Raw genomic sequence first — 55,994 nt, 5'->3', positions numbered from 1 at the left:
GCCGCGTTAAGGATGTCGTCGGCGGTAATGTTGTTGACGGTAACAACACCGGCTTCAGCGCTCAGATCAACCGTGTGGGTTGAGTCGCCGCTGGATTCGACGGTATTACCGGCGGCATCGCTTGATGTCACCACAGCAGTAAAGTCGGTATCGGCGGCTAAATCTGAACCTGCCACATCGACAGACCAACTGCCATCGGCTTGCACGGTGGTGGTGTAAGTGGTGCCGTTAATCACTAAGGTGACCACATCGCCCGGGGCAATATCACCGCCTAGTGCGGTACCTGTAACGGCAATCGTACCCGCGGCTTCGGCCGCGTTAAGGATGTCGTCGGCGGTAATGTTGTTGACGGTAACAACACCGGCTTCAGCGCTCAGATCAACCGTGTGGGTTGAGTCGCCGCTGGATTCGACGGTATTACCGGCGGCATCGCTTGATGTCACCACAGCAGTAAAGTCGGTATCGGCGGCTAAATCTGAACCTGCCACATCGACAGACCAACTACCATCGGCTAGCACGGTGGTGGTGTAAGTGGTGCCGTTAATCACTAAGGTGACCACATCGCCCGGGGCAATATCACCGCCTAGTGCGGTACCTGTAACGGCAATCGTACCCGCAGCTTCGGCCGCGTTAAGGATGTCGTCTTCAGTAATGTTATTCACCGTAACAACACCGGCTTCAGCGCTCAGATCAACCGTGTGCGTTGAGTCGCCACTGGATTCGACGGTATTACCGGCGGCATCGCTTGATGTCACCACAGCAGTAAAGTCGGTATCGGCGGCTAAATCTGAACCTGCCACATCGACAGACCAGCTACCATCGGCTAGCACGGTGGTGGTGTAAGTGGTGCCGTTAATCACTAAGGTGACCACATCGCCCGGGGCAATATCACCGCCTAGTGCGGTACCTGTAACGGCAATGGTGCCGGCCGCTTCAGCTGCATTGACAATATCATCGGCAGTGATGTTATTCACGGTAACGGTGCCAGCATCTGCCGTAATATCAACAGTATGGGTAGATGTTGCACTGTTTTGTATTGTATTTCCTAACGCATTCGTTGATGTGACCACGACGTCAAAAGTCGTATCCGCCGCCAAGTCGCTACCCGCAACCTCGACTGACCAACTGCCATCAGCTAAGACTACCGTGGTATAGGTTACACCGTTGATAATAAGGGTAACCAGATCACCTGCGGCGATGTCGCCACCGTTAGCGGTACCCGTAACCGTAATAAAACCAGCGGCTTCAGCTGCCGTGACGATGTCATCCGCTGTAATATTATCAATGGTAATTTCAACGGGTGCAGCAATAGGGGCGTCTGAATTGGTAAATAAGGGCACAACAGGTTCGTCTTCGGAGAATGCGCCTAGCTCAAAGAGTAAAGGATTCGTTGACTCAGCAATACGTGTAAGCCTTACAAAGCCGTTACCACTATTTTCAGTTGAACCGCCATCAGCACCGGCTGCTGTGGCATCTAATTGCTCAAGTAAGTCACCTTCTTCGTCAAGTACGGCTAAGATATCGTCGGCAGTGTTTAAGGCAACAGCGGAGTCTTCAGGCGTAATATCTGTTTGCAGCCAACTTTCAGAAATAACGAATTGTTGGTTTGCGGAAACGCTAACGGTTTCGTCTAAATATGCCAAGATAACCGAACCTTGCTCTGAGGTGATCACAGTGTCGCCGGGCAGTAGCATATCACCTTGCTTCAGAACTCTTATTTCACCGTTAGTCGATTGTACTTGAACAATACCTTCAACAGCTTGAGCAACGATTTTTGACATAATTAATTTATCCATCAGAGAACTATCACAAATTTTATGGTAACGTGATTTTAAAAATTGCACCATTGGACCCGAGTACAGTTAAATCTTATTAATAATTAACTTTCTTGGTTATGGCTATGGGTATGGGTATACTTGCTAAGATTTAATTTGTAAGCTATATAAAATTAAGGTGAATTCCATTTGAGAGCTGTGTCACTGATGAAAAAATATTTGTCCCCCTTTTTTGCAACCTTAATTATTTTCGCTTCCCCCAGTTATGCCGCTTTAACAGTGCAGCAAGCTGCAAAAGAGGCAATAGAAAAAAACCCCGAAGTACTGGCTAAATGGTATGAATTTTTAGCCGCAGGCGATGATGTTAAGTCTGTGCGCGCTGGTTATAAACCAACTGTTGATGGCACCTTAGGGGTACAATATCAAAAGCAAAATTATGGTTTGGTTAGAGAATATGACGGTGCTTATGCGCGTTTGACTTTAACTCAAATGCTCTATGATGGCAGCCGCACGCGTTCTGAAGTGAATCGATTCTCCAACTTTCAGCTAGTTGCCTATTTTAACTTGTTAGAAACGGCTGAAAATATCGCGTTAGAAGCTTTTCGGGCTTATCAAGATGTGTTGGCTCAACGCCAGTTGGTTGCGTTGGCGCAAGAAAATTTAGACAAACATTTTGAAGTGTATCGGCAAATCGAAAGTAGCGCCAAAGCCGGGGTCGCAAAATTTGTCGATTTAGAGCAAATTAGCGGTCGTGTGTCCTTAGCGCAAAGCAACTTGATTACTGAAACGTCGAACTTGCATGATGTTACAACGCGCTATTTGAGAATTGTCGGTACCTTACCTGCAGCCGATATGAGACCTGTGACAACGTCAGATCAGTTGCCCAGCACGGTTAATCAAGCGCTACAGCAGGCCTATCAAGCTAGCCCAGCCTATCATGCCGCTTTACGCAACATTAAAGCCGCTGAAGCGGGCGTGCAAACTCAGAAAGCAAATTTTAAGCCTAATGTTAATTTAGTGGGTAGTTACGGATATCAAAACTATTCAGACATTGGTGTCAGAACCGATCAAAATGAAGCATCCGTTGGCATTGAATTAAAATACAATTTTTATAACGGTGGCCGTAATTCAGCTTCGCTAAGTCGTGCTTATTCAGAAGTTAATTTAGCCGAAGAATTACGCGATAAGGCCTGTATTGATATTCGTCAAACCATTCAAATTGCTTATAACGACGGCACTAAGTTAGCAGAGCAGTTGCCATTATTAAATCAACATCGCTTGTCTTCCGATAAAGTTAGAACAGCTTATAAACAACAATTTGATATTGGCCAACGTTCATTGTTAGATGTGCTTGACTCTGAAAATGAATACTTTCAAGCCAGTCGAGCTTATTTAGCCGCGATTTACACCTTAAGTGTCGCTAAGGCTAGAACTTTAGCTGGTATGGGAAACCTGACCAATACACTGGGGTTAACCTCGAGTACCTGGCCTTCTTTAACTGAGCTAGGCGCTGAAAAACTGACTGTTGATCCTGCTAATGCTTGCCCTGCAGTTGATGTATATGGCAGTTTGCAAGTTGATCAAGATACCGATAATGACTCGGTGAAAGACAGTGCTGATTTTTGCCCTAACACGCCAATAACCGATAAAGTTGATGCCAAAGGTTGCTCCGTCTTTACGCAAAAAGAGGCTAAATTTACTTTGGAAATTACCTTTGGTCATAATCAAAGCGTGATTGAAGAGCAATATTTACCTCAAATAGCTAGTTTTGCTGCATTTTTACAGCGTTACCCGAATACAAAAGCTGAAATACAAGGCCACACCTCATCAGATGGTGCGGCGTGGTACAACGATATTTTATCGCAACAACGTGCAGATGCAGTAAAGCAAATATTAGTTTCTCAGTATGGCATCGCGGAAGAACGCATTATGACTAAAGGTTATGGTGCGAGTCGCTTGTTAGATGAAGCTGATACGGAAGCCGCACACAATGTCAATCGCCGGATAGAAGCGGTTGTTACTGGAAAATATGACAATGCTGTGTCACGCGTTGCAGAATAAACCCTGACATAGGAATCGACGTATTGATCCCAGATAACAAGCATACGGGCGGCCCGTTATTTGAAGCCTTACTGTATATCTGTGAATTTCATCATTATGCAGTGAGTCCTGCCAGCTTACTCAGTGGCTTGCCGTTAGCAGACAACATGCTTAGTCCGGCGGTTTTTCATCGCGCGGCCGATCGCGCCAAACTGGCTTCAAAAATTCTACAGCGGCCGTTGAAACAATTAAACACGGCGTTATTCCCCGCTATTCTGACACTGCACGACAATAAAGCCTGCATTATTCACAGTATTGATCATGCGCAGCAGCAGGTCAGCATCAGTTATCCTGAATTGCCAGCCAGTGTCATTACATTGCCGTTAGCCGAGCTTGATGCCCTGTACGCAGGTTCGGTGTTTTATGTGCGGCCGAAAACCGATGCGGCAGATAAAATTAACCACTTTAAATTACCGGCGCACCTGCATTGGTTTTGGGGTGTCATTAAGCAAAACCGCTCGTTATATCGCGATGTGTTGCTAGCCGCGATCATGATCAACTTGTTTGCATTGGCGATGCCGATGTTTGTGATGAACGTTTATGATCGAGTTGTGCCCAATTTGGCTACGCACACTCTGTGGATTTTGGCCTCTGGCATTAGCTTAGTGTTGGTAGCTGATTTAGTGTTAAAACTGTTGAGACACCATTTTGTTGATTTAGCGGCAAGTAAAACGGATGTGATGCTTTCGTCTGCCATTATGGACAAAGTGTTGTCGATGAAGTTGAAGTATCGACCGCAATCAACCGGTAGTTTTGCTTCAATTGTGCAATCTTTTGAGTTTGTGCGAAGTTTTATCGGCTCTTTAACCATTGTTGCGCTGGCCGATTTTCCTTTTGTACTGTTGTATTGCGTCGTGATTGGCATGATCAGTTTGCCCTTATTAGCACCGATCTTAGTTGGGGCTTTCATTTCGTTGATCTATGCTTATTTTGCTCAGCGCAAACTGAAGTTCTTATCGGATGAATCGGCTAAATCGGTGGCTGAACGCAATGCGACCTTGATTGAAGCCTTAGGCTCGTTAGAAACGACTAAATCCAATAATGTTAATGCAGATATCCAGCACAGCTGGGAGCAGTTGTCTTTAAGCTGTGCTCATCACAGTGCCAAAATGCGCTCGGTATCAGCCTCTGTCAGTAATGTGTCCGCGTTTATTCAACAGCTTGCGGGCGTGGCGGTGATCATTATTGGTGTCTACCTGTTAATCGATGGCAACCTTACACAAGGTAGCTTAATTGCGGTCTATCTACTGTCATCGCGTGCCTTAGCACCGGTAAGCCAAGCTACCGGATTATTAGCGCAATTTCATTATGCGTCATCCGCTTATAAACAGCTAGATGTACTCATGGCTTACCCTTCAGAGCAAAACGCCACAAGGCAAACCATTGATAAACCCTTACTGCAAGGCAAAATAGAATTTAAAAATGTGAGTTTTAGCTATCAAGATAGCGATGTCCCGTCGTTACAAAATGTCAGTTTTGTTATCGAGCCCGGTGAGCATGTTGCCATCTTAGGCCGAAACGGTTCGGGTAAATCGACCCTAGAAAAACTGATCTTAGGCTTACATGATGCTGAGCAAGGGCAGGTATTGATTGATGGTATCGATATTCGTCAGTTAGACATTAATCAGGTGCGAAACAATATCGGATATGTGCCACAAGATATCAGCCTGTTTCGTGGCACTTTGCGTTACAACATCGAATTAGCCGCGCCGCCGAAAAGCGCTGAGCATTTTCTCAATATCTGTAACATCTCTGGGTTAAATCAATTATTAAGTCAGCACCCGGCCGGATTTGAAATGCAAGTTGGTGAAAAGGGGCAAAACTTATCTGGTGGTCAAAAGCAAATCGTATCGATTGCCCGAGCGCTTTATAACGATCCGCCGATCTTACTGTTGGATGAGCCGACAGCAGCCTTAGATTACAGCAGTGAAGAGGCCTTTCGAAAGCAATTAGGTGAGTTTGCTGAGAGTAAAACCTTGTTGTTAATTACACATCGCAGCCCATTGTTGTCTTTAGCCAATCGGATTATCGTGATGGATAACGGCAAAATCATAGCCGATGGTCCGAAAGACACCGTTATGGAAGCACTGCGGCAAGGTCGTATCATGGGTAACAACGCATGAGTAATCAACCGCATAAATATTCAAAAGATTGGGTCTCTGAAGCGGAGTGGGCGCGTATAGCGCAATCGCCATTATCGGCGCGTGCTTTGCTTTATGGTGTGTTATTTAGTGTAGTGGCATTGATTGTCTGGGCTGCTTTTGCGCCATTAGATGAAATTGCCCGAGGCGATGGCAAAGTGGTCACTTCGCAACAATTACAAACCATTCAATCGCTGGATGGTGGTTTAGTGACCAATATCTTGGTGCGTGAAGGCGAAGTGGTGGATGTAGGACAGGTGCTGCTAAAGGTTGACTCCACCCGTTCAAACGCGAACTTAGCTGAGAACAAAGCACAGTTTTATGCCTTGACGGCAGAGGTCGCTAGGCTGCAAGCGCTAACTAACGAAAGTGCCCCGCAGTTTCCGGAAGAGTTAAAAACGGCAGCGCCCGATCGACTACAACACGAAATTCAACTTTATCGTAATAGTTTAGCCGAGTTAAACGAGCAATTAGCGGTGCAAGCAGAGCAGCAGCAACAACGCTTACAAGAGTTAGTTGAAGCCAGAGCCGCACTTTTCCAATATAGCCAAACCTTAGAATTGACCAATCAAGAGTTAAGTGTAACCAAGCCATTACTAGCGAGTGGTGCAGTATCGGATATTGATATTTTACGCTTAGAGCGCGAAGTGGCACGAGCTAGCGGCGAAGTAAAACGGGCTGAAGCCAATGCTGCGAGAGCTGAGTCTGCCTTGCAAGAGGCACGCAATAAACTCAAAGAAATTAAGTTAACGGTGCTGAATCGTTGGCGTAATCAGTTATCAGAATCGCGTGCCAAATTAGCTGCGCTTGCTGAACTACAAACAGGTTTAGTGGATATGGTGCAGCAGGCTGAAGTGAGATCACCCATGCGTGGCACCATACAGCGGCTGCATATTAATACGGTAGGTGGGGTATTAACCCCAGGCAGAGATATTTTAGATATCGTGCCGTTGGACGATCAGCTATTAATTGAAGCCAGAATCTCGCCAAAAGATATCGCTTTTATTCAAATTGGTCAGCAGGCGACTATCCGCATCAGTGCTTATGATTTTGCTATTTTTGGTGGTTTGCAAGCCAGTGTCAGTCATATCAGTGCTGATACGGTGACGGATGAAAAAGATAACACCTATTATGTTGTCAGATTAAGTACTGCCAGCCCAAAGCTGGATGATAAGTTAACCATCTTGCCTGGTATGACGGTGCAAGTCGATATTGTTACCGGTAAACGCACGGTCTTATCGTATCTGCTGAAGCCACTGCTTCGAGCAAAAAGTAACGCGATGACAGAGAGATAATCAATTAATGGCTAATGTAGCAATTTTTACTGCTCCCGGTTTTACTGCCTCAAGCTGGAACACTGCTTTTGGTAAGCCGCAGCTGCATGTTTATCCCGATGCCGACATTCAAGCGTTAGATGCCTGTGATGTGGTATTAATCCACAGCGCGCGTAGCGATTGGACGATGCTCGTCAAACAGTTGCAACAGAGTAAGTTAGTGTTAGTGATCAGCCAGCAACTCGCTTTAGTTGAACTGCAAGTGGCGTTGAGCTCGGGTGCGAAAGGTTACCTGGATGCCGGCAGTAACAGCGTTAACTTTATCCAAGCCGTGGCGGCTATTCGTAATGGTGCCTTGTGGATCCCTGCAGCGTTACTTAATCAACTCAATCGATTTCTATCTAAAGCGATCCCCAGTAAAACAACGTGGCAAACCTTTGAAGGGCAATTGTCGAAAAGAGAATTCGAAGTGGCGAGCTTGGTGCGACAAGGTTTAAGTAATAAACAGGTGGCAGAGCGTTTATTCATTACCGAGCGCACTGTAAAACAGCACCTTACTGCAACCTTTGCTAAACTTGGGGTAAAAGATAGGTTGCAACTCATTATGCTGCTTTAAAGGAAGCATCTTATGTACGTTAAGCGAGCAAGTAATAAAGAGATCGTCGCGTTAAGTACGGAGCAATCCGCTGACTATCCGGAGTTTATCGCGCACAATGATCCTGAGCTTTTACAGTTTATGCAAAAAAATATACCCGCTTATGCATTGGCTAAGACTGAATTAGGTTACAGTAAAAAACTGCAGGATTCTGATGCAGATCTAGCTCGAGTACTGGAAGATTTGGTGGAGTTATTAACGGCCAATGGCATTATAACTTTTACCAAACTGCCAATGGCTGCGCAGGTTAAATTACTAAATCGCAAAACACTTCGCCATGACATGCAAAGGCTTAACCTCTTCAATGAAGAAGAGGACGACAGCATTATGCCTTAGGCAGCTTTAAGTAATAGCCGGGCCGGTTAAACCATCAAAACCCAGCTCAAGCAAGCCTTCAATGTCTGCGCTGGCGCTTACACCCTCGGCAATTACGGTTAAGCTCAAAGTATGCGCCAGTTTGATTAAACCCGACAACAAATGGGCACTGTCAGTGTTTTGATAACGTCGTACCAAGGCAGCGTCGATTTTTAAGTAGTCAATACCCAGTTTTTCTAAGTCTTGGATGGCATTAATGGCAAAGCCACATTTTTGCAAGCCAACATTCACTGACAATGAGGTTAAAGCCGCAGCGAAACGGCTAAACAGCAATGGCTGTTTTACCACTAAGCGCTCATCAAACTCCAAGGCTAAACGCACACGGATCGATGGCTCCACTGCCTGTAGTAGCGTTAATAATTCATAATGTGTTGCGACGTCTAATAAAGTAAGATCAGAGATATTAAGCGCCAAGTTCAGCGCTTTGTCCTCTTGCAGCAACAACAAAGCGTGCTTTAACATAGCGATATCCAACTGGCTGGTGTAGTGATAACGCCGCGCCCAACCTAGCACCTGGGTAGCTGATAACCAGTGACCATCGATTTTCATTTTTAACATGGCTTCTTGATGCATAACACGGCTATCACGAAGTCGCACCGGGTAAATAGTCGAGCTAATACTGTCAGATGTTACCGCCTGCTGCAGCGCTTTTAGCCAGTCGGTTGCATCCGCTAAATCGGCGTATGGCTTGGGATCAAGCAGCGTTTTACTTTGTAATGGTGGCGAGGCTTCAACCTCAACTAATAAAGCATCAAGCTGTGCTAATGTTTGCTGCCGGCTAGTAACGGTATCTAATGACATACCCACCAACAATACCGGTGCATTGACCGTATCGGGCGAAACCTTACAGTTCTGATTGAGTTGATTGAGCAGTTGTTCTGTCAACTCAGCAGTCGAAGCTAACTGATCGACAACTAAAAAGAAATCGCTACCATTTAAACGGCTAACTAAGCGCATCCCCGAATATTGTTGAACCTCTGCAATTAACTGTTTTAACCAAAGATCTGTTTTGGCATGGCCGAGTTGCAGGTTTAACTCGTGCAGTTCGCTGACCCGCAATAACAACACGCAACTTAATTCACTGTGTTCAATATTGCCAAAATAACTGTCGAGCCAGTTGGCGCAATAATCGCGGTTAAACGCGCCGGTAACATCGTCCAATTCATGTTGCTTTTGCAGTCGATCCAGCTGTTTTTGTTCTTGTTCTAGCATGCTGCGTACGCGGCTGGTTAGCCGATTCATGGCAGCAACCAAGCGTTTTAACTCAAAGGTTGAAGGTTCTTCACTGGTAATGAATTGACGATTACCTAGCGCTTCTGCATGATTCACTACTTGGTTTAACGGCCGGCTAACACGTTTGAGTAAAAAGCTGCCCACCACACCACAAAAAATAGCAATCAGCAAAAAGCCTAGCGCTAAATCTTGGGTAATGTGCCATAACGCGGTTAAGCTGTAATCGGTTTGGCTTTCCAGTTCAATACTACCATAGCGTTGCCAGCCATCTTGGATCTGAGCAATACCGGGTTTAACATTAAACGCTAATAAACTAGCAAACCAATCGGGAACGGCAACCGGTTGAGGGCTAAGTGTAAATTCTGTAAGCGTATTTCCTGCTACGTCTTTTAAGGTAATGCGCCGGTAATAACCGGTATCAAATTGCGCCGAGAGCATTAACTCGATAGTGGTCAGATCTTTATCCATTTGTGACAGGCTTAAAGCCATTCCGGTGGCATTATCGATATTTTTAACTTGTAGTTGTTCTGCGAGATAACTTTTTGATTGGTAGGCACTAATAAAAAAGCTACTGCCAAAGGCTAAGAGCACAATAACAATAATTCCAATCCACAACTGCTTAATCAGAGACATAGCCTAAACTCCTTAACCCACATATTGCCCAGCATTATAAAAAAATGCCCTGCAGTGATAATCGTGCTACCAGATCACGCCAGCGCGATAACCGCGCCGACGCACTGTGTTTTGATTTTTGATTGCCGCTACCCGCCCAAAGCCCGGTAGAATTAAAACTAAATACTGGCGTTAGATCTGGCCTGGCTGATGCGGGTAAAATATTTTGAATTAAACTATCGATAATCAGAGGTTCAGCTTCGGCATCTGGATAATAAGCCAGTACCATATGCGCTAAACTGAGGCCACTGTGTTCAGCCCCAACGCGTGCTCGAACATAGACTAAGCGAAGCTGTGTATCAGGGATCCCTAAAGCGCGTAAGCTGATGTAACTGGTTATCGCCCAATCTTCACAGTCGCCGCGCCTTGATGCCAATATTTCGGCAGGGCTAGCCCAGTAATCTTCGACTTGATAGAGCGAGGCATCTAACTCGTAACTGAGTGTGTTATGTAAGAACGTGTTCACGGTTTCTAATTGCTGAACAACCGGTAAGTTTGCAGCATCTTGCAACATTTGTTGCCAAGCCGATGAGGTAGCCAGTGTTGTTGACGCTGGAGCAGATTGTTCGAGATAACGATCAAACTGAGAGAAATCAATAAGAAAGGGGGTTTCAAGCGCATGGTTATGCAACGCTGCCGCGATAAACAGCATGCCTCCAAAAGATATTGCGAATTTTTTTATCGCCTTTGCTGGCATTTAGCATACGCTCAGTACTCGTAACCCATCCCCAAGATAGTGTAAAACTAGTTGTATCTCAACGGATTTTTGCAGCGCGCTCTGCTCTTTTGTTATACCTGTTACCGTCTGAGGCCGCTGTGACGAGTGTGACAGCCTTAAATCACGCTCATCGGGTTTGACACGTTAAGCTAGGCTTATCACACGCTGTGAACTTAGCGTTTGCGTGTTGCTGCGGGATAAATACGCTCGTCATACAGTTTGCCGAGCGCTTGGCTAATGCTGAGCGTGTCATCTTCGGTTAAATAGCGCTCAACTTGTTTATGTACAAAAATGACCGATTGTTTATGTTGTTTAGCAAATTGCTGGCACAGTGTCGTAAGTTGTTTTTGAAATTCCTTGGCTGCGGTTTCTCGATGTACCGCATGGATGGCTTTTTCAAAACTGTTGCCGTGCTCTGCGTAGTATTCTTTTAAGGTGATCTTGGGAATGCGATAAGCTTTACTGGCATAGTCTAGGGCTTCTCTAAAGCTGCTATAGCTTTCACCAAATACGTCAAAGCTGGGGCTAAGGTGATAATATACTTGATGATTAATACCGGCCGCTTCGTAATTAAAACCCGGAAAATTAAGCCTTTCGGTGGTTTCTAAACCTAGTTTTAAGCCCGCAGCAATGCTATGGCTTAAGCTAAAATCCAGCGCAGCGAGTTCTTCTTCTGTCCACATTTCGAAAATATTTAAGGCTTTTTCATATTTTTTCGCCAGTTTTTTCTTGGCGTAAACACGGCGCTCTTCTAATGCCCCCGCTTTACAGCTTTTTAAATGCTCAAAGCATTCACGACAACTGGGGATCTTCACAAAGTCAGCAGGTTCTTGTGTGCTGAGAAAGAAATCACGGTATTTTAATGGCGGTGCAAAATCATGTTCACTGGCAATACAACCACAATAAAAGCAGGTATTAAAAGACGCTCTCTCAGTCGGCACAAGGAGGTGGTAGTCGGGATATTCGCTCATAAAGGCTCGCCTGGTTAAAAACTGGCGTTATAGTACGCTGTTTTATACGATCTCAACAGCTAAGTGCCGCCGTGAGCCTATTAAGCAAACTGTAACGGGGGCATGATTGCACTGATGAAGTGGTGGACATGCTGAACTAAGCGAGCGGTTGCGGCTAAGGCTTGGCTGAATTTAGGATATGTGTGCTTGAAAAAGCGCCTGTTTTACATCGATGCTGAGTTGATAATCAGCGATGCTATCGAGTTGTTGTTTTATGGCCTTTGCCGAATTAGCGAAATCAGCCAGCGCCAGTAATGCTAGTAACCAACCAAAGGGTGTGGTTACGGTTTTGAGCACCCGATGCGCCATACGCATTAAGTGGCTTATAATATTCAAGCTCGCGGCATAAAGCTTAACGCGATAACGATATTGCACGAGATGGTGCTTGATTTGTGCAGGGGTAGCGCTAGGGCTGAGTAAACAATATTGGTCAAAATCATGGTCGTGGCTAAACAGCAAATTAGCGGGTTGGCTAAACTGATACACTGAGTTGCGCAAATAACTGGTGCCTGCGTGCACAATATCGATGGCTTTGACCACGCCAATATAAAATTTTCGGGCTTTTCTGCTGATATAGCGCGCGAGATTAGCAATAAATTCTGTAGTGAACTGCTGCAGTTGTTTCACGGCTCGAAATAACCAGCGGATCACTCGCTTGAGGCCATCAAAAATACCGTTGGCCAGCCTAGCAAATTGGTTCTGAAATTCTTTTTTGTGCTGATTGTGCGACAAAATGCTTTGCACGGTATTATTGAGCTGCTTACCTAGATAAATGTCTTTGCTCGGTTCATGAGTTAAAACAGCAAAAGCAGCCATCAGTTGCGCATCTACAGTGTTGCTTTGTTGTTTTGCATGAAGCGCTTCTGACGAATTGTCTTGATAAAAACGACTAATGGCGAGTGTGGTTTTTGACAGCTGGCGCCTTGGTCTGGCACTTCTTTTCGCGCGCAGTCTTTCCCATTCAGTTTGGTCTTGGCCAGGGGTAATATCATAGCCGAGCAGCCATAGTTCGATACGGCTAATGGCCTCAATGTTGTGCTGAAACTCGTGAGTAACTTCAGCAAATAACGCAGCATCGGCAAGCTTAAGGACGATAGCATCATGCTGGTATAGGGCATGCACTAGTGGCTCGGTAAGCGTTAACGATGCCGTACTGAGCAAGCCTAAACGCCCTGCAAATTGCGCAAACCGCGCGATGGCCAAAGCGAATGCGGGGTTGTCTTGTGGTAATAGGATGGTTTTAGTGTGGATGCGATGCTGTGCCCAATCACTAAAAAAGCCCATACTGTAAAGACGGCAATAAATACCCCGTAACAACGCCAGGTTAGGCATGCCGACGGCAGGAATTAATTGCGCCAATGGCTTGGCCCACACCTGTTGCCAATTTGAGGGCTGTTGCTGATTTTCAAAGCTCACTAAACACTCCAACACCTGCCACGTTTCTGGCCCTGCCCAGCCGTCCACTTCGATGCCGGCTTCTTGTTGTAACTGTTTAATTTTCTTCACCAAGATCGGATCTAAAGTGTTATTGCTGCGATTAACCCGCTTGTCGCCCTCGGCTAAATAACCTAACTCAATTAAACGTGCTCTAACGGCGCGAATATAGGCCGCCGAGTCGGTTTGATTGGGGTTGCTTACCGTCATAACGGGGTTGGGGAGATGTCGCTCATTAACGGCAGCATCGAGCCCCATGCCAAATTGCGCTAAAAAATCTGTTGCTGAATCAGCCATATTAGAGATCTGCGATATCGCCAACGATAGATTTCACAAAATCGATGGTGGCTTTACGCGATTCGGCGCCAGCTTGCACTAAATCAGCATGGGCTAAACGCTGCGCCTCGGTAATATTTGTGTCATAAAAAGCGACAATATCACCATCAATACTGGTTTGGGTGCTGGCGAGTACTTTGACTTTAACCGTGGTATTGCCTTTCGCTTTGGCCATGACATCGGAGAATCGGACTAATTCCGGATCGCTGCCCTCTAATGTGACGGAGCCTTCAAAGGTAATGACATCTAATTTGGATAAGTCTTGTACGGCGTTTGCGAGATTAGACATGGCTTGTTTAAACGTGGACATAAGTGTTCGCCTCTTTTAGCAGTTAGTAAAACAAGATACTGATAGCATGAGTAAAGGTCGTTCCGTAGCGTTGTTGCAAGGTTGCTAAGGCTGTGGTTTTGGGTAATCCAACCTTGTTGATTACTGGGGTATAGCCTGTTGGATTAAAGGGAGAGCGAAACTGCAGCACATCCGGCAGTTCAGTGTTGGCACTTAGCACCATGCAGCCAGAATATTCCTGCCACTGAAAACCGCTTTGCTCAGTAAATTGCTGGTGTTTGGCTTGCGATGCCGCATAAATTTTTTGTAGTTGTGCCATGTTGTTACTCATTTACGCCACCTGCACTAATTCATCGGCTTGATAGGTGCGCGCAGCTTGCATGACTAACCTTGCTTCATCATCACGCCGATGTAATAAACCATCGAGCCCGCGGCCCTGCCATAAGCGTTTCATATTGATGATTTGTTGAGCGATGTCTTGATAGGCTTGGCGTAGAACCAAAGGTTGTATTGCCGCCATCTCACGGCGAGAATCGCCACTGATGCTGGTACCTCTGTTATAAACCAAAGACAATAACGCGCTTTGTGCATCGGGATGCAGCTTTTCGACACCGGGAAAGGTGCGTTGAGTTTTACTGGCATAAAGAGGCAGTGATGCATGGACAAATACATGTTTAGCGGCTGACAGTGGAATAACCAGTGTTTGAACTGAGCTTAGCAAACGCTTTGCGCTGGCGGCTTTGCTGCCGCAAACACGGCGTAATTTAGCGATATCATATGTTGGGAGTAGGGCTGACCAATCGCGCTCAAATTGCGCTGTGCTGGCATACCCTAAATCATAGCCAATACCGATGGTGATACCTGAGTCACCGCCGGGCCAACTGGGGTGAATGAGTTTGGCCTGATAGTACTGCTCAGAGCTAATTTCGTGCTGAATCATTAAGTCGATACCCTTTTTAGAAAGGGTGAGGCCTTGTGTACTGGCCGGGGGCGTGGCCGAAATGCTTGTTGCTTGCTCAAGGCGAACATCAATCGGTAGCAAGCGTTTTTCTAAGGCGCTAAGGGTTTGTCCACCCAAAACCCCATCGGGTTCTACACCTAAGTACTGTTGGATCCTTTTCAGTCGTTCCGAGGTGGTGCGATGCATGGCGTCCATCCTGCTGTGTTGTGAAAACCGAGCATATTAAGTATAGACCGCATTAGCATGGCAGCAAGTGACCAACCGGTAGTCGGTTAAGTGCACTCAAGAAGTTGCGGCTTAAGCCGCTGCTGCAATGAGAGTCAGCGGCTCATAGAAAGGGTAACTATATGAAGACTGGCGCAAGGTTATGACGCCAGTTCAGCGTGTGTTGGCTAAAACCAGCGCTTTGCGTTGTGATTTGGCTTGATACATGGCAGCATCTCCAGCAGCTAAGAGAGCCTCTAGCGTTTCGGGCACGGTGCTAAACATGGCGTAACCGATACTCGCCGATACCGAAAAGTGTTGCTGATGCAGGCTAATAGTAAATTGTTGGAAATGTTTTTGTAATTCATCGAGTTTGGCAACGATTTCGTGCTGTGATCTAAAGCAGGCCAGGGCAACAAATTCATCACCCCCGATGCGTGCTACGGCGTCTTCCATGCGCATTTGGCTTTGCAAATAACGGGCAATCTCTTTTAAGGCTGTGTCACCAACGTGATGGCCATAGGTGTCATTGAGCTGTTTGAAGCTATCAACATCAATATAAAAAATGCCCAGTAAGTCGCCATTTTGGCGTTGATAATCCATTAAATGTTGGGCTTTTAAGCTAAAACCTCGGCGATTTAATATGTTACACAACATATCAATATTCGCTTCGTTTTCAGCACGTTCTTTTGCCATAGCAATGCGGCCGATACGTCGTGACACGGCTATGGCTAACATCAGGCTTTCAACCGCAAAGGCAATAATGAAACCATAGCGCTGCACAAAGATATTGCTGTCTAATAATACAATCCGAAAGATCATACTAATGAGCACAATACTAAGGGCGCAGAACACCAAACCTGCCTCACTCACTCGTCGTTGCCATTGCCACAGCGCGCTGGCAAAAATAGCGGCGACCAATGCCAAGGTACCATAGCTCATCAACATAGCGGCGGCGGTGGCCGACGGATGGTTTTCAATGACCATTCTAAGCAAGCAACTGAACAAGACGATCAGAGACATGGTTTTAAAAATGAGGCTCGTTCTTGGAAAGTCAGTGTTCACTTTCAAAATTTCGCACATAAACCAAGTGGCACTGACCACCGTTAAACCAATACTGAGTAAATAGGCGAGATGGATTTCTCTTAATAGATGGCTGGCAATATACAAAAATAACTGGCCTTCCTGCAGCAAGATAAAACTGGTGATACAAAAGATGTAGGCGCTGTAAAGTTTTAACGCCTTGTCGGGTACTTTACGGCTGATTATCAGCACATAGAGCATTAACGTAAAACTTAAACCGTAAAATAAGCCCATAATAAGATTATGTTTTTGGCTAGACAGCATAAAGTCTGTCAGCGGTTGCCATTGAAAGCGTGGGTTGTGCGCAAATTTGGAATCTATGCTAAGTAACGCCGAAAACTCGCCTTGATCAATTTGAAATGTCACTTCACCTGATGGGATCGGTGATTGCGTTATGCCGGCCTGCTGCCAGCTAAAGCGGTTTAAACCATGTCGCTGAAATGAAAACACACCCGGCTGATTAAGGTCACATCGCAGAGTAAATTGATTAAGGCCTGGGGTGAGTTTAATGCTCGATTTTTCAGCTGCGGTTAACACTTCTGCCATAGGCGAGTCGTGAGAGACTAATGAGCATGATTCTGCAGCGACTGCCCTGCTCGAATGAGTCAATAATACCAGGAACAATGCCCAAAAAAGCGGCGTAAAAACAGACATTTGTTTAGCTGACATCAGTTCTATCCTATGAACAAAAAAGCATAACACGCCAATTAATCACCAGATTAATCAAACATTTTATGGAACGCGTGGTCAGAGCCGATAAAGGCCAAGCCAGTTTAACATTTTTACTGTTTTTATAACGGTAATGGCTGCCCAACTTAGCCGCAGTAAAGATAGGGCGGTTATAACAGAGATTGAGCTATCCGTGTTTATTCGCGATACGACTGAAAATGTGGTAAGTACTTTCTTGATACTACTGACAGCGCATGACGGTTAAGCTAGGCTAAAGCAATCAATTAATGTGCACGAGCAAATGGAGTTTACGATGCAAAGCGATTTGCACCAAAGCTAGTGCAACAGTGAGGTTTTATGGCTCAGACCGAGCAGCCCAATTTTAATGCAACAACTGCAACTGAGGTGATACGTAGACACAATATTGCCATTCATGGCGAAGGTGAGCAAACGCTGGTGTTTGGGCATGGTTTTGGTTGTGATCAAGATATTTGGCAGCATGTTACCCGGCCTTTTACGCGCAGTATCGTGTGGTGCTATTTGATTATATCGGCTGTGGTAAATCAGATCTTGGGGCTTATAACAAGAAACGTTATAACCATTTGCAAGCTTATGCGGATGATTTACTGCAGTTATGCCAAAGCTTACAGTTAAACAACATTATTTTTGTGGGGCATTCGGTCAGTGGTGCGATTGCGCTATTAGCGTCGATAAAGCAGCCTACATTATTTAAAAAAATTATCGCTATTGGTCATTCGCCACGCTATTTAAATGACCCACCAGCTTATTTTGGTGGCTTTGAAGCCAGTGACATCGCCGGTATGCTAGCGATGATGGAGTTAAACTATTTCGAATGGTCTAACTATTTGGCGCCAAAGGTAATAGGGCAAACAGATGATGCTAAAAGCGTCGATGAGCTGAAACTCAGCTTTATGCGCTACGATCCGGTAATTTCGTTACAGTTTGCCAACGTGACCTTTTACTGTGATATTCGGCCGCAATTGCCAGCCGTATCAGTGCCAGTGACGATTCTGTATTGTCTTGAAGATATTATTGTTCCCGTGCAGGTTATTGACTATCTGCAGCAGCATATTCCGAATGCCAAAATTATGGAGTTAGCGGCATCTGGGCATTATCCACAATTGATTAACCCTGGTGCTGTTATTGCTGCCATTCGTAAGGAAATCAGTAGTGAGTGTTAGTCTCGAGCCGGCATCGTTGCCTTGCGGCATTATGCTGCTGGACCAAAAAAATACCATCCAACAAGTTAATGCGCTGTTTTGTGATTGGCTGGGTTATCCGCAGCAACAGTTGTTGCATAATACGGTAACCCGAGTCTTTACCCCGGCTACTAAGTTAGTCTATCTCGGGCATATACTGCCCACGTTACAAACCAACGGGCAGATTGAAGAAAAATTGATCATATTAAAACAGGCCAATGGTCACGATTTACCTGTAATGGTCAACGCCCACCGCGTGCAACAGCAGGATCAGGATTATTATGTATTTGTCGTGCTGCGCATGTTACGCCGGCAGCTTATTGAAGAACAATTACTCACCGAACGACGCAAAGCTGAACAAGCGAATGCAGAAAAAGATGATCTTAATCAGCAGTTGCAGTTAGCGCAAAGTGAATTGCTGGCGAAGCATCAAGAGCTACTTATACTGAATTCGGGCTTAGAAACGCTGTCGGTGACGGATGCGTTAACTGGGTTATTTAATCGACGGTATTATGAGGCGCAACTGGATCTATTGCTTGCCCAATATCAACGTAACCAGCAGCAATTTGCTTTAATTTTAGTGGATATCGATTTTTTTAAAACCATCAATGATATTCACGGTCATGCGATGGGCGATACCGTGTTGCAAGCCTTGTCGCAACAACTGCGCCAGCATATTCGCGAAATTGATATTTTGGTACGCATTGGTGGCGAAGAGTTTGCCATTTTATTGCCCGACACCGATCTGGCTGCCGCTCGCATTGCTGCAGAACGACATCGCAGCAGTATTGAACAAATCAGTGGTTTTGCCTTTACCATCACCGCCAGTTTTGGCATTGCCTTAGTGGCTGACGCGGATACCAAAAAGAGTATTTACCAACGCGCAGATAGTGCACTGTACCATGCTAAAACGCATGGCCGTAATCGCGTAAGTACAGAGCACGATCAGTAACAATATTATGCGCTGGCTATCGGCTTAGTTGTGAGCTGATGAACCGACCGGCATCCTCGATATGCCTACTGCGCTGTTCTGCAGGGTGAATGAGCAACGCGGTTGTGCGGTATTGTTAGTAACGCATGATCCTTGCTTGTCGGCGTCGTGCCAGCGATAGCGTTAATCAAGCATAGCTAACTTAAAAGCCTTAAAACGCCCTGATAAATCAGGTTATTTAAGGCTTAAATCACTTAGGATATTCAGGTGCCCTTATCGTTTTTAGCTTAGGGAATTTTACAGGTTTTAATGCCAATCAAACTGTAAAGTGGGCAAAAGTTAAATAAACCGGTGGCTAGCGGCACCACACCAATCCAACCCCAAACACCAATATAACCGGTTGCCGCGAGCGCAATCAGCAATATCCCAGCGATAATTCTCAGTGTTTTATCCAGCGAGCCTACGTTTGCTTTCATTTGTTACTCCGTTATATTAAGGATCCTGAATATAAACAATAGTCTTTATTCAAAGTCATGTCGGTGAATCACTTCAAAATTTTTTATCTGCTTTGAAGCGTCAACAAGCTCTAGTGTGACGTCAATCTTCATAAAGGTGCTACAGACGCTTTTTAAGTGTAAAGGCACCGCGAAGTTCGCCAATCTCAAAGCCAGTTGCTAAATCTGCTGGATAGTGTTCTTGGATTGTTTGAAGTACCGCCTCAGTAATCATATTACCGTGACAAGCTTGGCAAACTGGCTCGAGCATAATCGGTTGCATGTAACGAAATGATGAACCTTCGCCTTTGTTAACTATTTCAGCATGTTGTAGCTCAGTTGCATCAGCGCCTGCAGCTAAGGCAGTGATATAGCTTTGTAAGATATTATGCTCCCACGGATCGGCAATATTTGCGCTGTTACGAACGCGTAAGCTGGTGCGGCCTACTTCCCAGCCGTCAGTAGACCATTTTGCGGCGATCATCGGTGCTTGTTCTTGGCAAACCGCAACGCCGGCAGACAGACCCCCTTGCTTAATGGCAGAGCCGAGCGCACTTTTGAGTTCCGTCGCAAAACCTTTAATGCGGGTTTGAGCGTCGAGTTTTAGGCTATCAAGGTTATGATCGTTAGCAACAGCATTAGCCATCTGACTTAAACCACACAATAAAAGTAATAAAAAAATACGCATAGTTCTTCCATTAATTGGCAGTGGGTAAAAATTATTTAAGTTGATTTTTTTGATGACGATCTTGCGGTAAATCGTCACGATAACTGGGTGTTGCCAGCCATTCGTGACCTTTTAACATGGCATACCAATACAGTGGTGGGAGCATTTTTTCTTTTAAAAACCATGATAGAGCGGAGGGTTTTGTGCCATCGACTAACCACTTAGGAAAGGTAGGTTCTACTTTGCCACTATAAAGAAACTCAGCTAGCACAATTTTGCCACGTTCTACCGTTAGTGGACATGAACCATAGCCATCATAAACAGCTTGCATGGGTTTGTTGGTTAGCAGTTTTATGAGGTTTTCTGCTACCACGGGAGCTTGCTTACGCACCGCAGCGGCGGTTTTAGCATTAGGGGTGTTGGCGCAATCACCCAGAGCAAATACATTTGGCCATTGCTGATGTTGCAAGGTATCTGGAAAAACATTCATCCAGCCGGCGTTGTCTGCTAACAGGCTTTGGCGTAATACATCGGGTGCCACTTGCGGCGGTGTTACATGCAACATATCGAAGTGTTTTTCGATGTCTTTACTACTGCCATCTGCTTGTGTTTGTCTGAAGTATGCGGTTTGGCTTGAGGCATCTAGCGCGATTAAATTCGTTTGAAGGTTTAAATTGATAGCGTATTTTTCAATGTATTGTTGTAAAGCAGGCACATAGTCTGCTACACCAAATATCGCCGCGCCAGCACTACAAAAATGCACGTTGATATTTTTTAAGACGTGATTGCGTAGCCAATGATCGCAGGATAAATACATGGCTTTTTGTGGCGCACCGGCGCATTTTATCGGCATCGGTGGTTGAGTAAATATGGCTGTACCTTGTTGCAGCTGCTGAACTAACTGCCAAGTATAAGGCGCTAAGCCCGGTGCATAATTGGATGTAACCCCGTGCTGACCTAAGCTGTCAGCTAGCCCTGGGATGGCAGACCAATCTAATTTTAAACCCATGGCAACAACCAGTGCACGATAAGACAAGGTCGAATTATCTTGCAGTACAACCTGATTAAGCTCTGGCTGAAAACTTGCTGCAGCACTCTTATACCAAGTGACGGCAGCCGGTATTAAATCTGCCATGTTTTTCACGGTACTTGCTTGCTTAAAAACCCCACCGCCGACTAAGGTCCAGCCAGGTTGATAATAATGTTGATCACTTGGTTCAGCTAGCGCGATTTTGAGAGAAGGTTGTCGTTTTAGTAAGCTAGCAATGGTAGCTAACCCAGCAGCGCCACCACCAATCACTACAACATCATAGTTTTTGGTTCTAGTTGTGTTGTCTGTGTTCATCATATCTCCAAGCTGGTGACATGAGCACCAGAGTATTATGTCGGCAAGTTATTCCAATTTGGAATATCTTATGCAAAAAAAGAATAATCTAATATAGTGGTTGCATGTCCGTTGTGCAAGTTGAAATTAGCTTACCGATTAAATTTAAATTATTTTAAAAAGTGGCTGTATGTCATTAAAAGTCATCAAGCAAGACATGCCATTTTAAGCGACATACATTTTGACAAGTTACAGTGCAAGTTCTGTGTCAGTATGGGCAAAGCTGAGTGTTACTATTGCATAGTTAAAGCCTTAACTTAGCTATATATCGGGATGTTTTATTGTTGAGATTTCCAAGCAACACCTTCTGGGATCTTATAGCTCCAAGGTAAACCAGAATTACGCCAGCCATCTACCTTACGTACACCTTTCGATAAGCCTGTTTTTTCAGTCGTGCCTTCAAAGCCATCGCTGACTGACCATACTTTACTGTAACCATAAACGGCTAATCTATCTGCGGCAGGTGCGCTTCGCGTTGAACCACTGCGACACATCATGATGATATTGGCATCTTTAGCTACACCAAGTTGATTCAGTTTTTGTAACAGTTCTTGATCAAAATGAGGGTTAGGGCGCATCGCCCATGATTGCGCTTGTTCATTCCATAAACTGGCATCGGTTAGTTGAAATGGCACATGCACTTTAGTCGCTTGAGCAAAACCAGTAAATTTAATTTCTACCGGATCTCTGACATCCACCAATATGGCTTTGGGATCATTTTCTAAAAGTTGATAGGCCTCTTTCGCGGTGAGATAAAGCCCTAATTGGCTTTTGGTTAAATCTACTTGTTCTAAAGGCTTTGTCGAGTCTTGCGCTAGAGACGGTGCATTAAAACATATCACGCTTAATGCTATGGGTAGCAGTAACCAAGAGTGAAAAGACATTGTGTTCTCCTGCGTTGTTAAATAAAAAATATTGAATCGTATTTTGTGTGTTTAGCTTGAGTGTAGTATTTTGTGCTCAAATTGCGCGATATCATTAAACTCGCTTGGTTTATGATGGAGCAGCAACAGCACGAAGCGACCTTGCAACCAAGGTAAAATATTTTGCCAAATCCGCTTAGCCATTGTGCTATCTAAACCGTTAAAAGGCTCATCTAAAATAATCAGCGTAGGATTGTGCAGTATTAAGCGCGCAAGGGTCAGCCGTCTTGCTTGACCACCCGAAAGATTCTGGCCGATCTCACCTAGCCATGTATCTAAACCTTGGCTAAGTGCACTTGCCCACTCGTCTAATTCTACTAAGCGTAATACCTGCCAAAGATCAGCGTCGGCCAATGGTGCTAAGCCAAGCTGCAGGTTGTAACGCAATGTGTCGGCAAAAATGGCGTTCTGTTGTTCTAAATAAGCAACAGCCTGACGATATGGCTGTGTTTCAGCAGCTGTTAGGTCAGTTTGGTTAATACTGAGCGTAATGTAGGGTGACGTGTGCTCTGCCGCCAACGCTGCGGCAACCGTCGACTTACCTGATCCTGAGACGCCAGTGAGCAATAACCACGGCTGTTGTTTGGTGAGACGCAGTGATAATGGGTGTAACTTGCTACTCGTTATCTGCGGGTGGTCAGAAATATCACACTGTATGCACGACACTTGTTTAGTTAAGGGGCTCAGAGGTGCAGGTGTTTGCGTAAAGCCAGCTAGGCGTTTGGCTGCATAAACGGTTTTACCGAGGTGGCTAAATTGCAGTGGTAGACCCGTCAGCAATTCAGCTACACCAAGCCAGCCAAGTAAAAACATCACGGCAAGTGGCCCAGTTAGTGTTCCGGCAACAAAAGCGACCAGTACACTGAGTAATAATGCTGAAAAAACGATAGCTTGCATCGTATTAACGCCAAGCTGTAAACGGGCTTGCATCAGTTGGAGACGACTTTCCAATTGATAAATGTGCTCAATGCTTTTGAGTAAAGGTTGTTGATTAAACGCGGTAGTTTTGCTGGCATAAAGTTCCGCTAAACCATCAATGTGAGCAACCACTTCAGCGCGAGTTTCTGTGAACTGTTGAGCAAGCTCGCTGCCTGTGGTTACGTTGGCGTTGCCAAACAACTTAAGTGCAATCGCCATAAATAACAGTAATAAGCCAAGCGTAAATAGCGCAAAACTGGGCAGCCAAATTGCTAATATTCCGAAAAAAAATACCGTGGCTATCACGCTCATTACGGGGGGCAATAGCAAGCGCAGATAAAGATTATCCAGTGAGTCTAACTCTGCGGTTAGTCGGCTTAACCAATCCGTGTCGGAAAAATTTTTACTCATTGATCGGGGTAATTGCTGTAAGCCTTTAAATAACACTACTCGACTTTTAGCCAGTTGCCGTAATACGGTGTCGTGGTTATACAGCCTTTCAAAATAGCGGCTGACGGTACGGCTGAGAGCGAAAAAGCGAATGCCGCCACCTGGCAAATAAATATCTAACATAAATATGCCTCCAAGCAGCAGTGCCGCACCGGCTACCGCGGTTGCCGTGATAAACCAGCCGGATAAAGCGAGTAATGCGATACCTGATAGCGCAGTCGCTATAGCGAGTAAGGCGCCCAACACTAAGCGATGTTTATTTTGTTGCAGAAAAATATCGAGCCAAAAACGGAGCGCTTGCAGATTTTTATGAGATGGCATCTGTTACCTCTAGCAACTCCAGATGCTGATCCGCGAGTGCTTGTAGTTCGCTATCGTGGCTTACAATAACAAGCGTGCAAGTGAGTTTAAGTGTATGCAAAGCTTGAATAACATAGCGTCGGCTTTCCAGATCAAGGCAAGAGGTTGGTTCGTCTAACAGCATAAGGCCATAGGGTATAAGAAAGGCTCTGGCTAAAGCGATACGTTGTAATTGCCCACCCGATAAACCCTCACCTCTCTCTGAAATAAGTTGATCGAGTGCTGACACGGTTGGACATAGTTTGGCTAACCCAACGTTGTTAAGGGCGTTAAGTAAAGCGGCATCGTTAACGGGCCCGCTCAGAAGTTGAAGATTCTGTCTAATTGAGCCATTTACTACCCAAGGACGCTGCGCCATATAATAAATACAGACCTGTGACGGTGAAACTTGGTTAAATTGGACTTTGCCTGCTGCAACCGGAATTAACCCCGCGAGTGTTTTTAATAACGTGGTTTTACCAACACCCGATGGACCACTAATCAATAAGCATTGCTGCGGTTCGACATAAAAGTCCAAGTTTGTTGCTAGTGATTGGCCAGAGGGGTTTTTAATGGTTAAGTTTGTAACGTCTAAGGCCCCGACCATGGCTGTTGCGCTTGGTGTTGGCACTTCTGTTGTGATGTTTATAATGTTAGAGATTTCGGTTGCCGCAGCTAAAGCGCTGGCTTTGTCATGATAAGACTGCGCGAATTGACGGATCGGTTGAAAGAACTCCGGGGCCAGTGCCAAAATAAATAACCCGGTGCTCAGCGTTAATTGCGGTGCAGGTCCAAAATCAATGGCTCCGAATAAAGCAAAACCGATATAAATGGCTACAGCAGCAATCGCGACACTGCTAAAAAACTCTAATACTGCGGACGACAAAAAAGCGACTTTTAAGGTTTGCATAATGAGTCGGCGATAACTTTGACTGCGTGCTGCTACTTCATCTTGCACTTGTGCGGCCGCGCCTAGACGTGCAATGAGCGCGATTTTTTTTAGGCGGTCAAGAAAATGCCCCGCTAATCGTTGGCGCTGAAGTAAATGACGTTGGTTGATTTGCTCTGCACCCATGCCAATTAGTGACATAAAAAGCGGAATGAGTGGTGCGCTAAACAACAATAATAGGCCGACTAACCAATCAGTCCAACTAATAGCAAGCAAGATGCACAGAGGTGACAGCAATAATAATTGCTGCTGTGGCCAGTAGCGGGCGTAATAGCCGTCTAAGGCATCAACATCTTCAAGTAAATGACTGGCATAAACACTGGGCGAGCGCTGTAATTGCGAGATGCCAACAACTTGCCATGCCAACAACATTTTTTGGCGTAATGTTTTTTTAATACGACTACTCGCGTCTTGGGCTAAGCGCTCTTGCCAGTAAAGCAATTGGCTGCGCAGCAGCCATAATAAAGTGATGCCCAAGATCGAGATAACGAGTTTGCGGTCTGCTGTGATGGTATTTTTAATAATCAACTGATCAATGAGCCACGCGGCTAAGAACCAGATAATCACTAGCAAGACTGTGGCGTTAACTCCAGCAAACACGCTTAACCACAAACGTGTTTGTTGTTGTTTTCGCAAAGCGATCAGCAGTGCTGATCCCTTCGCGGTAAGGTTACGTGCCTCAACACCTGACTCTTCAGCTAAGGAGTCAGCTAACGTCTTAGTCACTTAATGATATCCACCTTGTTTAACTTTGCCGCGGAAGACCCAGTAAGTCCACGCGGTGTAGGTTAAGACTAGCGGGATAACAAATAAGAAACCAATTAATAAGAACAACTGTGACTCAAACGCTGATGCGGCATCCCACAAGGTGTAATCTGGCGGCACCATGTAGGGCCATTTGCTGGCGAGTAAACCCAGATAGGTAAACAGAAATAAGCCCATGGTCGCGACAAAAGGGGTGCCTTCTTTTTGCTTGCGCAGAGCTTGAAAAACAACCCAAGCACAATATAGCGCTAAGAGGGGTAACAGCCACAGTAACGAGATACTATCAAACCAGCGAGACATGACGCGTGGGTCAACAAAAGGGGTGTACACGCTGATAATAGCAAACACCACGAGGACAGCTAATAACAAGCGCGGGGCGATTTTATAGGCCCACTGCTGTACTTCTCCTTCAGATTTCATAATTAACCAAGTGGCGCCAAGTAGGGCATAACCTGCGACTAAGCCAATGCCAGTAATGACGGTAAAGGGCGTTAACCAATCAAGCGCGCCGCCAACATAGCGGAAGTTTTCTGTTTTGAAGCCTTGAATATAGGCTCCGACTACAGCGCCTTGGGCAAAGGAGGCGACAATCGAGCCACCGGCGAAGGCCCAGTTCCATAGGTAGCGTGAGGTTTTGGCTTTAAAGCGAAACTCGAATGCGACGCCCCGGAAAATCAGGCCGGCGAGGAGCAGAAAAACGCCGATGTATAACGCGGGCAGAAACACTGAGTAAACCAGCGGGAAGGCGGCTAATAAGCCTGCGCCGCCTAAAACGAGCCATGTCTCGTTACCATCCCACACGGGCGCGACGGAGTTCATCATGACATCACGATGATGCTCGCTGGGTGCGAAGGGAAATAAAATCCCTTGGCCTAAATCAAAGCCGTCCATGAGCACGTACATCATGACACCAAAGGCGATAATGCCGGCCCATATTAAAGTTAAATCAAAGGGTTGTGCCATTAGTTATCTCCTTCTAATCCGGCGTGCGCGGCTGAGAAGGGGCGTTTAGGCCGTTCAATCTCATCCATTTCATGTGGGGCATTGGCTTTTTCTAAACCGCCTCTAAACACTTTCAATAAGTAATAGACCCCTGCGCTAAACACTAAGCTATAGACCACGATATAGCCAATTAAGGTAAATAAGGCCATACCGCCGGTTAATGAGGGGGTTAAACCTTGCGCGTGGGTCATTTGGCCATAAATCAACCAAGGGGCTCGGCCTGTTTCGGTAACAACCCAGCCAGCCAGCACCGCTAAAAAGGGTGTAATACTCATCAAGCGCAGTGTTTGTAAGAAGGCGCGTGATTGATGGTATTGCCCTTTGTAGCGCAATATAAAGCCCCATACGCCGACACCAATCATCAGCACACCTAAGCCGACCATAACTCGGAAGGCCCAAAACACAATGAAGACAGGCGGTTGTTCAGCTACGGGGACTTCGTTTAAGCCGGGTAAGGTGCCATTCCAATCATGGGTTAGGATAAAGCTGGCAAGCTTTGGAATACCGATTTCAAAGCGATTCTCTTGGGCGTCTTGGTCTGGCAGGGCGAACAACAGTAAGGGTGCGCCTTCGCGGGTGGTCCAGTTGCCCTCCATCGCGGCCACTTTCATCGGTTGATGCTTCAGGGTATTCAAGCCGTGGAAATCACCGACGACAGCTTGAATAGGGGCGAGTAACAGGAGTACCCACAATGAGATAGACAAGGCTTTACGGTTGGCGTCAACTTCACGTTTTTGAATTAAGAACCAAGCACTGACACCGGCAACGACTAGCGTGGCGGTTAAAAAAGAGGCTAAGGCCATGTGCATAAAGCGATAGGCAAACGAGGCGGTGAAAAGCGCATCACTCCAAGAGACAACATGGTACATCCCATCACGTAGCACGAGGCCGTCGGGGGTTTGCATAAGTGAGTTGGCTGATAAAATCCAGAATGAAGAAATAAAGGTGCCGGTGGCAACCATAATAGCGGCGAATAAATGCACGCCTTGGGGGACTTTATCGCGGCCAAAGAGTAGTACGCCTAGAAACGCCGCTTCGAGGAAAAAGGCGGTGACCACTTCATAACTGAGCACGGGGCCGAGGAAATTGGCGGTGGCGTAGGCGAAGTTGCTCCAGTTGGTACCGAACTGAAATGACATAACGATCCCGGAGACCACACCCATGCCAAAGACAACCGCGAACACTTGGATCCAAAATTTGGACAATCGTTGCCACATCGGGTTACCGGTTTTGTATGATAAGGTTTCTAACACAGCAATAGTACTGGCTAGGCCAATAGTAAAGACAGGGAAGATCGCGTGGAAACATACAACAAAGGCAAATTGTATGCGCGAGAGTAACAGCGGGTCGAGTTCCATAGATTGCTCCAGTGCAACCAAAAACGGTTAACGTGCCGTTTGGTTGGCGTTTGCGTGTTGTTTCATAATAAGTATTTGGATGAACTTTTTAACGATGGGCAGCACCATTAATAGTGTTGGAAAGGCGATTAACCATGACCAAAGCCATGCTGACATCCAACCTACTAGCGTTATATCGTTAAAGCCTAGTGCTTTAAGGGTACTGACCAACGAGATCACGAAAGTCATCAGTATAGATAAAATAAGCGGCATTAAAACTTTTTCAATTAGAGAAATCTTAATTTGGATCATGGTTTTCTCAAAAAAAGCGATGTCAGCCGAGGCTGACATCAAAGGTTAATTACAATGATTTTTTACTGAAGTACCAGTCAATGTACTGGTAACCTTGATCTTTACGTATATCAGCCTCTGCCATAGTTGCTGGCGGTGGCACAATAACATCATCACCAGGTTGCCAATTTTCAGGAGTCGCTACCTTGTGTTCATCGCTAGTTTGTAATGCCCGTAACACTCTTAAAAACTCATCAATACTGCGACCATTACTCATTGGGTAATACACCATGGCACGTAAAATACCATTTGGATCAATAATAAATGTGGCTCGTACCGCAGCCGTATCACTCGCACCTGGCTGAATCATGCCGTAAGCTTTGGCGACAGCCATCGACAAGTCCGCAATAATTGGAAAGGTAATTTTTGCCCCAAAGTTTTCTTCAATACTCCGAGCCCAAGCAATATGTGAATGCACACTATCAATCGATAGACCTAAAAGCTCACAATTTAATGCAGCAAATTGATCAGCGCGTGTAGCAAAACCCATAAATTCAGTAGTACACACTGGCGTAAAATCTGCTGGGTGTGAAAATAATACTAACCATTTACCTTTATAGTCTTCTAAGGTCTTCATGCCATGAGTGGTTTTGGCATTAAAGGCCGGCGCTGGCATGTTGAGTTGCGGGAAGCTAACCGTTTGTTCAGTCATAATAAGATCCTTGTGAGTTTATCTTCATTACATTAGACATTAATGTTATATCAATATAGTATATGCTTATAACAAATAGAAATAAATAAAATTGATTGAATTAATCATAAAAAATGATTGGTCACAGCAAACTTAGGTTGTACCTAAAATATATGGTTTGAAAGTTTTTATTTTTAACTTTTTTCGCTCTTTATATTTACATTTTGGTTTTGGTTGTTTCGCGACAATCTTAATAATGGCTTAAGTTTTAGCGTTTACTATTTCGTTTTCTTTGTTAAGTAGAAGAGGCGACATGCCCAAATTAAGTTGGTTGATTCGTTTTAGTGGGCCTTATTTGTCTTTGCTGGCATTACTGATTGGCGGCTTGTTGTTATTGTCCATAGCGAGCAGCGCTAACGACTGAAGCTGGCTTTTGAGTGAAATTGAAATGCACGCTTTGCTCAAATGATGAATTAACAAGGAAGGATGCATAGAGGTGCTCTCATGAAGATTGTCAAACCGTTATTGGGTTGTTGTGTTGCGCTGTTGGTGATGTTGCCATGTCATGGTATTGCGCAAATGCTGTCAACAGAGTTGCAGCCGGTGTCTTCGTTAAGTCAATTAACGGATGCTGCTGAACAAAGGTTACAGCGTCAAGCACTGCATCAACCTGCGCCTTGGATCTCAACGTGGCTGGCGGATGCGCCGGTGCTATCTGCAGGGTTGCTGAACAGCCGAAGTCAAGGTGGCAGTGATGAGATCGAGTTAGCGCTTAATCTCCCCTTAAAAAGTCCTAGCCGAGTGCGCTTAGACGAAGATGTATTAGATAATCAACAACGCCTGACAGCCAGTTTACTGGCATATCGTCGTTGGTTTGCCAGTGGCTTAGTTCGCGATACGGTATGGCAAATCGTATTAGAACGCAAAAGACAGCAGCTCTTAACCGAGCAATTGGATATTTATCAGCACTTTATCGAAAAATTGCGTAGCCCAGGGCAAGCAAGTGAAATGCAAAGTTATCATCAATACTTGTATCAACAAGGTGCGACAGAGCTGGCATTAGAACAGTTAGATAGCGCTGCCAGATTACTGATTGCGCAGCAACAGCTACAGCAGTTAACAGGGCAGGCTAACTTGCCTAATATGACTGCAGAAGAGCCCACGGCTGATTTTCAGTTAGTACAGCATCCTCGTTTACAGTTGCTGTTACTGCAAGAGCAACAGTTGCAATTACAGCAACAAGCAAATTCTCCAGCCAATAGCGCTTGGCAATTAACTACACGGGTAAAACGTGTTAACAATGCTGAGCAAAACGATAATCAGATAGGTCTGCAGTTGGATATTCCTTTAACAATTGGCGAGCAATCAAACCAGTTGGCGAATAGTACTTTTCAGTTGGACTATCAGCAATGGCTCAATGATTACAGTGATTCACAGCGGGAAATTGAACAGCAGCACAGCGCCGCACGAGCCGAGCTAAAGACGCAACAAGCGCAGTTAGCCCTTTTAAAAAATGACGAAGCCTTGCGCCGGCAAGCAAAAGCCAGTTTGTTGTTATTACTAGAGCGCCAAGAAATTAACGCTGATTTGGCACAGCAGCGGCTGCAGCAACTGTTGCAAGCCGAGTTGCAACTTGTGCTATTAGAAATTCAAGTACAAGCCAGTATCGCCAAATTAAATCAAACTGCCGGAGTGATGTTATGAATGTATTTTTCAAAGGATGTCAAAGGGCAGCCATCGGTGTGTTATTGGTACTTAGTGGGCAAAGTGTTGCCCAATCAGAACCTGCAGAAGTAACCATTTCAGCGTTAGGGGCATTAAACTTGCGTTATGCAGAGGTGAGCCTTGCAAGCGATTTCGCGGGGCAGCCTTTGTTGGCGCAAGCCAGTGCTTACACTGGCAGTGCTCGGCCGGTTGGTCGAATGATTGAAAGCGCTGAGATGACATGGTTAGCGCAGCCCGGCAGCGTGGTCGAGGCTGGCCAGCCGGTAATGCAGTTAGCGGGAAGCGAAGTGCATCATTTTTTAACGGAATATGATGCGCGTAAAAGTTATTTTCAGTTAGTTAAAAAGCGTTATGACGATAATCAACAGTTGTTCAAACAAAAAGCCATTGGAGCCAGTGCATGGCAAGAAATTAGCTTGGCTTATCAGGCTGCAATGCTGGAGTTTGAACATTTAGATCATTTTTATGAACGGATTAGCCAAGTAAGTGCTGATCATTCAAGTATTATCCTCACCGCGCCAATCGCCGGTTTAGTGTTAAGTGCTGATGCGTCGGAGCCTGTGTTATTTAGCATCTTGGATCAGGCACAGCTGCGCTTAACAGGAACCTTAGTCGAGCAACCTTTTCAACCCAGTGCGATACGTTTTGAAAATTGTCAGCTGGCAATTGAGCGCTTTGAAGCGGTAAGCGAAGGCTTTGCGCGCCGCTGGTGGACGGCACCCGTGGCGAGTGAATCGGCTTGCCAACTTAATTGGCAGCAACAACTTAATGTTACGCCAGTTTATGCCCAGGCGGTATATCGTGTCCCCACTAGCGCTATCGTTCGCCATCATAGTCAGCAGCATCTTTGGTTAAAAAGTGCTAACAGCTTGCATTTGGTGCCAGTGTCAATTTTAGGCAAAGACGCAGGCGCTTTTTGGGTGCAGAGTGAAGCGTTAGCCCCGGCAGATCAGGTACTAATTCAATCAGTAAGTGCGGTATATGGCCATTACTTAGGTTTAGGAGGCGAATAAGTATGGCCGCATTATTACGTTTTATTTTAACGCAAAAGCTCTTTGTGCTGGCGCTTACTGCGCTTGTGATTGCGCTTGCGGTGCAAGCGTGGCAGCGCTTGCCGATAGACGCTTTTCCCGATATTTCGCCAACACAGGTCAAGTTGATCATTCGTGCACCCGGCATGACGACAGCCGAAGTTGAGGCGCAAATTACCCAGCCGATAGAAACTGAGTTGCTAGGGATCCCTGATCAAAGTATCTTGCGCTCGACCACCAAATACGGCATTACCTCTATAACTATCGATTTTACTGAAGGTACTGATATTTACTGGGCCCGGCAACAGGTTAGCGAACGTCTAGCTGGGGTTTGGGGCAGCTTACCAGATATCGCCGAAGGTGGGCTGGCGCCAATGAGTACTCCGCTGAGCGAAATTTTTATGTTCAGCTATAACAATCCTAATTTATCGTTAACTGAGCGGCGGCATGTTTTAGATTGGCAGATCCGACCGCTGTTGCGCACTGTGCCTGGCGTAGCTGAAGTAGCAACGATGGGTGGTTATGTACAAACCTATGAATTTGCTCCAGATTTAGTACGTTTACAGCAAGCCGGTATAAGCTTAGAGCATTTAATTAGCTGGCTACAACAGCAGCATATGAATGGCAGTGTTGGCCGAATTAATAGCGGTACCAATACCTTAGTGATTCGCACCGAGGGCAAACTAACTGATGCTTTTGATTTAAGCCAACTCACCATTGCGGATGCTAATGGCAATCCGATTACCCTCGCGCAATTAGGCGAAGTGAGCTTAGGGCATTTAGCGCGTTTTGGTGGTGTTACGCATAATGGCAAAGAAACCGCACAAGCGATGATTATCGCCTTGAAAGGGGCGAATACCAGTGAGGTCGTGGCCGCGGTCAAAGCTAAATTGGACCAAATTAGCGTGACCTTGCCAGAGGGCAGCGAGCTCAATGTGTTTTATGACCGTGCGACCTTAATTGAAACGGCGGTTAGTACCATTCTTGAAGCTTTGTTTGCCGCGGTATTGCTGGTCATTGTGGTGCTATTTATCTTTTTGGCAGATGTTAGGGCGGCCTTAGTGGTTGCCGTCGCGATCCCTTTGGCTGTGGCGATCACTTTTTTAGCCATGGATCAGGTTGGGTTAACCGCAAATTTAATGTCTTTAGGCGGTATTGTTATTGCTATCGGCATGTTGGTGGATGCGGCGGTGGTGGTGGTGGAAAACATTGTTAGCCAAGGTCAGCAATTACGTCATGCGCCAGTAGCACATCGCGTATATCGCGCAACCTTAGCGGTCGCCAAACCAGTTATTGCGGGTACGGCGATTGTGATCATCGTATTTGCCCCTTTGTTAATGCTAACAGGTTTAGAGGGGAAATTGTTTTCGCCTGTTGCTATGACTATTGTCTTTGCCATGCTGGCTTCGTTAGTGATTGCTTTGTGTGTTATCCCCGTACTGGCGGTAAGTTTAATTAAAATGTCGGATAAATCTGCGCCGAAGTTTTTGCAATGGCTATTACAGCGCTATCAACACGCCTTAACCAAGGTTATCCAACGTCCTGCGCCTTGGTTGATTATGGCGCTACTGCTTGTAATGGGGACGGGCTTGACGGCGAGCTTTGTCGGTAAAACCTTTATGCCAGTTATGGATGAAGGCGATTTAATCGTACAGCTTGAAAAGCATCCTGACGTCAGTTTAAGCGAATCTTTAGCGGTCGATAGCCAAATTAGCCAGCGGCTTTTGCGTGATGTAGCTGAAATAAAACAAATTGTTGCTCGCATCGGTTCAGATGAACTCGGGATGGATCCGATGGGTTTAAATGAAACCGACATGTTCATGCAATTGCACCCCGCTACAACTTGGCAGGTGTCGTCTAAAGAAGCGCTCACCGAGAAAATCCGCACTATTTTACAAGAGTATCCGGGGATTAATTTCAACTTTACTCAGCCCATTCAGATGCGGGTTTCAGAAATGCTCACGGGGACCTCTGGCGATGTTGCGGTCAAAGTGTTTGGTGACGATGTGGCAACTCTCAGTCATTTAGCACAAAGCATTGCTCACACGACTGAGCAAATGAGTGGTAGTGTCGATGTACAAACCACCATTATTGATGGCGGTGAATTTGTGAATGTTCGGCTACTCCCTGAGATTGCGGCGCGTTATCAGCTTACTACCGAAGAGTTGTCTCGACGTTTACGGATCTTTGTTGATGGTTTGCAGGTGGGTGAAATTACCAATGGTAAGATTAAAACGCCCTTGTTATTTAGTAGTAGCCAGCAACCTAATCAAGTGAGTTATCTTGAACAGTTAGCAACTTTGCCGATAAGTTTGCCAAATGGCAGTGTGGTCGCGTTAGCGAGTGTCGCTACCATTGAAACGCAGTTCGGCCCGAGTTTAATTGAGCGTGAAAATGGCAGTCGTTTTGCGGTGGTCACAAGTAATGTGAGTGGTCGGGATATCGTCAGTTTTGTTGAAGAGTTAAAACAGCAAGTTGGCCAAGCGGTTAGTTTACCCAGTGGTTACACCATTGAATATGGCGGTGAGTTTGAGAATCAGGCACGAGCAACCAATAACTTACTCATGATCGTGCCGTTGGTTTTGCTGGTGATCGTGCTGATTTTATTCACCACCTTTCGCTCTTTAGCGATTGCGGGGCTGGTGTATGCCAATATCCCTTTTGCCCTGATGGGGGGCGTGTTAGCGTTGTTTATTAGCGGTGAATATTTATCGGTACCGGCATCGGTAGGTTTTATTGCCCTACTGGGGGTGGCTGTACTTAATGGTGTGGTGATGCTGTCACATTTTCAAAGTATTGAGGAACGCTATAACGACATTAAAGAGTTGGTTATAGCTGGCGCCGGCGATAGGTTACGGGCTATTTTGATGACGGCAACAACGGCTATGTTAGGATTGATCCCGTTAGCGTTAGCCACGGGGCCAGGAGCTGAAATTCAGCGACCGCTGGCGATAGTGGTGATTGGCGGTTTAATTACTTCAACGCTGACCACCTTATTTTTACTTCCTTTAATGTATGCGCGTTTAAGAGGCCGTCATGACAGAACTTGAGATGCTATATGTGTTTTTTCCGTTAGAGCAACGCGATGCCGTGGTGGATAGTTTATTGGCTATTGACGATCTGAGTGGTTTTTCTATTGTCACCTTAGATGGCCATAGCCGTGATAATAGTCAATTTGACCGCTTGGAGCAGGTTGTTGGTTATCGGCAGTTATGTCGTGTCGAAGTGATAGTGAACAAACTATTGCGTGAGCAAGTTATAGTGCAATTGCGACAATGTCGCTCAGCTAAAACGGGTAATAATGGGTATCGTTATTATGTGATGCCGGTGTTGGAAAGCGGCCACTTGTAAGTCATTAGCCTTGATTAAAAACACTACGCCCTGCAATAGCAGGGCGTGAATGACGACGATAAAATAAGCAGTTGCTACTGTACTTGCGGTTAAAAAGTGTAGTTAAAGCCAGCATAAACGGTGCGACCCATTCCTGGTACGCCAATACCAAACGGGATGCCATTCAACGACATGGTCATTCCTTGGCCGGTATACACACCACCCTGGGGTAAATAATAGAATTTATCCAGAAGGTTCTCTACACCCACATCAAGCCGCAGTGACTGCCAGCTATGACTAAATCGCGCATTGAGCAAGGCATAACCCGCAGTTGTCGGTTCACCACGAATCGTTGATACTCGATTCTTATTTTTACTTATCTGCCATTCTAAACTGTTTTCCCAGCCCGCTAAGGTGTGGTTGAGTGTTAACTTGCCATGCAGCGGCTGCACATTATGTAAACCCGCATCGGTATCGGTATTGCGTGCATCTATGTAACTGAACAGGGCTTTCAGTTGCCATTGCCCACTATTATTGTTGGCTAATGTGGTTTCAGCACTGAGATCGATTCCTCGCAGCTTGGCACGTTGGTTTTGATATTGCAGCACATTAAACTGGCCTGCTAACCAACTGCCGTTGGCTGCCACCGCATCAATATAATCTTGCACATCGGTGTAATAGGGCGTGATGATTACCTGCTGTTGTTTATCTTTACTTTGCCACGCTAAGCTTGCCGATACGGTATGCGCTTTTTCTGGTGCTAGCGCCATATTACCCACATAACCATTGCCATCACCCACCAAATTATTCATCGATGCAGCCATAGGCCAAAATGACCATGGATAGGCTTCATAGAGGTTGGCTGAGCGCATCTTTTGCGCCAAGGCTAACTCTACACGCATGTTGTCGGTTAGTTGATAGCGGGTCAGTGCGGTAATGTCTAAGTTGGTATCGCGTTGTTTGCGTTCCGCTTGGTTAAAGGCTGCCGCATTAGGAACTTGCATGCCCATCGCGCTTGCTGACGTGTCATAACCTTGCACTTCATCGGCATTGCGTGTCACGCGCTCTACTCGAACGCCATAAAGCAGTAACCAATCCGGCGTTAAAGTTAACTCGTGCTCGGCAAACACCGCACTGCGATCACGACGGCCATTATTGATATTTAAAAACGTACCTGGGCCCATACCACCGCCTGACGCCGGCCAGTAATCATCTAAAGAAAACTGTTGTAACTCACTGCCTAAACGTATTGTTGAGTGAGCCAAAAAAGTCATTTCAACATTTAAGCTTAGCCCCCGGTTGGTGGAGTCAGAATGCATTGGCATACCTGCAGCGCAGGTGCCAGCAGGATCGCCATGAAAACGGATCGGGGCACAGGCCTGACCGCCCATCGCATTAGAGCCATACCAAAATTGCCGATCAGGGCCAAAATCCATCACATGCTCAACTTTTTCTTGATATATGCGGCTTTGCCATTGCCCCCACGCAGTTGTGCGTTGCCAGCTAAGGTTAATTCGCTGTTGTTCGTTATCGAGCAAATCCATCCGCTGATTTGGGTAGAGTTGCATGGGCATATTTTGGTAGCCTAATTGCAACTCGATGAGATCGGCTGCGGTTTTATAGGCAAAGCGTAGCTGATGGTTTTGGGTTTCATAAGCACTTGAGCCGACTTCATCTAGCGGCAGTGTTTCGCCAGGTCGACCTGTAGCATTAAGGGTTTTAAAGTTGGCCGCTGCCGTGTAATTGTTGCCTTTGCTCCAATTACCGCTATAACTTGCATACAGTGCTGCGCTACTGTGGCTCACTTTCAGATGGCTACCACGAGCTTGGTTATTACTGCGATAAAAGCCACCTAGTTCGGCCGTCGTTTCTGCTTGATCTGAAAACTCAGCGGCTTTGGATTCACTGATGATGGTGCCGCCAATGCTATCTCCGCCGACACTGACTGGCGTAACCCCGGCAAACACAGAAAGCTGACCGACATCAGATGGCGCCATGTAGGATAGCGGTGGGTTCATATGATTAGGACAAGCAGCAATTAAATCCATGCCATCCACTTTAATGCGCAAGCGATCATCGGCCAAGCCGCGGATCATTGGTAAGCTTGAAACGGCGCCAGTTTGATTTACGCTAACACCAGCAAAAGCGTTAAGTAAAGCTGCCGTATCACTTGTTGCGGCTACCTGCGCTTGCAGTTCACTGGCCAATAATTGTTGTGCCATACCCACCGGTTGGCGCTGCCCTTCAACTTGAATATGTTCAATAGTTGGCTCGTTACTGTCTGTGGCCATAACAGGGTTAGCGAATACGGTTAGGCTAATGGCCGCAGCCAGTTTAGAGAGTTGAGCAAAGTGCTGAGAATGAGATGAGTGCATAAAACTCCGATAGCATTGAGACTTTTAAGCTATGGTAGTTGTTTGCTACGGTTAACGTAATGCGGCATATTGTCGCAGTAACGGCTTAGGTGGGGCGATGTTTAAGCAGTTTTCGCTGTAAGGTACGCCTGTGCATACCCAAGCTTTTCGCTGTTTGCGAAATATTGCCATCGTGTTTGGCAAGCACGCGCTGAATATGCTCCCATTCTAATTGTTCTGGTGACAAAAACAGATTGTTCGATGGTGTTGCGGTGTGTTCTGCTTCAGTTAAATTGTCACCAAAAAGCGTTTGTTGTAGTAATTGAAAATCGACGGGCTTGGTCAGGTAATCGTCAGCGCCTTGTTTCACTGCTAGCACGGCAGTATTAATACTGGCATATCCAGTTAATACAATAATAAGGCAGTGACTCAATGCCATTCGTAATGGCGCAATAAAACTTAAACCCGATTGCTGACCAAAGCGCAAATCTAACAAATAAATATCGGCTTGTTCGGCAATTAATTCGGCCTCAGTTAATGGCTGATAAAATGCTTGGATTTGCCAGCCTGGTTTTGCTAAACGCCTAGCGAGTGTGTTGATGAGTGCAGGATCATCATCAACAATAACCAGTTTTTTAATCATGCCTGTCCTCCAAATAGCAATAGTGTTTCCATACCAGCAGAGGAGCGGTTTCGCCTTTTAATCTGGCCACCCAGGCGCTCGATAGACACATTAGCAAGAAATTGTCCCCAACCAAGGCCTTGTTCGCTGTGTTGTGGTAAATGGCCAAGCTCAGCTAGGCGTTGCTCGGATAAGCCTTCACCAAAGTCGATAATACAGAGTGATAACTGCCCTTGCTGCAGCGTTAATTTCAGCTCAAGCTGAGGTTTCTGCTGCTGTAAGCCAGCATCGGCCGCATTGTCTAATATTTGAAACAGCGCTGCGGCAACCGCAGTTGCTTCTTTTACATAACAACGGCTATCGTCCGTGTTTTCGGTTATCGTAACGTGAATGTCTGGACGAGTAACCATCCAAGACTGCAAGCTTTGTCGCAAGATAGGTAATAGCGGGGCGGGTTTCAAATCGCGCCACTCTCCGGCATGTTGGCGCAGTTCGACAATAATTTGCTGGCAACGGCTCAGTTGTTGTTGTATGTCAGTGGCGGCTGGATGGGCAGCGATCAGCGGCTGAACTTCGTCGGTTAATAACAGTAAGTTTTGGATAGGCGAAGCTAAATCATGCGCGGCATTGGCGGCGTATGTGGCAATGGCTAAGGCGTGTTCTTGACGAACTTGCTGCTGCTGTAATTGATTAAGTTGTTCTGAGGTAGTTCGGTTCAGTGCGGTTTGACGGCTAATAAACCAACTGATAACGATTGCAGAGATAACAAAAGCGCACCACATTTGCCACATATGGCGTGAGAAGGGCTGCATTACATTAGTATGCAGCATATGATGACCAATGCCTTCAGCCGCTTGCAGGATCTGTGTTAAGTCACCCATCCACAGTAATAAGCTGTAGGCAGTAATAGCACCCAAAGCGAACACATAACTTAGCCAAGCGGGTAATAAAACAGCCACAACTGCCACAGGTAGTAATAATAGCGCAACAAAGCCATTACTTACCCCACCGGATAGTGCTAACAGCGTAAAGATCGCCAATAAATCGAGCGCACAGCAGACAACAAAAAGTAATTGACTTTCGTGCCATGCCCTCGGCAATTGCAGCTGTGCTAAGTTAGTGGCTAATAAAGTACAAAGCACAAGCACTATGACATTCCACGCTGTGACCGGATAGACCATTATGCTGCCCAGTAGCGCTAATAACGTTAAGATGCTGAAGATTAAAGCTCGGAATTTCACCAGCTGCCAAAAAGAGGTGGTTGCCGTAAACATGTTATTTTCCATCTAGTAAGGGAAAAACTATAACTGCTAATGCTCTTGGCGTTAAAAAGCAAAAACGCAGATGAGTCTAGCATAATTATGCGTTTGAGCTGAAGATAGCATCAATTGTACGTAGACCGTATCGCAGTTATTTTAATCAAGTCGCACGCTAAGCAAACTGAAGTGTTGTACTTAGTCGCAAAGACGCTTAAGTTGAAGCAAACACCAGACAAATAATGCTGTTTTGACATCAATATTGCAAAGTTGTCGCGGCAATACCTTCAGGAATTCAGATTATGCGTGCGTATTTTCGTTTAGGCCCCGCCACTTTAGTGACAGCGGCTTTTATTGGTCCTGGTACGGTGGTAACAGCATCCCTGGCTGGCGCTAACTATGGCTATGCCCTTTTGTGGGCGTTGTTATTTTCTGTTATTGCGACGATGATTTTACAAGAAATGGCCTCACGCTTAGGCATCGTTACCGGTAAAGGTTTGGGAGAAAACCTTCGACATTTAGTGCAGCAGCCGATATTAAAAGTGTTGCTATATAGCCTAGTGGTAGCGGCGGTTGTTGTGGGTAATAGTGCTTATCAAGGCGGAAATTTAACGGGTGCTAGCCTGGGAGCAGATACCATTTGGGGGCAGCAGCTGCTTGTGCTGTCGCTAAAGCAACACACGGGGTTAAACCCCTGGTCATTGCTGTTAGGCGTCATTGCAATCGTGGTACTGTGGCGTGGGCAATATCAACGGATTGAGCGGTTTTTAATTGGCCTAGTATTGCTGATGAGCTTGGCGTTTATCAGTACTATGCTGCTAACCAAGCCCGATATGGGTGCGATGTTTTCGGGCATGCTGTTACCCACAATTCCTAGCGGCGCAACCTTAACGGTGATTGCTCTTATCGGCACCACGGTGGTGCCTTATTCTTTGTTCTTGCACGCGGCAAGCTCCGCAACGAAATGGCACAATCAGCCCAATAAAGCACAAGCTCTGGCAGAGTCTGCGGCTGACTTACGTACCGCCATACCCTTAGGTGGCTTGATCACTTTAGCCGTGTTATCTACGGCAGCAACCGCTTATTTTGGCAAAGGCCTACAAATGGAAAATGCCGGTGATTTAGCGTTGTCGTTGCAACCGGTATTTGGTGCTGCAGCAACCTACTTAATGGCGTTAGGTTTACTAGCAGCAGGTTTGTCATCAGCCATTACCGCACCGTTAGCCGCGGCTTATGCTTTGCGCGGCTTGTTACAGCTAAGCCCACAATGGTTTCGACTGAGTTGGTTACTGATTATTTTGGTGGGTATGCTGGTATCGAGTTTGGGCTTAAAACCCTTGAGCATCATTTGGTTTGCCCAAGTGGCTAATGGTATTTTGCTGCCAATCATTACTCTGTGCTTATTACTAGCCGTGAACTCCTCACTGCTGGGTACCTATCGCAACAGCTTGCGGCAGAATGTGTTGGGGGCGGCGGTATTTGCTGCAACCTTATTATTAAGCGGCCGCACCCTTTACCTGGCTTTTTTTAGTTAACCCTCATCCGACCACACTCAGGTACTGGTCCGACCGGTGTCTGAGTGCGGTCTGACCAGTGTCTGAGTGTGGTCGGAGGTGTTTGGGGGAGGGTAATGAGAGCATAACGTCGCTATTGTTAGCAAAAGCCATTTCAACGGTTTTTGGGAGCGCTATCCGCTGGCGCAATTTCAAAAAAAGTTCTCGTGGGTTTGCGACAAGGCACCTCGTTGTGCCGTTCGGCTATTAGGTCTGCATACATGAGTTATGTTAATATTACGGCCATGTAATGCAGCGAAACAGGCCTGATAAATTCTATGGCAAGACGTACGAAAGCCGAAGCAGAAACCACTCGCGCAGCGATCTTAGATGCGGCTGAACAGCTGTTTTTTCAGTTTGGTGTATCTCGAACCACACTCGAGAAAATTGCCCAAGCCGCTAATGTTACCCGCGGTGCTATATACTGGCACTTTGATAACAAAGCCGATGTGTTTAACGCCATGTTAGAGCGGGTGCGCTTGCCGTTCCAGCATTTGTTGGCGGAAGTGGATAGTAATCCGCATGTCGATCCTTTCTTACAGGTGCGAGACCTCATGGTTAACGCCCTACAAATGATTGCCAATAGCGAGCAGTTGCATCGTGTGCTGACAATTGTATTTCATCGTTGTGAATATCTCGATGAATTAAACCCGGCTGTAAATAAACAAGATGAATTAGATGCGCAAACCATTGCGGTGATGCAGCGAGCCTTTGCACGTGCCGAGCAAGCGGGGATGTTACGAACGGGTGTATCACCTCGTCTGGCGGCATCGGCTTTTCATATGTATGTTGGCGGTATTATTAGTAGTTATTTATTAAAACCGCAGCAATGCGATTTAGATCAGCATGCCGCTGTATTGATTGATGCCATGCTGCAAGGTTTAAAGCAGCGTTAATCCCCCGGCAACATTAAGCATAAAAAAGCCGGCTATTTAGTGTGGGACTAAAAGCCGGCAAAGGTACGAATCGGTGGCAGTTTTACCTGCCTACTAAGTTAGGTTTCGCTTTGCTCAGCGTTCGCACGGGATTGCTTGGCAAACAAGCGCATAATCACCAAGTAAAATACCGGCACTAAAAACACGGCCAGTACCGTGGCGGAGATCATGCCGCCTAGTACACCAGTACCAATCGCATTTCGACTGGCAGAGCCTGCGCCGCTACTGATCACCAGTGGCAATACGCCAAGTGAAAAGGCCATTGATGTCATAATAATGGGGCGTAAACGCAACCGCACCGCTTCTAAAACGGCTTCGACCAGCTCTTTACCTTGCTGCTGTAACTCGCGTGCAAATTCAACAATTAAGATGGCGTTTTTCGAGGCTAGCCCCATGGTGGTTAATAGCCCTACCTGAAAATACACGTCGTTGCCTAAACCGCGCATATACGCTGCCGTTAACGCACCAACAATACCGAGCGGTACAACTAAGATCACCGCAAAAGGTACGCTCCAGCTTTCATACAAGGCCGCTAAACATAAGAACACCACTAAAATCGACAGCGCATATAAAGCGGGTGCTTGTGAGCCAGAGAGTTTTTCTTGATAAGAGGTCGCGGTCCATTCAAAACCAATACCGTTAGGCAGCTGGCCAATAAGCCGTTCCATGGTATTCATGGCATCACCCGAGCTTGAACCCGGTGCCGGTTCGCCTTGGATCTCCAGTGCGGATACGCCGTTGTAACGCTCTAAACGTTGCGGGCCATATACCCATTCGCTGCTGGCGAACGAGGCGAAACTGACCATCTCTCCGTTGTCGTTGCGCACAAACCAACGCTTGATATCTTCAGGTGTCATACGAAATTCAGGTTCGGCCTGCACAAACACTTTCTTCACGCGGCCACGATCTAAAAAGTCGTTAACATAGGTCGAGCCCCAACCAATCGAAAGGGTTTGGTTAATATTGCTAAGAGAGACACCAAGTGCTTGTGCTTTTAACTGGTCAACATTAATTTTTAACTGCGGCCCATCTTCCATGCCATTTGGCCGAACACCAACTAAGCCGGGTTCTTGCGCTGCCATACCCAGTAGTTGGTTTCTGGCGGCTAACAGTGCTTCATGACCCACACCGCCTCTATCCTGTAAGAATAAGGTAAAGCCGGTTGCGCGGCCTAACTCGGCAATAGGCGGTAAGTTAAAAGCAAAAATTTGCGCCTCTTTTACCGTCATAAAATAACCCATGGCACGGCCAATCACGGCTTGTACGCTGTCGGAGGCATCACGTAGGCTCCAATCTTTTAAACGCACAAAGGCTAAGCCCATATTCTGGCCGCGACCTGCAAAACTAAAGCCCGATACGGTAAACACTGACTGCACCGCTTGCTCTTGAGCATAATGGCCGGCAATTTTGTCCATTACAGCTTCGGTGCGTTCTTGGCTGGCGCCGGTGGGTAATTGAATTAACGTAAGGAATACCCCCTGATCTTCCTCGGGTAAAAATGACGTGGGTAAGCGCACGAACATCAGTGCCATCACCATCACGATGGCACCATAAACCAGCATTGAGCGTTTTGGCCGCGCTAGCATGCCCGCCACACCGCGTTGATAATTGCGATTGGTTCGCTCAAAACCCCGGTTAAACCAACCAAAAAAGCCTTTTTTCGCCTGATGATTACCGTGGATGGGTTTAAGCATAGTGGCACAAAGGGCGGGAGTGAAAATGATCGCAACCAACACCGACAGGGCCATGGCCGTGACGATGGTAATGGAAAATTGCTGATAGATAGCGCCGGTTGCGCCACCAAAAAATGCCATGGGCACAAAGACCGCAGATAATACTAAGCCGATACCCACTAAGGCGCCGGTGATCTGTCCCATAGATTTACGAGTGGCTTCAATAGGGCCTAACCCTTCCTCGCTCATGACCCGTTCCACGTTTTCGACGACTACGATGGCGTCATCGACTAATAAGCCGATAGCCAGCACCATACCAAACATGGTTAAGGTGTTGATTGAAAAACCAAAAGCAGCCATCACGCCAAAAGTACCCAGTAGCACCACGGGTACGGCTAAGGTCGGGATCAGTGTGGCGCGGAAATTCTGTAAAAACAGGTACATCACCAAAAACACAAGGATAATGGCTTCTATCAGCGTTTGTACAACTGAGCTAATCGATATTTCGACGAAAGGCGTGGTGTCATAAGGCACCACAGTACTTAACCCCGCCGGGAAATAAGGGCGCAGTTCATCCAGTTTGGCACGTACCGCGGCAGCCGTATCAAGGGCATTCGCACCGGTTGCTAATTCAATAGCTAAACCCGTGGCCACTTTGCCATTGTAGCGGGCGATTACGGAGTAATCTTCACCGCCAAGCTCAACCCGCGCCACATCTGCCAATTTCACGGTTGAGCCATCGCTGTTGGTGCGCAGTAATATTTGGCTAAACTCTTCGGCTGAGGTTAAGCGTGTTTGAGCTAAAATAGCCGCATTAAATTGTTGACCGGGCAGGGCGGGCGAACCACCCAGTTGTCCCGCTGTCACCTGATTATTTTGTACTTGAATGGCCGCAGTAATATCGGCGGGGGTCAGTTGAAATTGGTTTAACTTATCGGCATCTAACCAAACACGCATCGCATATTGGCTACCAAACACTTGTACGTTACCTACCCCGTTGGTGCGGCTTAAAGGGTCGCGCACATTAGCCACTACAAAGTCAGCAATATCATCGCGAGTTAAGCTGCCATCTTCAGAGATAAAGCCAACGACCATTAAGAAAGCGCCATTCGATTTTGCCACACGCACACCGGCTTGCTGCACTTCTTGTGGCAGCAAGGGTAAGGCTTGTTGCAACTTATTTTGCACCTGTACTTGTGCAATATCGGGATCAGTACCGGTTTCAAACGTTAGCGTTAAGCTGATATTGCCGGAAGAGTCTGAGTTGGCCGACAGGTACATCAGGTTATCGAGGCCATTCATGGTTTGCTCGATAACTTGTGTCACCGCATCTTCAGCGGTTTGTGCAGAAGCACCGCGATAAGAGGTGCTGATACTGATCGCCGGTGGCGCGATCCGAGGATATTGCTCTACCGGCAGTTGTTTGATGGATAACAAGCCTGCCAACATGATAACGATGGCGATAACCCAAGCGAAGATCGGTCGATTGATAAAGAAATTTGCCATGTGCGACTCCAGGGTTACTGCACAGCAGCAGAATTAGGTGAGGTTTGGGTTGCCGTTACTGTACGTACCGTTGCGCCAGGCCGAATTTTTTGTAAGCCCGCGACAATCACGCTATCTCCTGCCTTGAGGCCGGAAAGCACTTGCCAATCTTGACCCACAGCACGCCCGGTCTCAATGACCCGTGCTTCAACAATGTTATCCTGGGTGACTAACATCACCGATGCTTGACCTTTGGGCGTTCGGATCACCGCTTTTTGCGGCACCATCAGGGCATTTTGGTCGATACCATGCTGCAGGCGGGCTCGAACAAACATGCCAGGTAATAAATTACCCTGCTCATTGGCAAACACGGCACGCAAGGTCACCATGCCCGTACTGGGATCGACATTTACTTCAGAGAATTGCAGACTGCCCTGTTGCGGATAGGTACTGCCATCATCTAGCAACAGTTCAACCGTTACTTCGGCACTACCCATTTGCTGATGTTGCCTTTTAAGTTGCATTAATTCGCTGCTTGATTGCGTAAGATCAACGTAGATAGGGTTAAGTTGCCTTACCGTCGCCATCACCTGTGACTGATTCGCCGTTAACAAAGCCCCTTCGGTTACATTCGAGCGACCAATTTGACCCGCGATAGGTGCCGTGATCTCGGTATAATCTAAGTTAATTTGCGCGGTTTGTAAGGCGGCTTCACTACTGGCAACTGCGGCATTTGCTTGCATTAAAGCCGCTTGAACATCGTCATAGTCTTGTTGGCTAATGGCTTTTTTACCGATTAACCCTTTTAAGCGATCGGCTTTTAGCTGTGCGTTGTGTTGCATGGCTTTACTGCTGCTTAAATTCGCTTTGGCATGAGCCAAAGCGGCTTGATAAGGCGCCGCATCAATTTTATAGAGCACTTGTCCGGCAGTGACTAATTGACCTTCCGTAAATAAGCGTTGCTTTAAAATACCGTTAACTTGAGGGCGGATCTCCGCCTGACGATAATCCGTGGTGCGCCCTGGTAATTCAGAGATCAGCGGCATAGCGGAATGGCTTAACGTCACAACTTCTACTTCTGGCGAAGGGGCAGTACCTTGAGTGGCACTGGGTTCAGGTTGGCTACAGGCTACTAATAACATGCTGAATGCGGCAGCACTCAATAGTTTGGTCTTAAAACGCATAAAAACTCCTGTGAGGCATAACTGAAAAGCTGCGATAGATAACAGTAGCAGAATAATGGTTGCAATATACATACAAGGCTGTATGTTATCAAGCGCAACAAGGCTCGTTACGCTGTATGTGCGACTAAAGGCAATAAACAGCGGTTGAATGTTGAAAGTGAGTTCGCTTCAGGCTCAGAAAGATAACAAGTAATGGCGAGGGGCAGCGTAACTTGTCTTCGTTATATCCATAACTCATGGGCTGGTTCTGTTACTAATGAAAACAACGTTGTAATTAGAACAACGATAAGCCCAATTCTTCAGCAATGGCGGTGATCAGTTGCATGGCCACGACCGAGTTACCAAATCGGTTGAGCGGTGGACTCCAAGCCGTGATTACCCCAAATTGCGGCACAATGGCAACAATAGCACCACCAACGCCACTTTTTGCCGGTAAACCCACTTTAAACGCAAATTCGCCAGATTGATCATACATGCCACTGGTCGACAAAATGGCGTTAACGCGGTGCGCGTCACGTCGGCTGCAAATTTGCGCTTGGGTGCCAGGCTGCACGCCACGGTTTGCCAAAAACAGCAGGGCGCGCGACAATTCGGCGCAACTAATGGCGGTTGCACATTGATGAAAATACTGCGCCAAAACTAAGGGCACTTCTGCTTCAATATTGCCAAAGCTTTTCATCAAATAGGCGAGGGCCGCATTGCGATTACCGTGCTCTAATTCGGATTGATACACTTGTTGATCGGCATAAATCTGATCGGTTTGTGCTAAACGGCGAATAAAACTAAGAAAAGCACTTTTACTGGCAGAATAATGACTTACCAACACATCCGAGACTAAAATGGCCCCGGCATTAATCACGGGGTTACGTGGAATGCCTTTTTCCCATTCTAGCTGCACAATTGAGTTAAATGGCTGCCCGGACGGCTCCATATTGACGCGTTGCCACAGCTCATCGTCGAGTCTATTCATCGCCATCACCAGCGCAAAAATTTTCGAGACACTTTGTAAGGAAAACTGTTGCTCAAACGCACCGGCACCACTGATTTTGCCATCCAAGGTGGCGATGGCAACCCCTGCTTGTGCGGGGGCGACCTGTGCCAATGCGGGGATATAGTTGGCCACTTTACCTTCGGTATAGCGCGGCTGATATTGAGTTAATAACCGTTGTAATAAAGCTTCTAAGCTGGGATCGGCATAAGACATAATGGCGAGATATCGTGATAGCAATAAGGCTGCAGTATACCATAGCCAAGTTGAGCATTGCAGGCGCGAGCGCGGTTTAACCTGTTGGCGACCATTAACGCTGCGCTTGGGTAAACTCAGGTATCGTTAAGCTAGCGTCATAACGAATATTTTGTTCGAGTTGATCAAAGATCCACAACAAATGCCCTACTTTTAGCTGGTTGGCGCCTAAGCGTGAGTTAATACCTTGGATATAAGCGCGAAACTCTCGGCCCAAGCCACATAAATCGGCTTCTTCTGTGGCGGTAAGTAAGGCTTGTTCACTGAGCGGTCGATGTGCATGTTTTTGCGCTTGAGCTAACGCAGAAAAGTCGCGTTGGTAAAAGTACCACAAGGCAAAAGCAATAATAACAAGCATAACGATGACGGCGGCTACGATATTGTCGAATAAAAAATTGAACATGGTCTACCTCGTTAGCGGTGAAGCGTCAGAAAAGGTGTGGTTAGCCGAGTGAATCGTTTCATTGGCCATGTTACGTGGTGAGCTGTGTTTGAGCGCAGTTGTTTAGGCGTTTTCTTAACATGATAAGCAGTAGCAATGTCGCTTACTGAGATACCTAAAATCCCAGCTGCGGTAGGCCACAGCCGGGATGTTCGGTGTAACAGGTGCTTAATTAAAACTGCACGGTATAACGCACACCCAGTTCCCGCGCATCATTGCTTAAAATACGCAGAACATAGTCACCGGTATTCAACCGAGCATTATCATAGCGCTGATCAAGCAGGTTTTGCGCATACAATGACACTGACCAGTCACCCTGAGCCGATGCATAGCGCAGATCCATATTGATTAACTCACGGCTATCGATTTGGGTAAAGCGGCCACTGTCACTGCTTGGTTCGCCATACATCTCATCGCGGAAAGAGTAATCTAGCCGTGCGGTCAATTCGGCACCGCCTTCCAACGCAAATTTATACGTTGCGCCCAGCGCGGCTGTAACGTCAGGTGTCAACGGTGCAACGGGTTTCACAGCACCGATCTGATCTACATCAACATCGATATAGCCTACTGCGCCATGCAGTTTAAAGGCGTCAGTGACAAACCAGGTGCCTTCCCATTCAATACCACGTGAGGTTTGGCTTACCACTAAGTTTGTGGTGCTAAACCCGCCTTCTGCGGTAGTGCTCACCTGATAAGGTAAATCATCATATTCGGTGTTAAATACCGCAATGCTCATGGCAAAGTTATTATTGATTTGCCCTTTTAAGCCCACTTCGTAGTTTACTGCCGTGATGTTTTCAGAAGCCACTAAGCAATTTGGATCGCCAAACAAGCAGTAAGGACGCGCCGGGAACTGACCTGATTGATAACCGCTTTGGATGCTACCGTAGACATTCAAGCCATTTTGCATGGTGTAGTTTGCGGATAAGTCATAGCTTAGCTGGCTCCAGCTGTCGCTCGCAGTAAAAGCACCAATGCCGACATCGGCAATCACGTCTTTTTTGTCACGGTTAAAACGCAAGCCACCGGCAATACGCAGATCGTCTGTAAGCATATAGCCGACATTCACAAAGATAGCGCGGCTGACTGAGCGCTGATCCAGCTCTAACAGGTTGGCGCCACCGTTAAAACGTGAATCGGCACCTTGCCGATTGCTGCCTTCTTCGGTGAAATAATAAATCCCAGAAACAAAATCGACTTCACCAAGGTAACCATTTAATTGCAATTCAGCAGATGTTTGATCCGCATTACCCACTTCAGGATAGTGATCTAAGCTAAAAATGGTGGCGTCATCATCTAAGCCGGCTTTGTAGTCAGAGGTGCGATGACTAATGATGGCTTTAGTGGCTAAGGTATCGGTCAGGCCGAGATCCATGGTCAGTGATAAACCGCTGGCAGAATTACTGACTTCAGTGACTTCTTTAGTACCTGTGGCATTATCATAAATATTAGCCGCCACATCGCTGTTGCGTAGTGGGCCTGCTGGGGTGGGTTGGCCAAAACGCTCACCAGTGTAATAAGCACCCGTGGGCACTTCATCTATTAACGTGGTGTAAGGGCGCAAGCCGCCATTACCGTCGTTAGCATCAGCGGTAAGGGTAAAGCTTAAATCGTCTTGTGGCGAAAATTTAATAGCTAAACGCCCATAAGCTTCTTGGGTTTCACCCACATCATATTTGGCATTAGGCACGTTAATAAATTTACCTAAGCCATCACGCTCGTTATAGCCGGCATTTAAGTTAAAGGCGAGGGTATCGGTCAATTCATGATTAACAAACACATCGCCTTTTAAGCGACCGCGTGTTCCGACGCTGACCGTAGCCTTATTCAGAGCGACTTCATCTGGTTGTTTCGTAATAATATTAATGGCACCGCCAATGGAATTACGACCATACAAGGTGCCTTGTGGGCCACGTAACACCTCAATGCGCGCAATATTATTCAGGTTCCAGTTTTGACCAACTTGGCGGCCAAGATACACGCCATCCACGTAAACACTGACACCCGGATCGGTGGTGATCAGGTGATCTTGCAAACCGATACCCCGAATAAAAGGGTTAGCCGACGAAGTGTGACCGGCAGAAAAACCCGTGACATTTAAATTGGGAACAAATTTACCGACATCGGTTAAATCAGTAATACCTTGCTCGGCTAAGGCGTCGCCGCTGAACGCGCTGATGGCCACCGGGACTTCATAAATGGCTTGTGTACGTTTAGTCGCAGTAACTTCAATTATTTCAATTTTGCTTTCGCTATTGTCAGCGGTTTGTTGTGCTAGTGCTGAAGTACTAAACAAACCGGCCATCGCCAAAGCAACGAGGCTCAGTTTGGTAGATAAAGCAGGTGTCAGCTGTAGAGTTGGCATAAGGTGTCATTCTCCTGAGTAGACTGCCCAACAGATGGGCAAACCCGCGGAGTATAAATGCTGAATAGCTTGATGAAAACCATTACCTTGCATTTAGCTCATCGTTTTTAATTGATGCTAATAGAGCGTAACTGAGGCGATAATTTGTGGCTGAGAAGATAAAACGAAGAAGATATTTTGATTAAAGGTTTTACTCTCTTTTTCAAAGTGCTTTTTGGTAAAACATCTTGGCATTTTGTTATGGCGGTTAAAGATTCGGCAAGGTGATATTCGTTGCAAACAGCACATGCTATGATATGGCCCCTAAATAAGGTGTTCCATAGAGAGTATTTAGCTTGTTAGCTACGGTAAAAATGTCACTAAATTGCTTGATAGGCCTTTGTCGCAAAGGGTCTTTGGTAGGGATATTTTTGCTGATCGGGCTTAGCGGTTGCGCCACCGTGTCGGTGTCGAATGTGGATAGTCGCGAGTATGTTAAACAGCGGCGAGGTGATGTGTTAACTACGGGCACCATTAGCCAATATACAGGTGTCGTGCTGCAAATACTTGGGCTAGATCAGGCAACCTGTCAGCGCGAAGCGGCTGAATGTGCCGAGATATTGAGTACCGGTTTGGGTTTAACCAGTGAACAACGCCTATCGGCGATGGCGGAACTGTGGTTACATCAAGCCTTATGGTATAGCCGTCCACGCAATAAAGATGTGCTGGCTGAGGTCGATGCCTACCTGATGAGCGCTCGCTATGCTTACGCTTATTTATTTTATTCTGGTGTGACGCCAATTAATCGTTTGTTTGAAGACCGACAAACGCAAGTGCGCGATTACTACAACTTTGCCACTCAACAAGCCGCAACCTTATTATTCTCACAGCAACAACGGCGCTGGTTGCAAGACAGTGCTGTTACCTTACAAACCGAGCGTTGGCAGTTACGTAGCCAGTTGCAACATCGGCGCTTTCGCGAGCAAGCACTTCCTGCGCAGCTTGTGCCCACCAACACCTTGTCATTTCAAGGCTTGCGCAATCAATATCGCCGCGATGGTCTCGGTGCTGAATTAGTGGCCGTCAGTGCGGCGCCCACGCAATTAAATTTGCAGCAAGGCTATAGCGAATTACCCTCGCCGGTAGTAACAGCTGTATTGAGTTTTGGCGGTAACACTTTAGCTGAAGTATTAGGTACCGATCAGGTAACCTTACATGTGCTGGATCCGCTGCAACAGCAGCAAGTGACGATTGCTGGCGCGAAGATCCCGCTGGCGGCCAACTTTACCGCGGGTTATGGTTTATGGTTAGCGCGCTCTGATTTTTCTCGGCAAGCATTTTGGAATTTAATGGGTGCAAGCGATTCATTAGCGCAGCCACATTTATTTATGCTGCAGCCTTATGATCCTAATCGTAAAATTATCATTATGTTACATGGTATTGCTAGTAGCCCTGAAGCCTGGGTTAATACGGCGAATGAGGTTTTGGGTGATGAAAAGCTGCGTGCCAACTATCAGTTGTGGCAATTGTATTACCCTACGAACCTACCTTTGGTTCTGAATTTACAAGCTATACGCCAGCGTATTACGCAAACCTTACGACAGTTTGATCCTGAAGGTTTGGCTCCGGCTTCAGAAGATATCGTGATCATTGGTCATAGTATGGGTGGGCTATTGACGCGTTTATTGGTGTCTGACTCGGGTGAACAATTATTGTATGCCGTGAGCGAAGAGCATAAATTAGATTTAAAACGTCAGCAGCGTTTCTTTCAAAGCTTTCGTGAAGATTTTACTTTTTCAGCTTTACCGGGGGCGAATCGGGCGATTTTTATTGCTACACCACATTTGGGTACGGCGGTGGCAGACTATCGTTTAGCTCGCTGGTTAGCCGGGCTCATTACCTTGCCCGTGACGGTGTTAGAACGTGTGGCCGAAGCCGCTGAGCTGTTAAATGATCCCAGCAGCAAAAGCCAAGCGCGGGTGCCACTGCGGATCACCAGCATTGAAAACCTCAGCGATAGCGATAGTTTTATCATGGCGGCGGCACGCATTCCGATTAATGCTGCGGTGCGGTATCACTCGATTATTGGGGTAGAACAACCCAGCTTACCCGTGGCCCAACACTCGGATGGCGTAGTACCCTATTTAAGTGCGCATTTACCGGAAGCTCAATCAGAGATGGTGATCCGTTCGGGACATAGCGTACAAGAAACCTCGGCTGCCATTTTAGAGATCCGCCGTATTTTGCATCAGCACCTCGCTGAGTTAACACGCTAAACGGCAAGTATTTCCGTTTGCGTTAGATCAAGGCTGAGTCAGTGAAAGCTCAGTATACTGCCGTCTTAGCTTAATAAGGGGTAGCAGATGCAAGCGATATCATGGGATGCGGCGTTAATTGCCAAATACAACATTAACGGACCGCGTTACACCTCTTATCCAACCGCGTTAGCGTTAGATCCTGCTTTTGACTCGGCCATGATTACCCCCGTGCTGCAAGACGCTCCGTCTGAGCTGAGCTTATATATACATATTCCGTTTTGTCATCAGCTTTGCTATTACTGTGGCTGCAATAAAATTGTCACGCGGCATCAGCACAAAGCTGATCAGTATTTAACGGCATTGGCGCAAGAAATGGCGCTGTATCAAGCTAGTGTAGCCGATAAGCGTATCACGCAATTGCACTTGGGTGGCGGCACCCCCACCTTTTTAACGGAAGCGCAATTAACGCAATTAATGCAGTTAATTCATCAGCATTTTCAGCTGACAACTGAGGCAGAGATCAGTATTGAGATCGATCCGCGCAGTTGTAGCGAGCAAAAGCTGCGACATTTACGCCAACTGGGGTTTAATCGTGTCAGTTTTGGTGTGCAAGATTTAGACGAGAAAGTGCAAATTGCCATTAACCGAGTGCAAGAAACCGAGTTGATCCGCCAGCAAGTGCAATTAAGTCGAGCACTGGGTTTTAGCTCGGTCAATCTGGATCTAATTTATGGCCTGCCATATCAACAGCCCGACAGTTTTGCTGAAACCTTAGCCGAGATTATCCGTTTATCACCCGATCGCATTTCATTATTCAGCTATGCGCATTTACCGGAGCGCTTTGCCGCGCAGCGTAAAATTCCCCTCGACAGTTTACCGGCTGCGCCTGCAAAGCTGCAGTTATTGCAATTGGCGATCACGGCGTTAGTAGGAGCCGGTTATCAATTTATTGGCATGGATCACTTTGCTAAAGCCAGTGATCCACTGGCGATAGCGCAGCAGCAAGGCCGTTTGCAGCGTAATTTTCAAGGCTATACCACAGCCGGGCAAGATGCGTTGTTGGGGCTGGGGGTGTCAAGTATTAGCCAAATCAACGGTGTATTGTGGCAAAACAGTAAGGTATTAGCCGATTATTATGCTGCCTTACAGCAACAACAGCGCCCAGTTGAGCGTGGCTTGAGTTTAAGTGAGGATGATCGGCTGCGCGCTGCATTGATTAGCCAACTCATTTGTCATTTTAAACTGGATATCACTGCTTTTTGCCAGCAATGGCAGTTAATCGATTTTTGGGGATATTTTGCCGATGCGGTGCCGCAGTTGCAGCCGTTTATCACCGATGGATTACTTGTCGCCAATGACAGTGAGTTAACAGTGACTGCCTTAGGTCGGCTATGGGTTCGCAGTATTTGTGCCTGCTTCGATGCCTATTTAACGCAAAGTCAGCAACGTTATTCCAAGGTAGTATAAATCGGCATAGGGCAGGGTAAGTTGACTTTTTTAATCAAAATGCTGAAAAAGCTTTCAGCAGTGGTTCAGTTGTACAGTGCAAGATTAACGGGTGTTTAGCAGAAAGTGGAGGCTATTATGGCCACAACAATCACCAAAACCCTGTTTGCTGTTTCATTGTTAACGCTGGTACAACTGCCAGTGCTCGCGCATCAAGCGTCGCCCGTTGCCATTGAGCGAGTAGGTCATGATGTGTTGGTGTATACCTTAAGGCGGGCTGCCGATGAATTAGTTAGAGTGGCCCGCATCGATCCGGTGCAACAAGGCTATAGCCGATATTACAAGGTTAAGCATGCAACACCGCGTATTGTTGCCAAGCAGCGTCAAGCATTACAGCAGTTAGCCCATGAACATCAGCGTCATCTGGTGTCGTTAGAGCGTCAGCTTGACCGCGAATTAGCGCAATTATCTGATGCTTATCAGCACAGTCATCACAAAGCCAAACCCAAACAAAAGAGCAAAGCAAGGCAAGCGTATCAACGTAAAGTTGAACGAGCTTATGATAAGTTTGCGCACCAAGTAGAAGTGGCGCATAACCAATTTGACAGACAGCGTGAACAGATCTTGCTTGCGAAATACCGCCATTAGCCGTGCGGGTGCGGTTATAAACGAGCGGCGATCTTAATTGATAGCCGTTCGGTTAAATCATCAGCCAACCGCTAATAGCAAAAGCGCTTAAGGCCAGTGCACCGCAAAACAGCGCATAGGGCAATTGCGTTTTAACGTGCTCGAGCAAATCACAGCCCGCGGCGACGGAACTTACCGCAGTACTATCAGAGATAGGCGAGCAGTGATCGCCAAAAATACCGCCGCTCAGAATGGCCGCTAATACCAATTGGGGGGGTAAATTTAATAAGGTCACCATGGGAATGCCGATGGGGATTAAAATGGCGAAAGTACCCCAGCTAGTACCGGTGGTGACTGACATTAAAGAACCGGCTAAAAACAGCAAGGCTGGGATTAAAAAATGGGGGATATTTTGATCGACCATACCGGCAATCACGGTGCCGGTGCCTAATACTTTTAAGCTACTGCCTAGCGCCATCGACAGCAGCACAATAGTCACTACTGGCAGTAATTCAGACATACCTTTAAAACCCATATCCACTAACTGCTGATGCTGGAAGCGGCGGCTGATAATCATCATGGCATACGCTACTAAACAGGCTAACACGGTGGCATATAGCACCGAGCGCGAACCCGAGCCCTGCACTAACTCGCCGTTACCGGTTAAAAACATAAAGCCAATCATTGAACCGACTAAGGTTATTAACGGTAACAGCATAAAGGCTGGATGGCTGGCCGGCGTTTCAATTTCTGTTTGCGGTAATTGCTCGCTGGCGCGCTGTTCTACGCGTTTTAAAGGGCCATATACTTTGCCACTGATAATGGTATACAGCACCACGGCTAGCGTAAATAAGGCATAAAAATTCAGCGGAATACTGCCTAACAGCACTGAAATGGCCGGCACCGGTAACTCGTAAGTACTTAATAAGCCGAGCACATAAGCCCCCCAGCCATTCAGTAAAATGATAATACAAATAGGCGAGCTGGTACTGTCGATAATATAGGCAAGCCGAGCACGGCTCATTTGAAATTTATCAAATAAACCGCGGGTGCTAATTCCCTTGGTTAGCGAGCTGAGGTTCGATTCAATAAAGGTAAAAAAGCTGATACCAAAGGTCAGTAAACCGGCTTGGCGGCCAGTGCGGGCAATGCCTTTTCGTACTAAAAAATCTACCGTTGCGGTAACACCGCCAGAG

Annotated in this window: 44 protein-coding genes (1 of these 44 cut by a window edge); 16 read left to right on the top strand and 28 right to left on the bottom strand. The window is 46.4% G+C overall.

The window, feature by feature from the left end; translation table 11 throughout:
* A partial coding sequence (locus tag ORJ01_RS10330) for a retention module-containing protein (protein WP_306177948.1) occupies positions 1-1,781 on the bottom strand: 1,781 nt, incomplete at its 3' end.
* 201 nt (positions 1,782-1,982) lie between these two features.
* Here ORJ01_RS10330 and ORJ01_RS10325 point away from each other — a divergent pair.
* Genes ORJ01_RS10325 through ORJ01_RS10305 form a run of 5 tightly spaced genes read left to right on the top strand, consistent with a single transcriptional unit; the run spans position 1,983 to position 8,281 of the window.
* Positions 1,983-3,836 carry a TolC family outer membrane protein gene (locus ORJ01_RS10325; RefSeq protein ID WP_306177946.1) on the top strand — a complete coding sequence of 618 codons (1,854 nt, stop codon included), beginning with the start codon at positions 1,983-1,985 and terminating at the stop codon, positions 3,834-3,836.
* 23 nt (positions 3,837-3,859) lie between these two features.
* Complete coding sequence (locus ORJ01_RS10320) at positions 3,860-5,998, top strand: type I secretion system permease/ATPase (RefSeq protein WP_306177945.1); 2,139 nt, start codon at positions 3,860-3,862, stop codon at positions 5,996-5,998.
* Positions 5,995-7,311 carry an HlyD family type I secretion periplasmic adaptor subunit gene (locus ORJ01_RS10315; protein ID WP_226751905.1) on the top strand — a complete coding sequence of 439 codons (1,317 nt, stop codon included), beginning with the start codon at positions 5,995-5,997 and terminating at the stop codon, positions 7,309-7,311. Before ORJ01_RS10320 ends, ORJ01_RS10315 begins: the two co-directional genes overlap by 4 nt.
* A gap of 7 nt (positions 7,312-7,318) precedes the next feature.
* A complete protein-coding gene (locus ORJ01_RS10310; RefSeq protein WP_306177944.1) occupies positions 7,319-7,906 on the top strand; it encodes a response regulator transcription factor in 588 nt (195 codons plus the stop codon).
* 12 nt (positions 7,907-7,918) lie between these two features.
* Positions 7,919-8,281 (top strand): hypothetical protein, encoded by a 363-nt coding sequence (locus tag ORJ01_RS10305; RefSeq protein WP_306177943.1) that lies wholly within the window; start codon positions 7,919-7,921, stop codon positions 8,279-8,281.
* A gap of 6 nt (positions 8,282-8,287) precedes the next feature.
* Here the strand turns inward: ORJ01_RS10305 and ORJ01_RS10300 are convergent, their stop codons facing one another.
* The 8 genes from ORJ01_RS10300 to ORJ01_RS10265 all read right to left on the bottom strand — a co-directional run bounded on the left by ORJ01_RS10300 (position 8,288) and on the right by ORJ01_RS10265 (position 16,806).
* Positions 8,288-10,186 (bottom strand): LapD/MoxY N-terminal periplasmic domain-containing protein, encoded by a 1,899-nt coding sequence (locus ORJ01_RS10300; protein WP_306177941.1) that lies wholly within the window; start codon positions 10,184-10,186, stop codon positions 8,288-8,290.
* 34 nt (positions 10,187-10,220) lie between these two features.
* Entirely contained in the window at positions 10,221-10,877 is a 657-nt protein-coding gene (locus ORJ01_RS10295; RefSeq protein ID WP_229587666.1) for a transglutaminase-like cysteine peptidase, read from the bottom strand.
* A gap of 239 nt (positions 10,878-11,116) precedes the next feature.
* Positions 11,117-11,914 carry a hypothetical protein gene (locus tag ORJ01_RS10290; RefSeq protein WP_306177940.1) on the bottom strand — a complete coding sequence of 266 codons (798 nt, stop codon included), beginning with the start codon at positions 11,912-11,914 and terminating at the stop codon, positions 11,117-11,119.
* A 171-nt stretch (positions 11,915-12,085) separates the two neighbouring features.
* Entirely contained in the window at positions 12,086-13,684 is a 1,599-nt protein-coding gene (locus ORJ01_RS10285) for a peptidoglycan-binding domain-containing protein (protein ID WP_306177939.1), read from the bottom strand.
* A 1-nt stretch (position 13,685) separates the two neighbouring features.
* Positions 13,686-14,033: a hypothetical protein gene (locus ORJ01_RS10280; protein ID WP_306177938.1), complete on the bottom strand. Its 348-nt coding sequence runs from the start codon at positions 14,031-14,033 to the stop codon at positions 13,686-13,688.
* A gap of 22 nt (positions 14,034-14,055) precedes the next feature.
* Positions 14,056-14,343, bottom strand: coding sequence for a hypothetical protein (locus tag ORJ01_RS10275; RefSeq protein ID WP_226751913.1), 288 nt, complete (start codon positions 14,341-14,343; stop codon positions 14,056-14,058).
* On the bottom strand, positions 14,344-15,159 hold the full coding sequence (locus tag ORJ01_RS10270; protein ID WP_306177937.1) for a hypothetical protein: 816 nt from the start codon (positions 15,157-15,159) through the stop codon (positions 14,344-14,346). It abuts the gene before it with no gap.
* 192 nt (positions 15,160-15,351) lie between these two features.
* Complete coding sequence (locus tag ORJ01_RS10265) at positions 15,352-16,806, bottom strand: diguanylate cyclase (RefSeq protein WP_226751915.1); 1,455 nt, start codon at positions 16,804-16,806, stop codon at positions 15,352-15,354.
* Positions 16,807-17,420: 614 nt separating this feature from the next.
* Between ORJ01_RS10265 and ORJ01_RS10260 the strand changes: the two genes are divergently transcribed.
* Both ORJ01_RS10260 and ORJ01_RS10255 read left to right on the top strand, forming a co-directional pair.
* On the top strand, positions 17,421-18,131 hold the full coding sequence (locus tag ORJ01_RS10260) for an alpha/beta fold hydrolase (protein WP_306177936.1): 711 nt from the start codon (positions 17,421-17,423) through the stop codon (positions 18,129-18,131).
* Positions 18,121-19,101 carry a sensor domain-containing diguanylate cyclase gene (locus tag ORJ01_RS10255; RefSeq protein WP_226751917.1) on the top strand — a complete coding sequence of 327 codons (981 nt, stop codon included), beginning with the start codon at positions 18,121-18,123 and terminating at the stop codon, positions 19,099-19,101. The genes ORJ01_RS10260 and ORJ01_RS10255 overlap by 11 nt, the downstream gene beginning before the upstream one ends.
* A gap of 266 nt (positions 19,102-19,367) precedes the next feature.
* Here ORJ01_RS10255 and ORJ01_RS10250 read toward each other — a convergent pair whose 3' ends face one another.
* The 10 genes from ORJ01_RS10250 to ORJ01_RS10205 form a co-directional block, all read right to left on the bottom strand.
* Complete coding sequence (locus ORJ01_RS10250; protein ID WP_226751918.1) at positions 19,368-19,556, bottom strand: DUF2892 domain-containing protein; 189 nt, start codon at positions 19,554-19,556, stop codon at positions 19,368-19,370.
* Between the two features lie 139 nt (positions 19,557-19,695).
* Complete coding sequence (locus ORJ01_RS10245; protein ID WP_306177935.1) at positions 19,696-20,262, bottom strand: DUF3365 domain-containing protein; 567 nt, start codon at positions 20,260-20,262, stop codon at positions 19,696-19,698.
* A gap of 31 nt (positions 20,263-20,293) precedes the next feature.
* Complete coding sequence (locus tag ORJ01_RS10240; RefSeq protein WP_306177934.1) at positions 20,294-21,586, bottom strand: FAD/NAD(P)-binding oxidoreductase; 1,293 nt, start codon at positions 21,584-21,586, stop codon at positions 20,294-20,296.
* Between the two features lie 317 nt (positions 21,587-21,903).
* Positions 21,904-22,509 (bottom strand): rhodanese-like domain-containing protein, encoded by a 606-nt coding sequence (locus ORJ01_RS10235; RefSeq protein WP_306177933.1) that lies wholly within the window; start codon positions 22,507-22,509, stop codon positions 21,904-21,906.
* Positions 22,510-22,560: 51 nt separating this feature from the next.
* The gene (locus ORJ01_RS10230; protein WP_306177932.1) at positions 22,561-24,237 is read right to left on the bottom strand and encodes an amino acid ABC transporter ATP-binding/permease protein; all 1,677 of its coding nucleotides are present in this window, start codon (positions 24,235-24,237) and stop codon (positions 22,561-22,563) included.
* The gene (gene cydD, locus ORJ01_RS10225; protein ID WP_306177930.1) at positions 24,224-25,930 is read right to left on the bottom strand and encodes a thiol reductant ABC exporter subunit CydD; all 1,707 of its coding nucleotides are present in this window, start codon (positions 25,928-25,930) and stop codon (positions 24,224-24,226) included. Before cydD ends, ORJ01_RS10230 begins: the two co-directional genes overlap by 14 nt.
* Positions 25,931-26,932, bottom strand: a complete 1,002-nt coding sequence (cydB, locus tag ORJ01_RS10220; RefSeq protein WP_226751924.1) for a cytochrome d ubiquinol oxidase subunit II — start codon at positions 26,930-26,932, stop codon at positions 25,931-25,933.
* Positions 26,932-28,329 (bottom strand): cytochrome ubiquinol oxidase subunit I, encoded by a 1,398-nt coding sequence (locus ORJ01_RS10215; protein WP_226751925.1) that lies wholly within the window; start codon positions 28,327-28,329, stop codon positions 26,932-26,934. The genes cydB and ORJ01_RS10215 overlap by 1 nt, the downstream gene beginning before the upstream one ends.
* A 27-nt stretch (positions 28,330-28,356) precedes the next feature.
* On the bottom strand, positions 28,357-28,557 hold the full coding sequence (locus ORJ01_RS10210; RefSeq protein ID WP_306177963.1) for a DUF2798 domain-containing protein: 201 nt from the start codon (positions 28,555-28,557) through the stop codon (positions 28,357-28,359).
* Between the two features lie 112 nt (positions 28,558-28,669).
* On the bottom strand, positions 28,670-29,311 hold the full coding sequence (locus tag ORJ01_RS10205; protein ID WP_306177929.1) for a peroxiredoxin: 642 nt from the start codon (positions 29,309-29,311) through the stop codon (positions 28,670-28,672).
* Between the two features lie 483 nt (positions 29,312-29,794).
* Here ORJ01_RS10205 and ORJ01_RS10200 point away from each other — a divergent pair, with 483 nt between their 5' ends.
* Genes ORJ01_RS10200 through ORJ01_RS10185 form a run of 4 tightly spaced genes read left to right on the top strand, consistent with a single transcriptional unit; the run spans position 29,795 to position 35,397 of the window.
* A complete protein-coding gene (locus ORJ01_RS10200; RefSeq protein WP_306177928.1) occupies positions 29,795-30,994 on the top strand; it encodes a TolC family protein in 1,200 nt (399 codons plus the stop codon).
* Positions 30,991-32,028: a hypothetical protein gene (locus tag ORJ01_RS10195; RefSeq protein ID WP_306177927.1), complete on the top strand. Its 1,038-nt coding sequence runs from the start codon at positions 30,991-30,993 to the stop codon at positions 32,026-32,028. The genes ORJ01_RS10200 and ORJ01_RS10195 overlap by 4 nt, the downstream gene beginning before the upstream one ends.
* Before the next feature lie 2 nt (positions 32,029-32,030).
* A complete protein-coding gene (locus ORJ01_RS10190; RefSeq protein WP_306177925.1) occupies positions 32,031-35,096 on the top strand; it encodes an efflux RND transporter permease subunit in 3,066 nt (1,021 codons plus the stop codon).
* Entirely contained in the window at positions 35,083-35,397 is a 315-nt protein-coding gene (locus ORJ01_RS10185) for a DUF3240 family protein (RefSeq protein ID WP_306177924.1), read from the top strand. The genes ORJ01_RS10190 and ORJ01_RS10185 overlap by 14 nt, the downstream gene beginning before the upstream one ends.
* A gap of 89 nt (positions 35,398-35,486) precedes the next feature.
* Here the strand turns inward: ORJ01_RS10185 and ORJ01_RS10180 are convergent, their stop codons facing one another.
* The 3 genes from ORJ01_RS10180 to ORJ01_RS10170 all read right to left on the bottom strand — a co-directional run bounded on the left by ORJ01_RS10180 (position 35,487) and on the right by ORJ01_RS10170 (position 39,626).
* Positions 35,487-37,751 carry a TonB-dependent siderophore receptor gene (locus ORJ01_RS10180; RefSeq protein WP_306177923.1) on the bottom strand — a complete coding sequence of 755 codons (2,265 nt, stop codon included), beginning with the start codon at positions 37,749-37,751 and terminating at the stop codon, positions 35,487-35,489.
* An 85-nt stretch (positions 37,752-37,836) separates the two neighbouring features.
* Positions 37,837-38,373, bottom strand: coding sequence for a response regulator transcription factor (locus ORJ01_RS10175; RefSeq protein WP_306177922.1), 537 nt, complete (start codon positions 38,371-38,373; stop codon positions 37,837-37,839).
* Positions 38,370-39,626 carry an ATP-binding protein gene (locus ORJ01_RS10170; protein WP_306177921.1) on the bottom strand — a complete coding sequence of 419 codons (1,257 nt, stop codon included), beginning with the start codon at positions 39,624-39,626 and terminating at the stop codon, positions 38,370-38,372. The genes ORJ01_RS10175 and ORJ01_RS10170 overlap by 4 nt, the downstream gene beginning before the upstream one ends.
* A gap of 284 nt (positions 39,627-39,910) precedes the next feature.
* On the opposite strand from ORJ01_RS10170, the gene ORJ01_RS10165 reads away from it, so the two are divergent.
* Complete coding sequence (locus ORJ01_RS10165) at positions 39,911-41,143, top strand: Nramp family divalent metal transporter (RefSeq protein WP_306177920.1); 1,233 nt, start codon at positions 39,911-39,913, stop codon at positions 41,141-41,143.
* Positions 41,144-41,439: 296 nt separating this feature from the next.
* Complete coding sequence (locus ORJ01_RS10160; protein WP_226751937.1) at positions 41,440-42,057, top strand: TetR family transcriptional regulator; 618 nt, start codon at positions 41,440-41,442, stop codon at positions 42,055-42,057.
* A gap of 98 nt (positions 42,058-42,155) precedes the next feature.
* Here the strand turns inward: ORJ01_RS10160 and ORJ01_RS10155 are convergent, their stop codons facing one another.
* From ORJ01_RS10155 to ORJ01_RS10135, 5 genes are all read right to left on the bottom strand, one after another.
* Complete coding sequence (locus ORJ01_RS10155) at positions 42,156-45,275, bottom strand: efflux RND transporter permease subunit (RefSeq protein ID WP_306177919.1); 3,120 nt, start codon at positions 45,273-45,275, stop codon at positions 42,156-42,158.
* A 14-nt stretch (positions 45,276-45,289) separates the two neighbouring features.
* Positions 45,290-46,438: an efflux RND transporter periplasmic adaptor subunit gene (locus ORJ01_RS10150; RefSeq protein WP_306177918.1), complete on the bottom strand. Its 1,149-nt coding sequence runs from the start codon at positions 46,436-46,438 to the stop codon at positions 45,290-45,292.
* Between the two features lie 274 nt (positions 46,439-46,712).
* Positions 46,713-47,666, bottom strand: coding sequence for a glutaminase B (gene glsB, locus ORJ01_RS10145; RefSeq protein ID WP_306177917.1), 954 nt, complete (start codon positions 47,664-47,666; stop codon positions 46,713-46,715).
* 70 nt (positions 47,667-47,736) lie between these two features.
* Positions 47,737-48,084, bottom strand: coding sequence for a hypothetical protein (locus ORJ01_RS10140; RefSeq protein ID WP_306177916.1), 348 nt, complete (start codon positions 48,082-48,084; stop codon positions 47,737-47,739).
* Between the two features lie 211 nt (positions 48,085-48,295).
* A complete protein-coding gene (locus ORJ01_RS10135; RefSeq protein WP_306177915.1) occupies positions 48,296-50,488 on the bottom strand; it encodes a TonB-dependent receptor in 2,193 nt (730 codons plus the stop codon).
* 410 nt (positions 50,489-50,898) lie between these two features.
* Here ORJ01_RS10135 and ORJ01_RS10130 point away from each other — a divergent pair, with 410 nt between their 5' ends.
* From ORJ01_RS10130 to ORJ01_RS10120, 3 genes are all read left to right on the top strand, one after another.
* Entirely contained in the window at positions 50,899-52,743 is a 1,845-nt protein-coding gene (locus ORJ01_RS10130) for a triacylglycerol lipase (RefSeq protein ID WP_306177914.1), read from the top strand.
* An 87-nt stretch (positions 52,744-52,830) separates the two neighbouring features.
* Positions 52,831-54,192 carry an oxygen-independent coproporphyrinogen III oxidase gene (gene hemN / locus ORJ01_RS10125; protein WP_306177912.1) on the top strand — a complete coding sequence of 454 codons (1,362 nt, stop codon included), beginning with the start codon at positions 52,831-52,833 and terminating at the stop codon, positions 54,190-54,192.
* A gap of 117 nt (positions 54,193-54,309) precedes the next feature.
* Positions 54,310-54,819, top strand: coding sequence for a hypothetical protein (locus tag ORJ01_RS10120; protein ID WP_306177911.1), 510 nt, complete (start codon positions 54,310-54,312; stop codon positions 54,817-54,819).
* A 52-nt stretch (positions 54,820-54,871) separates the two neighbouring features.
* Here the strand turns inward: ORJ01_RS10120 and ORJ01_RS10115 are convergent, their stop codons facing one another.
* Positions 54,872-55,994, bottom strand: the 3' portion of a protein-coding gene (locus ORJ01_RS10115) for a Na+/H+ antiporter NhaC family protein (RefSeq protein WP_306177910.1). Its footprint extends 314 nt past the window's final position; 1,123 of the gene's 1,437 nt are visible here — the last part of the coding sequence; its start codon lies beyond the right edge, outside the window; it ends in the stop codon at positions 54,872-54,874.

The organism is Alishewanella sp. SMS8 (assembly GCF_030737935.1).
Lineage (GTDB): Bacteria > Pseudomonadota > Gammaproteobacteria > Enterobacterales > Alteromonadaceae > Alishewanella > Alishewanella maricola.
Note: the sequence above shows the minus strand (reverse complement) of the source record. Positions and strands in the feature narration are given on the sequence as shown.

Bases quoted from the DNA above. Each gene is read 5' to 3' on its own strand.
- ORJ01_RS10195 (WP_306177927.1), top strand. From the start codon at position 30,991: ATGAATGTATTTTTCAAAGGATGTCAAAGGGCAGCCATCGGTGTGTTA.
- ORJ01_RS10210 (WP_306177963.1), bottom strand. From the start codon at position 28,557: ATGACTTTCGTGATCTCGTTGGTCAGTACCCTTAAAGCACTAGGCTTT.
- ORJ01_RS10185 (WP_306177924.1), top strand. From the start codon at position 35,083: ATGACAGAACTTGAGATGCTATATGTGTTTTTTCCGTTAGAGCAACGC.
- ORJ01_RS10230 (WP_306177932.1), bottom strand. From the start codon at position 24,237: ATGCCATCTCATAAAAATCTGCAAGCGCTCCGTTTTTGGCTCGATATT.
- ORJ01_RS10270 (WP_306177937.1), bottom strand. From the start codon at position 15,159: ATGCATCGCACCACCTCGGAACGACTGAAAAGGATCCAACAGTACTTA.
- ORJ01_RS10290 (WP_306177940.1), bottom strand. From the start codon at position 11,914: ATGAGCGAATATCCCGACTACCACCTCCTTGTGCCGACTGAGAGAGCG.
- ORJ01_RS10315 (WP_226751905.1), top strand. From the start codon at position 5,995: ATGAGTAATCAACCGCATAAATATTCAAAAGATTGGGTCTCTGAAGCG.
- ORJ01_RS10280 (WP_306177938.1), bottom strand. From the start codon at position 14,033: ATGTCCACGTTTAAACAAGCCATGTCTAATCTCGCAAACGCCGTACAA.
- ORJ01_RS10140 (WP_306177916.1), bottom strand. From the start codon at position 48,084: ATGTTCAATTTTTTATTCGACAATATCGTAGCCGCCGTCATCGTTATG.
- ORJ01_RS10135 (WP_306177915.1), bottom strand. From the start codon at position 50,488: ATGCCAACTCTACAGCTGACACCTGCTTTATCTACCAAACTGAGCCTC.
- ORJ01_RS10305 (WP_306177943.1), top strand. From the start codon at position 7,919: ATGTACGTTAAGCGAGCAAGTAATAAAGAGATCGTCGCGTTAAGTACG.
- ORJ01_RS10175 (WP_306177922.1), bottom strand. From the start codon at position 38,373: ATGATTAAAAAACTGGTTATTGTTGATGATGATCCTGCACTCATCAAC.
- ORJ01_RS10240 (WP_306177934.1), bottom strand. From the start codon at position 21,586: ATGAACACAGACAACACAACTAGAACCAAAAACTATGATGTTGTAGTG.
- ORJ01_RS10180 (WP_306177923.1), bottom strand. From the start codon at position 37,751: ATGCACTCATCTCATTCTCAGCACTTTGCTCAACTCTCTAAACTGGCT.
- ORJ01_RS10205 (WP_306177929.1), bottom strand. From the start codon at position 29,311: ATGACTGAACAAACGGTTAGCTTCCCGCAACTCAACATGCCAGCGCCG.
- ORJ01_RS10120 (WP_306177911.1), top strand. From the start codon at position 54,310: ATGGCCACAACAATCACCAAAACCCTGTTTGCTGTTTCATTGTTAACG.
- ORJ01_RS10170 (WP_306177921.1), bottom strand. From the start codon at position 39,626: ATGTTTACGGCAACCACCTCTTTTTGGCAGCTGGTGAAATTCCGAGCT.
- ORJ01_RS10300 (WP_306177941.1), bottom strand. From the start codon at position 10,186: ATGTCTCTGATTAAGCAGTTGTGGATTGGAATTATTGTTATTGTGCTC.
- hemN (WP_306177912.1), top strand. From the start codon at position 52,831: ATGCAAGCGATATCATGGGATGCGGCGTTAATTGCCAAATACAACATT.
- ORJ01_RS10285 (WP_306177939.1), bottom strand. From the start codon at position 13,684: ATGGCTGATTCAGCAACAGATTTTTTAGCGCAATTTGGCATGGGGCTC.
- ORJ01_RS10245 (WP_306177935.1), bottom strand. From the start codon at position 20,262: ATGCGTATTTTTTTATTACTTTTATTGTGTGGTTTAAGTCAGATGGCT.
- ORJ01_RS10215 (WP_226751925.1), bottom strand. From the start codon at position 28,329: ATGGAACTCGACCCGCTGTTACTCTCGCGCATACAATTTGCCTTTGTT.
- ORJ01_RS10200 (WP_306177928.1), top strand. From the start codon at position 29,795: ATGAAGATTGTCAAACCGTTATTGGGTTGTTGTGTTGCGCTGTTGGTG.
- ORJ01_RS10155 (WP_306177919.1), bottom strand. From the start codon at position 45,275: ATGGCAAATTTCTTTATCAATCGACCGATCTTCGCTTGGGTTATCGCC.
- ORJ01_RS10150 (WP_306177918.1), bottom strand. From the start codon at position 46,438: ATGCGTTTTAAGACCAAACTATTGAGTGCTGCCGCATTCAGCATGTTA.
- ORJ01_RS10190 (WP_306177925.1), top strand. From the start codon at position 32,031: ATGGCCGCATTATTACGTTTTATTTTAACGCAAAAGCTCTTTGTGCTG.
- ORJ01_RS10265 (WP_226751915.1), bottom strand. From the start codon at position 16,806: ATGGCAGAAGTGTTAACCGCAGCTGAAAAATCGAGCATTAAACTCACC.
- ORJ01_RS10310 (WP_306177944.1), top strand. From the start codon at position 7,319: ATGGCTAATGTAGCAATTTTTACTGCTCCCGGTTTTACTGCCTCAAGC.
- ORJ01_RS10165 (WP_306177920.1), top strand. From the start codon at position 39,911: ATGCGTGCGTATTTTCGTTTAGGCCCCGCCACTTTAGTGACAGCGGCT.
- ORJ01_RS10235 (WP_306177933.1), bottom strand. From the start codon at position 22,509: ATGTCTTTTCACTCTTGGTTACTGCTACCCATAGCATTAAGCGTGATA.
- ORJ01_RS10160 (WP_226751937.1), top strand. From the start codon at position 41,440: ATGGCAAGACGTACGAAAGCCGAAGCAGAAACCACTCGCGCAGCGATC.
- cydB (WP_226751924.1), bottom strand. From the start codon at position 26,932: ATGGCACAACCCTTTGATTTAACTTTAATATGGGCCGGCATTATCGCC.
- ORJ01_RS10275 (WP_226751913.1), bottom strand. From the start codon at position 14,343: ATGAGTAACAACATGGCACAACTACAAAAAATTTATGCGGCATCGCAA.
- ORJ01_RS10325 (WP_306177946.1), top strand. From the start codon at position 1,983: ATGAAAAAATATTTGTCCCCCTTTTTTGCAACCTTAATTATTTTCGCT.
- ORJ01_RS10295 (WP_229587666.1), bottom strand. From the start codon at position 10,877: ATGCTGTTTATCGCGGCAGCGTTGCATAACCATGCGCTTGAAACCCCC.
- ORJ01_RS10250 (WP_226751918.1), bottom strand. From the start codon at position 19,556: ATGAAAGCAAACGTAGGCTCGCTGGATAAAACACTGAGAATTATCGCT.